This is a genomic window from Tessaracoccus lapidicaptus (genome assembly GCF_001693815.1).
Taxonomy (GTDB): Bacteria; Actinomycetota; Actinomycetes; order Propionibacteriales; family Propionibacteriaceae; genus Arachnia; species Arachnia lapidicapta.
Genome location: NZ_MBQD01000022.1, coordinates 1 through 56,879 on the forward strand (window position 1 = coordinate 1; position 56,879 = coordinate 56,879).

Genomic DNA, 56,879 nt, shown 5'->3' on the forward strand with positions numbered 1-56,879 from the left:
ACACGGGAGGACCTTCCTGGAGAGCGGATACCTTGAGCAGTTCCACTCAACCGCGGGGGGTCCTCCTTCTCACGTCTACTCAGATCGTGTCGTCACAATCCCTCGACCAACCTGTCCGGTCAGTACACCTAGCCCAAGCTGGGCGGACCCCCCAGACCAGCCAGTCGGCATCCCCGCAGGCCAGTCGGTCGGCCTCTCCGGATCCCAGCCGGTCGGCCTCTCCGGAGCCCGGTCAGCCGGCTTCGCCTGAGCCCAGCCCCAGCACCACGCCATGAGCGACGCACCGGCACCGGTCGAGGTGGAGCCGCGCCGCGGGTTCACGGCGAAGCTCTGGTACGGCTACGCCCGCGTGCTCGTCGCGCTGCGCTGGGTCATCGTCCTCGGGTGGACGGTGGCTGCCGTCGCCGCCATGGTTTTTCTCCCGCCGATGCAGGGCTCCGCGAACGACATCGAAGCGCTGGGGGCCAACGACGAGAGTTTCGCCGCCGAGAAGCGGTCGCTGGAGCTGTTCGGGTTCCCTCTCCTCAGTCGAGCGGCGATCGTGCAGCGCAACCCCGAGGGCCTGCCCCCGCTGGTCCAGGCCGAAGCCGTCATGCGTGGCATCGCCATCAATCAGGGCCAGTACGAGACGGAACTCCTCGGAGCCATCCCGGTGCCCAACGCTGAGGGGGCGTTCCCCGGCGCCGGCGAGACGAACACGACCGTCGTCACCTTCCTCTTCGCGGACCCCACGCTGAACTTCTTCCAGCAGACCCAGGTCGTCGAGGACTTCGCAGCCGAACAGCTCACGGACGAATCAGACGCCTACGTGGGCGTCACCGGTTCCATCCCGGCCCGCGCCGCCCAGGGCAAGGTCCTGAACTCCTACGTCCACATCGTCGAGGTGGTGACCGTCCTCGCGGTCCTGACGATCGTGGCCCTCACGTTCGGCTCGTTGATGGCGCCGGCCCTGACGCTGCTCTCCGTGGGAGCCGCCGTCTTCGTCACGCTCGGCGTCTCCGGGTGGGCGGCGACGATCATGGACGTGTCGATCCCGGCCGACCTCAGGCCCCTGATCGTCGCGCTGCTGCTCGGCGTCGTCACCGACTACTGCATCTTCTATCTCTCCGGTCTGCGCGCCCGGCTCCGGGAAGGCCACGACCGGCTCGAGGCGGCCCGGCTGGCCACCGCATCCGTCACGCCGATCGTCACGGTCGCCGGAGTCACGGTCGCGGCGGGGACGGCGTCGCTTCTCGTCGCCGAGTCGCCCCTCTTCAGCGGGTTCGGGCCGGCGCTCGGGCTCACCGTGCTGACCGGGCTCGTGGTCGCGATCACCCTGGTGCCGGCCCTGATCGCCATTCTGGGTCGAGCCGCCTTCTGGCCGCGTCAGCTCGTCGCCGAACCGCCGAAGGTGCGCCCACGCCCCTCCCTGCTCACCCGCGCCGTTGCGCACCGCGGGTCCGCGTTCCTCATCGTCCTGCTGTGCGTGGCCGGGTTGAGCGCGGCCGCGTCCCAGGCGCGCCACCTCGACCTCGGCCTCGGCTTCGTCCAATCCCTGCCCGAGACGACCAGCGCACAGCGCGCGGCAGAGGCCGCCGGCAAGGGCTTCGCCCCCGGCATCATCTCTCCGACCGAGATCGTGCTCGAAGGAGCCGGAGTCGGGGAGAAGGCCGACGAGGTCGCCCAGCTCGGCGAGGCCCTCAAGGCGCAGCCCGGGGTGGCGGGAGTGATCGGCCCCGGCGACCTCCCGGCCGCGGACGACGTCGGTGCGTTCACCGCGAAGTCCGGCGACGCCGTGCGCTTTCTCCTCATCCTCGACAGCACGCCGCTCGAGGCGACGGCGATCGAGACCCTCGGTCGCGTCGAGGTAGCTCTGCCGCAGCTCGCCGCCGACGCCGGCCTCGGCGAGGTCACCACATCCGTGGCCGGCGACACCGCTCTCGCCTCGGGGATCATCGCGGACACGGCCAACGACCTGATCCGGATCGGCCTCGTGGCGCTCGCCGTCAACCTGGTCCTGCTGGTCGTCTTCCTGCGGGCGCTGATCGCCCCCCTGTACCTCCTCGCGTCGAGCGTCCTCGCGCTCGGGGCGGCCATGGGGCTGTCGGTGTTCTTCTTCCAGGACTACCTCGGGCAGGACGACCTCACCTTCTACGTCCCGTTCGCGGTGTCGGTGCTTCTGCTGTCCCTGGGGTCCGACTACAACATCTTCGCCGTCGGCCACGTCTGGCAGGAGGCCCGCAAGCGGCCGATGCGCGAGGCACTCCTCGTCGCAACGCCGGAATCGACCCGCGCGATCACCTCCGCGGGCCTCGCGCTGGCCGCCAGCTTCGGGCTCCTCGCCCTCGTCCCGCTGAGGCCGTTCCACGAGCTCGGCTTCCTGCTCGGCGTCGGCATCCTCATCGACGTGTTCATCGTCCGCGCCCTGCTCGTCCCGTCACTGATCACGCTGGTGGGGCCGCTGAGCAGCTGGCCGTCAGGCATCCTGCGGCGCGAGAGGCGGACTCGGGTCAGGACAGCACGTGGACGCGGCTGACGGGGGCCCGATTCCGCCGTACGGCGGCGCCTTCCCGGCGGCACCGGTGCCGCGCCGACGCCTGCGATGGCGCGTGCTCGACTGGGCCATCGGCGCCCTCGGCATGCTCGGCCTCGTCGCACTCGGGCTGCTCCTGTTCTGGCTGTCGATCACGCGGCCGGTCGACGAGTCAGTCGTCCCGCCTCCCGCCGGGACCTCGACGTCGCCGACAGCCGAGCCCCTCGTCGAGGTCATCCCGCCCCCCGATCTCGCCGAGGACGAGGTGTGGCTGGGGGACATCTCCCTCACTGCCGGGTCCGTCATCGCCGCGGGGACCCAGCTGCGTGACGTCATCGGCACCGGTACCGACGTGACGTCGGGGCCGGACGGACTCGTCGCCCGCCATCTCGAGCTGACGGCCACGGTCCCGTTCCACGTCGTGGCCGAGGAGATCGGCCCGGACGCGAGGCTGAGCGCCGCCGGGAAGGGTGAGGTACGCGTCGACACGGAGGTGGAGGCCCTCGGCCGGAGCCTCCCCGTCGGGGCCACCGGCACCGTTACGGTGGTGGGTGGCACGCTGGTCATGGTGCCGACCACCATCGACATCGGAGGGCCGCAGTTCCTCGCCGAGCTGCTGGGGAGCGTGGTGCGCGAGCTGATCACGTTTGAGCACCGCATCGAAGGCCTGCCCGACGGGGTCGTCCTGCGGAGTGTGGAGGTCGTCGACGGCGGCTTCCGCGCCCACCTGACGGGCGACGACGTCCGCCTCGTCCAGTGAGAAGTGGGGGTGGGGTCGCGTCAGGTTTCGCTCGCTGGGGTCGTGCCAGTCTCGTTCGCTGAGGCCTCGGTCGGTAGCACCCGGGCGAGTCTCGAAGCCGACGCCACCCCGTTCGCTGAGGTCGCGGCCGACGGCGGAGCCGTCCGGGTGAGTCTCGAAGCCGACGCTCTCCCCGTTCGCTGAGGTCGCGCAATACCGTTCGCTAAGGTCGCGGCCGACGGCGCAGCCGTCCGGGCGAGTCTGGAAGCCGACGCTCTCACCGTTTGCTGAGGTCGCGCCCGGTGCGGAGCACCCGGGCGAGTCTCGAAGCCGACGCCGCAGGCGTCGATCTCCCAACCCCATCCGCTGCTGGTGTGGGGAGCCGTGATCCGTCGCTCGGGCAGCCCTTGTCGCCGGGTGTTCTGTTCGGCTGACAGCGCTGCGGGGGCCGGGTAGTCGAGGCCGCCCGAGCGTCGGTTCCCGTCTCCCCACACATGTTTCGGCGGTGGCGTGGCCGGGTCCGGGTGCGTGCCGGCGGGGCGGCCCTGGCACAGGTTCGTCTAGGCGGGACGCCAGTTTGGTGATCCTCGGGTTGGGCATCACTGCGCGCAGCCGCCCCACCATCCCACCCCCTCGCGGGAACGCCTCGGGCTGCGTTGCCGCGCAGGCCCCGCTCGCTGAGGTCGTGCCGACCCCGTTCGCTGAGGTCGCGCCCGACGGCGGAGCCGTCCGGGCGAGTCTCGAAGCCGACGCCGCAGGCGTCGACCCCCAACCCCGCTCGCTGCGGTCGTGCCAGTCTCGTTCGCTGAGGTCCTGCCAGTTTCGTTCGCTGAGGTCGCGCCCGACGGCGGAGCCGTCCGGGCGAGTCTCGAAGCCGACGCCGCAGGCGTCGATCTCTCAAGGGTCGTCAGGTGCCGTCGCCCCAGATGTCGGCGGAGCGGCGGATGAGGTCATCCAGGTCCGGCCGGTGGTCTGCCGGACCCGTGACGGGAAAGTTTGGTGGGTCGGTGTCTGGCGGGCTGGTGTCCGGGCAGGGGGGTGCCCCGGCGCGGATCTGCTCGGGTCGGAAGCGGCGATGCTGTCGCGGGCGTCTGGCGGGATCGATGTGTCGGGGTGGGGTGAACCACGGCAGCCCGGTGACCGGGTCGAGGTGCACCCGCCACTGCGAGGGCTCGGACTGCAACGGATCGGGTTCCACCAGGCGGTGGTGGTGCGGGCAGAGCAAGATGCCGTTTCCGAGCTGGGTGTCGCCGCCTTGCCACCAGGGGATGATGTGGTGTGCTTCGCAGGATGCGGGGGTGGCGGTGCAGCCGGGGAACGCGCAGCCACCGTCGCGCTGCATCAAAGCTGCCCGCAGGCCGGGGGTGAAGGTGCGGTAGGTGCGGCCCACGTCCAGCAGCCGGGATGGTCCGCCCAGGACGACGGGGATGATGCCGGCGTCGCAGGCGAGTCGCCGCACTTCGCCGGCTGGCAGGCCGTCGACGTCGTCGGCACCGATGAGGCCAACCCGACCGAGTCCGGTGGTGAGGGTGTCGAGGTCGAGGGTGACGTGCACCTGCGGCCTGTCCCCACCATGCCTGGGCAGCGTTCCGGTGTTGGCGGCTTTCTGGGTGAGCAGGACCAGCGCGTCCGCGCGACGCGCGTCACGTGACGCGGCCTCGCCGGTGGCGGTGTAGGTGGAGGCGTCCTGCATCAACGCATCCAACTGTGCGCTGAGGAGGGCTGCGTCGGCGACGGGGAGTTGTCCGGTGATGCGCATCGAGCCGTGATAGTCCGGCGCGATGCGCAGGAACCGACCCCGATAAGCTGCCGCTTCCTCCCGCGCCAGGCGCTTCGCGTCATCCGCGTCCGATGCGTCGGGGTCGATGATCTCGACCAGCCGCGCGGCAAGGACCCGCAACTCGGACGGGCCCAAGGTATCGACGTGCTGCAGGATCTCCTTCTCGCAGCGCGTCAACTCCGCCCGGGTGAGCCGGCCGGGCAGCTTCCGCAAGCCGGCGACGATGGCGTCGGCCTGCGCCAGCGAGATCGAGCCGTCGTTGAGGGCGGCGCCGATCAGCGGGAAGCGGTCGCACAGGTCCTGCGCGAGCCGGAGACTGGCGGTGGCCTGGGCGGGGGTGGTGCGCACCGACTGCCGCACCTCGTCGATCACGGCCTCCGTCGCGGCGAGCTTCGCCTCATGCAGCAGGTGGAGGCGTAGACCGGCGAGCTGGGCTTCGGCTTCGGTGACCGCCGCGACGAGGCCGGCAAGGCGGTCTGCGGGGGTGTCGTCGGTGGTGAGTGACAGCGCGGCGTCCCAGAGTGCAGCGATGGATCGCTGCATCTGCTCGCGCATGGAATCACTCATGTGACCTATTCTGGCGGGGGCCACTGACAATTTTCGGATTTCCAAGGCCGGAAGATCGACGCCTGCGGCGTCGGCTTCGAGATTCGCCCGGACGGCTCCGCCGTCGGGCGCGACCTCAGCGAACGAGTCAACCCCCAGCACGACACGCCGCCGAACTCCGCCATCAACGCCATCAACCGCTCCCGAGCCCGAGGAAGGCTGCCATTCGTGCTGCGCTCGGGGGATCGACGCCTACGGCGTCGGCTTCGAGACTCGCCCGGACGGCTCCGCCGTCGGGCGCGACCTCAGCAATCGGGTGGCGCGACCTCAGTGACGGGCGACGCGTCCCCAGGGGAGGGACCCCTCACGCGGCTGGTTCATGGCCGGCGCACAGGCGACACCCACCGGCGAAACAGGCCGGGTCACGAGGATCGGGGCAGACAACCTAGACAGGGATCCGCCCATGACCATGCTCCTCGACCGCCCCGATGCAGATGCGGTCCCACAGCCCATCCCGTCGCGCATGACCCGGGCACGGACCAGAGCGCAGATCCCCACCTGGTGGCGTGACGCCGTCGGCGCGGCTACCTGGAGCAGCATGCTGGTGGTCGTCGCCCTGTGGGTGGCAGGCGGGGGATTGCACGATCTGACCGGCTGGGCGTCAGCCCTCACGAGCGTCGGCCGGTTGACGGGCCTTGTGTCGTCGGACCTGCTCCTCCTTCAGGTGCTACTCCTCGCTCGCATCCCCATGGTGGAGCGCGTGTACGGCCAGGACGAGCTGGTTCGGCGGCACCGTCTCGTGGGTTTCTGGTCGTTCTGGCTCATGGCGGCTCACGTTGTCCTGATCACGGTCGGCTATGCCGCCACCGTCGCCATCAATCCGTTCGTCCAGCTGTGGGAGTTGACGGTCGACTACCCCGGCATGCTGCTGGCGGTGGCGGGCACCGTGGCGCTGGTCATGGTCGTCGTCACGAGCCTCCGGAGGGCCCGCAGGGCGCTGCGCTACGAGTCCTGGCACCTCCTGCACCTCTATGCCTACCTCGGGGTGGGGCTGGCGCTCCCGCACCAGCTGTGGACCGGTCAGGAGTTCCTGAACAGTCCGGTGGCGACGATCTACTGGTGGACGCTCTGGGCGTCGGCGGCCGGGTCCGTACTGGTCTTCCGAGTCGGTCTGCCCCTCTACCGCAGCGTGCGCCATGGCCTGCGCGTGGAGAGCGTGATCAGGGAGTCCGACGACGTGGTGTCTGTCACGGTCCGCGGCCGCGATCTCGATCGCCTCGATCCCCTCCCTGGCCAGTTCTTCAGTTGGCGTTTCCTCAACGGGCCCGGCTGGACGCGAGCGCACCCCTATTCCCTCTCTGCGGTACCCGCCGACGACACGATGCGGATCACGGTCAAGGAACTTGGCGACGGTAGTCGCGCGCTCGCCGACCTCACGCCGGGGACGCGGGTGCTGATCGAGGGGCCCTACGGTCGCCTCCACGCCGGGGCGCGGACCCGACGGAAGGTCACCCTCATGGCTGCAGGAATCGGGATCTGCCCCATGCGCGCGCTGCTGGAGGGGCTCCCGCAAGACCCCGGCGACGTCACGCTCCTCTACCGCGCACGCAGCGAGGCCGACCTGGCCCTCACGGAGGAACTCGACGACCTCAGCCGCCGGACCGGCGCCCGCGTCGTCTATCTCCCTGGCCGGCGCATCCCACACCGGCCCACGTGGCTGCCCGAGGCCGCCGCCCACTTCAGCGATGCGGAGGCGCTGCGCCACCTCGTCCCAGACGTCGCGGAACACGATGTGTTCATCTGCGGAAGCGCCGCGTGGATGGACGCAGCGCGGGCCGCCGCCCTCGACTGTGGGGTGCCCGCCCAGCGGATCCATCTGGAGCGATTCAGCTGGTAAAGACCAACCGACAAGGAGTTATTCATGCGCAAGATCGTCACCGCCCTCATGGGCACCCTGAGCGGGCTAGTGCTGCTGTTCAGCTACCACACGAGCACCGCGGAACAGGCGGTCCCAGGGGGAGCAAGCCCCGAATCGGCAGCCGGGTCCAGCCAGTCGTCCAGCGAGTCCTTGAACGACGGGGTGCCAGACCCCACCGAGGCGACATCCGAGACCGAGGACTCCTCGGCCGACGCCATGTCAGGGACGTTCACCGGCGACGCCGCCGAGACGCGCTACGGCGCGGTCCAGGTGGAGATCACCGTCGAGGATGGGGTCATCACGTCGTCGGAGGCTGTCCAGTATCCCAACCGAGACCACCACGACCAGCGGATCAACGCCTACGCGGTCCCCGTCTTGAACGCCGCGGCCGTCGAGGCGCAGAGCGCGGACATCGATGCGGTGTCGGGTGCGACTGTCACGAGTCTCGCGTACGCCCAGTCGCTCCAGTCCGCCATTGACCAGGCGTTCCAGTGAGGCGGGCACCGGCGTCGACGCTGGCCGCGCTCGACCCGATGCCGCGGCGGGCGTTCGTCGCCCAGATCATGGGGCTTCCGATCGCGTTTCACGTGCGCGGTCCCCTGGCGCGGGGCGCGGTCGTGGAGAAGGCCGTCGAACGCGCGTTCGACGAGCTGCGTGCCGACGATGACCTGTTCAGCATGTGGAAGCCGGACAGCCCGGTGAGCCGTATCCGCGACGGGCGTGACTCACTCTACGACGCCCCGTTGCGGATCCGGCGGGTGGCAGCCCTGTGCGACGAGGCCCGGCAGCGGACCGGCGGCGCGTTCTCGGCCTGGTTGCCGGACGGCCGCGGGGTGCCCAGGTTCGACCCGACTGGGCTGGTCAAGGGGTGGGCGGTCGAGCAGGCGCTCAGAGGTGTCGTCGCCCGCCTGGACACCCTCGGCGCCTACGACGTGCTCGTCAACGCCGGTGGCGACATCGCCGTCCATTGCTCGCGCACCGACACCCCGGCCTGGGCGATCGCGGTGGAAGACCCACGGGATCGTCGTCGAGTCGTCCAGCGGCTCGAGTTGCGAACGGGTGCGGTCGCGACGTCGGGGACCGCCGCGCGCGGCCGACACATCACCGACCCGTCGACGGGGGAGCCGGCGAACAAGCTCCTGTCGGCCACCGTCATCGGGCCGGAACTCATGTGGGCCGACGTCTACGCCACAGCGGCCTTCGTGCTGGGACGCAGCGGGCTCGGCTGGCTTGCCACCCGTCCTGCGCACGCTGCCGTCCTCGTCGATCACGACGGCTCTGTCACCACGATCCGCGGTTGAGTCATGGCGGCGCGGCCGGCAACCAGGGAGGGCACCGCCGTCGAGGGCAGCACGAATAGCTGGCCGAGGCACCCGTCGGTGCCTCTCACGCGCTCGGAGGCGGAGTTCGACGGCGAGCCGTGCCAGGGAGGGGCGCCAGCCGTGGGGCGTACGGAAATTGCCTCTTGACACGCCTTCGGGCCGGGCGCATCCTGAGTCTGTACACGATTACGAAATCGTATACAACGGTCGCGGCGAAGGTGCCGCGCCGGAGCAGGAGGTAGATCCGTGGCGGACTATTCGATCTGGATGCTGGAGTACTCGCACTGCCTGACGCAGCCCATGGGCTGCATCTTCTACGGGCAGTGGAACGTCGGCACGCGCCCCTTCCCGTACAGCTATGTCTACGTCGAGGGCGAGGGCCACAAGATCCTCGTCGACGTCGGGCACGACGACGAGAGCACCAATCGCGTCCTCTCCGAGCGCTACGACGTGATCGACTGGCAGCCGCCCGCCGCGGTGCTCGGGAAGATCGGCGTGCGTCCGGAGGACATCGACACCGTGGTCCTCACCCACGTGCACTACGACCACGCCGGGGCTGCGAGGCGCTTCCCCAACGCCACCTTCTACCTCCAGGAGAAGGATCTGTCGGGCGCCAAGTGGGCACTGGAGAACCGGCACCTGTTCGAGTCCATCATCGGCGCCATCGACCCCGACGACGTCCGGATGCTCGAGGAGCTCGCGGAGCAGGGACGGTTGACGCTGCTCGGCGGCGACGTCGAACTGTTCCCGGGCTTCGAGATCCACCTCGCCGAGGACACCCACACCTTCGGATCGCAGTACGTCGTCGTCAGGACCCGCGACGACGAGCCCTGGGTGGTCACCGGCGACAACCTCTACAGCTACGAGAACGCCGAGGGCATCGGCCAGGACGGCGTCCCCGTCAGCATCGGTTTCGGCGGCGGAAGCTGCTGGAACACCCTCACCGCGATCCACGACATGCACGTCACGGCAGGCGACTCCAACCGCCTCGTCATCGCCCACGAAGGCGCCACGTTCGAGCGCCATCCCTCCCGTCTCTACCCAGACCACCTGTCCGTCGCGGAGCTGACCCTGGCCCCCGGCGTCGCCAGCCGACTCGCCTGACCGCATCCCCCCACCCACTCACCGAGGAGTACCCACCATGTCCACCCGTAAGTCCCTCCATCTCGCGACAGCCCTCATCGCCGTGTCCGGCCTCGCCCTCACGGCCTGCTCGTCGGGGACGACGCCCTCCGAGACGACGCAGTCCGGCTCCCAGAGCGCCGCCGGCTCCTCCAACGCACCCGCCCAGGATGGCGACCGGCTGCTGGGGATCGTCTCGATCACCGCGACCGACTCCAACAACGCGCGCGTCATCGCAGGAGCCACCGAGGCTGCCGAGGCAGCCGGCTGGAAGGTCGAGGTCGTCGACGCCCAGGGCAACGCCGACACCGCCAACGCGGCCATCAGGAACTTCGTCAGCAAGGAGGCGGACGCCGTCTTCGACCTCGTCTTCCCCGTCACCTCCCTGGGCGCCGGGCTCCAAGCCACGCAGGATGCGGGCATCCCCGTCGCCACCTGGGGTGGCGGACTCGGCGACGGCGTCGTCATGACCACCGGCGACGGCGCCCCCTTTGCGGAGCCGGCGACGCAGGCCCTCATCGACGACATGGGCGGCAAGGGGTCCGTGTTGGCCCTCACCTATCGCACCGGCCAGGTGTGCCGCGACCGCGAGGGCGTCTTCGACGAGATGCTCAAGGAATACCCGGACATCACGGTCACCAAGAGCGAGGTGAACATCCCCGGCTTCCTGCAGGACGGCGCACGGCACGCCACGGCGTGGTTGGCCGCCCACCCGGAGGGGTCGGAGAACCTGGCCATCTGGGGATGCTGGGAAGATCCCACGCTCGGCGCCATCTCCGCGCTGCAGCAGCAGGGACGCACCGACGTCCTCACCTACGGCATCAACGGCTCCAGCGCTGCGATCAAGGCAGTCCAGGACGGCACGCTCACCGCGACCGTCTACGAGGACGGCAAGGGCGAGGGCGCCAAGATGTTCGAGGTCGTCCAGGACGCCATCGAGGCGGGAGACTCGTGGGAGCAGCAGACCATCGACGTGCCCGGCATCCTCGTGACGGCCGACAACGTCGAGTCGTTCCTCGAGGACCATCCCGAAGCCCTGCAGTGATCGACGGATAGGACCAGACGACATGTCAGCGCCCGAGGCGACCACAGCCGGCGAACCGCTCCTGCGGGTCGACCGACTGACCAAGACGTTCGGTGGGGTCCAGGCCCTCAAGGACGTGTCCGTGACGATCCGCTCAGGTGTGGTCCACGGGTTCGTGGGAGCCAACGGCGCCGGCAAGTCGACGCTGATCCGGTGCCTGGCCGGGATCCACCGTCCCGACGCCGGGACGATCGAACTCGACGGCGCCCCGGTGGACATCCACACCGCCCTCGACGCATCGCGGTTGGGGATGGCGTTCATCCATCAGGAGATGAGCATCATCCCCGGCTGGGACGTGCTGAGGAACATGGCCCTGGGCATGCCCTACCGGACCCGGGCCGGTCTCATCGACTGGAAAGCCACCCGCCGAAGGGCTGAGATCGTCGCGGAGAAGGTGGGCATCCGCTTCAGCCTCGACGCCATCATCGACGACCTGAGCACGGCCGACCAGTGGCTCGTCATGATCGCCCGGGCCCTGATGCAGGACGCCCGACTCATCGCGATGGACGAACCGACCGCCTCGCTCTCGCCGCAGGAGGCCAGCAGGCTGCACGGGATCATCAGGGAACTGACCGCGGCCGGGACCGCCGTCATCTTCGTCTCCCACCGCCTGGCGGAGGTCTCCGAGCTCTGCGAGGACATCACGGTGTTCAAGGACGGGCGTGTCGTCAGAACGGCGGTCGGGCAACGGCTGACGAGCCACGAACTCGTCGAGGCCATCGTGGGACACCACATGGAGCTCACCCGCCGGCCCGAGCCCCCCGCGCACGTGGGGGAGCCGGTCCTGGACGTCGAACATGCCTCCGACGGGAGGCTGGTGCAGGACGCCAGCCTCCAGGTCCGGGCAGGCGAGGTCGTCGGGCTGGGCGGGCTGGTCGGGGCGGGCCGCACCGAGTTCACCCGTCTGATCTACGGGGCCGAACGACTCCGCACGGGAGAGGTCCGACTCGCCGGCAGGACCGTGCGCTTCCACGAGCCCGCCGACGCCGTGGCGCAGCGGGTGGGCATCGTCCCGGAGGAGCGGCGATCCCAGGGCGTCTTCCTCGACAAGTCGATCGACTTCAACATCAACCTCGCCAGCCTCGACAGCCTGCGCACCGGCAGGTTCGTCCCGTGGCTGCGATTGGGCGCCGGCAGGAAGCGCGCCCAGCGCCTCATCGACGAGGTCGGGATCAAGGCGCGCGGCGCCGATCAGCCGGTCGGAGCCCTGTCGGGCGGCAACCAACAGAAGGTCGCCGTCGCGCGGTGGCTGACGCACGATCGGCAGTTGCTGATCCTCGACGAGCCGTCGCGTGGCGTCGACGTCGGCGCGCGGGCCGAGCTCCACACCCTTATCAGAGACCTGGCCGGCAGAGGGGCGGCCGTGCTCGTCGTGTCCTCCGACAATGAGGAACTCGTCGCCCTGTGCGACCGGGTGGTCGTCATGGCGGAGGGCCACGTCGTCGGAGAACTCGTAGGCGACCAGATCACCACCAAAGCCATTCTCGCGCTGAGCTTCGCGCGAGCCCATAAACAGGAGGACGTCGCATGACGACCAGCGCCCCGCTCACCACAGAGCCGGCACCCGCCGCCGCGAAGACCGCGTGGAAGCGGATCATTCTCTTGGGGGTGTCCAAGTACGGGACCCTCATCGCGATGGGCATCCTCATCGTGGTGTTCAGCCTCGGCGTTCCCAACGGCGCCTTCCTGTCTCCGTCGAACCTCCTGAACATCGTCAACCAGTCCGCCCTCACCGCCATCATCGCCAGCGGCCTCACGCTCGTGCTCGTCGTCGGTGAGTTCGACCTGTCCGTCGGCTACGCCGCCAGCCTGGCGGGTGTCCTGGTCACCGGGCTCATGGTCAACCAGGGACTGGCCATCCCGGTCGCGATCCTGGTCACGGTGCTCGTCGGCTCCGCCGCGGGCGCGGCCAACGGGTTCCTCGTGACGAAGGCGAAGGTCAACGCCGTCGTCGCCACCCTGGGCATCGGAACCATGCTCGTCGGCCTGACGTTCGGCTACAGCGCCGGGTCTCCCATCGTCCTGCTGCCGGCCGGCTTCGTGCAGCTCACCTTGGGGCGGTTCCTGGGGATCCAGAACCCCATCTGGATCATGGCGGTCGTGCTCATCGTCTTGTGGGTCCTCCTGAACCGGACCCCGCTGGGGCAGCGCATCCAGGCGGTCGGGGCCAACGCCGAGGCGGCCAAGCTCGTCGGCATCCGGGTCGACCGCACCAAGATCGCCGCGTTCGTCATCGCGGGGGCGTGCGCGGCGCTCACCGGCGTCCTGCTCGCGTCGGTGCTGGGCAGCGGGACGATCAGCGCGGCCGACGGCTACCTGATGGACTCGTTCGCCGCCATCTTCCTGGGGTCGGCGACCCTGCGCAACGGCGAATTCCACATCCTCGGCACGCTCATCGGCGTCCTCGTGGTCAACGTGGGCTTCAACGGCCTCAGCATGATGGGGACCGCGACGTTCTGGCAGTACATCTTCAAGGGCGGGATCCTGGTGCTCGCCGTGGCGCTGTCGACCATCGCTCGTAGGTACGCTCGCGCCTAGCAGCGTGCGCCGAGAGAAGGACAATCCATGCCCACAATGCGTGAAGTGGCGGCCGCCGCCGGCGTCTCCACCGCCACGGTGTCACGCGTCGCCAACGGCGCCGCGGGAGTCGATCCGGCTCTGGCCAGGCGCGTGCGGACCGTGATCGAGGAGATGGGGTACCGCCCGAACCTCGTGGCCCGAGGGCTGCGGAAGCAGGCGACCCGCCTGCTCGCCCTGGTCATTCCGGACATCGAGAACGCCTTCTTCACCTCGCTGTGCCGGGGGGTCGAGGACGTGGCCCGCCGGGAGAACTACTCCGTCATGCTGTGCAACACCGACGAGGACCCCGGGAAGGAAGCCTCCTACCTCGAGGTGCTCGCCGCCCACTCGGTCTCCGGGGTCATCATCAGCGCGGCCGCGGTGACGTCGGACCTGTCCGCCGTGACGGACCAGGGGATCGCGGTGGTGGGAGTGGGGCGGCGACTGGGCCCCGAGTTCGACTGCGTCCGGACCGACTCCGAGGGCGGTGCGAGGCAGGCGACGAGGCATCTGCTCTCGTTCGGGGCAGAACGGGTGGCGTGCATCACCGGCCCCGAGGACGTGGTGACATCAGAGGAACGCCTCGAGGGGTACCGCCAGGCGATCGAGATGTCGGGCCGCGCGGTCGACGAGGACCTCATCGTCCGGGCGAACTTCCGCGAGGACGGCGCCTACCGGGCCATGAACCAACTGCTGGACCTGGACTCGCCGCCAGACGGCGTGTTCGTGGCCAACAACCGCATGACGATCGGCGCCCTGCGCGCCTGCCGCGAGCGCGGCGTCGCGATCCCGGAGCAGTTGAGCCTGGTGGGCTTCGACGATCTGCCGTGGGCCGACCTCACCACACCGTCGATCACGACCATGCGCCAGCCGACCTACGAGCTGGGATCGGCGGCGGCCCGGCTCCTGCTCGAGCGGATCGGCGGCGAACAGGGCCCGGGGCGGGAAATGGTCTTCCAGCCCGAGCTCGCGGCGCGTCAGAGCTCCATCAAGCGGGGCACCCGGAGCGCGAGCTAGGCCCATCCGCGAGGCTCCATCGCGGGCGGGGGACTAGTTGTCGGGCTTGCCGCCCTTGTCGGCCGCGTTGTCGTCGGCCTTGTCAGGCTTCTTCTCGTCGGCCTTGCCGCGATCGGCCGGCTCGTCGTCGCGCGCCTGTCCGGGCGGGACCGTGTCCTCGTTGGTTGCCCCTCCGCCGTCGGGCGCGGCGGACTGCGCTGCGGTGGTGGCGGGCGCCGCCGTCGGGGTGGGCGACTGCGTCGACGGGGTGGGTGACGGCGAAGGAGAGATCGACGGCGACGCGATGGGCGACGGCGAGACCGCGCCCCCGTCCGCGTCGGGGAGCTGCGTCAGAGCGAGTGCCCCCAGCACCGTCGCGGACACGGCGACGCCGGCCGCGACCCACCAGGCACCTCCGGCCCGACGGCGTCGCGCCGGGCCCGCGGCGGTGCCTGTGGCGGACGCCATGGGGACGGTGGCGGCCAGCGGCGCAGTGGCCTCACCCGCGAGCAGGCCGACGGCGGGCCCGCCCGCAGCGGCCGCCTCGATCGCCCGCAGCCGGGTCTCCACCTCGGCGGCCGAGGCCGGCCGGTCTTCCGGGTTCTTGGCGAGCAGCTGCGCCACGAGCGCCTCAAGCGCCGCGCTGACCGCGACCCCGCGCGCCGTCAGCTGCGGAGGATCACTGTGCACGTGCTGGTGCAGAGCGCCGATGAGCTGGTCGCTCTGGAAGGGCGGCTGCCCGGTGGCCAGCGCGGTGAGGACACAACCGAGGGCGTAGAGGTCGCTCCGCTCGTCGGCGGGCTCGCCCCGCGCCTGTTCCGGCGACACGTACAGGGCGCTGCCCACAACGGTGTTGGTGGCGGTCAGCGCCGGCGCCGCCTCCTGGGTGAGGCGCGCGACCCCGAAGTCGACGATCTTCACCTCGTCGGCCGCGCCCAGCATGAGGTTGCCCGGCTTGATGTCGCGGTGCACGATCCCCGCCCGGTGGGCTGCCTCCAGTCCCGCCGCCACCTGCGCCCCGAGCCGGGCCACCTCCGACTCAGGCAAGGGCCCCTGCGTTGCGACGAGTTGCGCCAGCGTCGGCCCAGGGAGGAGCTCCATGACGATGAAGGTCAGCCCGTCGTGGGTCCCGATGTCGAACACGAGCACCGTGTTGGGATGCTGCAGGGCGGCCATGGTGACCGCCTCGCGGCGGAACCGCTCGAGCGCGGCCTCGTCTCGCGATCCCGCGGCCAGCACCTTGACGGCCACCTCGCGGTCGAGCACGGCGTCGTGCGCCTTCCACACCTGACCCATCCCTCCGGACGCGATCAGGTGCACGAGGCGGTATCGGTGAGCCAGCACGGCGTCGGCTTCCATGCTGTCCATCCTCCCCCGGGAGGCAACCCTGCGGGGCAAGGGCCGTCGATCGGCGGATCTGGTGGCGTGTTCGCTGTCAGATCCGCCGGTCGAGCGTCAGCCCTCCGACGGCGTGTTGTGGTAGACGCGGACCTCGGCCTGCCGAACCCGCGACAACGAGCACATCACGAGCTCTCCCGGCACCGCGACGCCGTCGAACACCGCCGACGCCGTGCAGTCCCGCTCCCAACCGCGGGTCCCCTCGAGCCACATGACGTAGCGGTCCGCCCAGTGCGCGCGCTCGTCGATCCGGCGCGTCGGCCCCGTGCCGGTGAACGTGGCGGCGACGTCGAGACTCCCGCTCGTCTGGCTGTCGGCCAGGAAGTCGACGATCTGGACAGGCACGGTGGCCGTGGCGTCGACGGCGTTGAGCCGCGGGTCGACCGCGACCTCGGCGTCGGTTGCGCGCCCGAAGCGCTCCGACTGGCCCAGACACGTCCGCTCGACGACGCCCGGATCCCACTCGACGTCGGCCACGACACACGTGTAGTCGAAGGTCTTGACCACGCCGCTCCTCTGGTCGTGCAGGTGGAACTCGCTGCCTGCCTGCTCGCTGCCCGCTGAGTAGAAGGCCATGACGTCGGCCCCGGTGCAGATCGTGCCCACCTCCTCCGACTCGAGGTCGGGACACGTCGTCCACGCCGCCATGGCGGCGTATCCGGCGAAGGTGAGCTTGAAGACCCCCGCACGCTCCTCGGGTGAGGCGGAGGCGGTGGCCGTGGTGGCGGTGATCGCGGCGAACCCTGTGGCTCCCGCGAGAAGGATTCGGCCGGCGGCCCGGCCGGCCTGCCTGATGGACATCTCTGTCCCTCTTTTCCGGGCACGCAGCCCTATGCCCAGCGTGCGCCGGGGCGGAGGTGTTGTCAATGCCCCGCGTCGCGGCCCAGGGTCAGCGGGGTAGCGTCGAGCGACGGACCACCAGCTCCGGTTGGAAAACCGTCTGGCGGGGGATGAGCTCCGGGTCCGCCGCCTCCTCCAGCAGGATGCGCAGGGCCGTCTTGCCGATCGTCGAGCTCGGCTGACGCAGCGACGTCAGCGGCACAGCGGCGGCCGCGGCGAAGGCGATGTCGTCGAACCCCACCAGGGCGATCTCCTCCGGCACGCGCATGCGGCCGTCCTCCACCAACGCCTGGAGCACCCCCAACGCGATGAGGTCGTTGGCAGCGAACACCGCGTCGGGGCGCTCCCGGGCCGGTCGGGTGAGGATGCGGTTGCCCGCGGCCGCCCCCTCCGCGACCGTCATCGCCGCGGTGGGGATGACCTCGATCTCGACACCGACGGCGTTCTCGGCGGCCACGCGCGCGCCGGCGAGCCGGTCGGTCACCTCGTGCAGCTCGAACGGCCCGCCGACGAAGGCGATCCGACGGCGCCCGCCGGCGATGAGGTGCTCCACCGCCATCCGGCCGCCGGCGATGCTGTCGACGGAGATCGAGCTGAACCTGTTCTGGCCCGAGTAGCGCCCGACGAGCACGGCGGGGATGCCGCGCTGGCGGAGCTTCTCCAGGCGATTGAACACCTCGCCGAACGGGGCGATGAGCAGCCCCCGCACCTGGTGCTCCTCGAACAGGTCGATGTACATGCGTTCGCGCGCGGGATCCTCGGCGGTGTCGCCGAACAGGATGGCGATGCCGTGCTGCGTGGCCTCGTCGCCGGCCCCCCGGACGACGTCGTTGTAGAAGGGGTTCTGGCCGTCCATGACGACGAAGCCGACGGTGCCGCTGACGCCCTGCCGGAGCTTCCGCGCCGCCTCGTTGCGGACGTATCCGAGCTCGTCAATGGCCTGTTGGACCCGCAGTGCGGAGTCCGGCGACACCACCTCCGGGCGGTTGAGGACGTTGGACACCGTGCCCACCGACACGCCGGCACGCTGCGCGACATCCCGGATGCTCACGCCGGCCATGCCGACCTCCCTCCTCACGATTCCGCATCATTTGTCCTCGATGACTTGACCAAGCGGACCGTGCTGCTTACTGTAGCCCTGAAGCGACGTTGAATCGATTCAAAGTTGGCCTCCAGGGATGAAGGCTATACCACTCAAAGAGGAGACCCTAGTGACCGATACGGTTACGGATCCGGCGACGCCGGCGCTCGAGCTGTCGCGGGTCGTGAAGTCGTTCGGTGCCGTCGTCGCGCTCCGGTCGGGAAGCCTGCGCCTGGACAAGGGCTCCATCCACGCGCTGATCGGCGAGAACGGCGCGGGCAAGTCCACGCTCGTCAAGATCGTCGCCGGCCTCTACCGTCGTGATGCCGGGGAGTTCCGCCTCGACGGCGAACCGGTGGACTTCCACAGCACCGCCCAGTCGAAGGCCGCCGGCATCGCCGTCATCTACCAGGAACCCACGCTGTTTCCCGACCTCTCGGTCACCGAGAACATCTTCATGGGCCGCCAGCCGGTCGGCACCCTCGGCCGCATCGACCGCAAGGCCATGCGAGACGAGGCCACCCAGATCTTCGAACGCCTGGGAGTCCGCATCGATCCCGAGCGGCTGACCGAGGGCCTGTCCATCGCGGACCAGCAGATCATCGAGATCGCCAAGGCCATCTCGCTCGACGCCCGCGTGCTGATCATGGACGAGCCCACGGCGGCCCTCAGCGGCGTGGAGGTCGAGCGGCTGTTCGCCGTCGCCCGCAGCCTCCGCGACGAGGGACGTGCCCTGGTGTTCATCTCGCACCGCTTCGACGAGGTGTTCGAGCTGTGCGACACCGTCACCGTCATGCGTGACGGCTCGTACATCGACACCATGCCCATCGCGGACACCTCCGTCGACGAACTCGTCCACCTCATGGTGGGCCGCGACGTCACGGAGATGTTCCCCAAGCTGCCGGCCGACATCGGCGAGGACGTGCTCGTCGTCGACGGCCTCACCCAGAAGGGCGTCTTCCACGACATCTCCTTCACCGTGCGCTCGGGTGAGATCGTCGGCCTGGCCGGGCTGGTCGGGGCGGGGCGCAGCGAGGTGGTCCGCGCCATCTACGGTGTCGACCCGTACCAGAGCGGCTCGGTCACCGTCAGCGGCAAGGCGCTGCCGAAGGGCAACCCCAAGGCCGCCATGGCCCGGGGCATCGCGCTGGTGCCTGAGGACCGGCGCAAGCAGGGGCAGGTGCTCGAGCAGACGGTGTCGCGCAACCTCACGCTCGCCATTCGGCACCGCCTCGCGAAGATGGGCCTCATCTGGGGCGGGGTGGAGAACGAGAGCGCCAAGGTGTGGGCCAGCCGACTCGAGGTCAAGACGTCGGCACTCGACGCCGAGACCGGGACGCTCTCGGGCGGCAACCAGCAGAAGGTCGTTCTGGCCAAGTGGCTGGCGACGAACCCCAGAGTCCTCATCGTCGACGAGCCCACCCGCGGCATCGACGTCGGCACCAAGGCCGAGGTGCACCGCCTCATCTCCCAACTCGCCCAGGAGGGGCTCGCAATCCTGACGATCTCGTCTGAACTACCCGAAGTGCTCGGCATGGCCGACCGCGTCCTGGTCATGCGCGCCGGCCGCTTGACGGGCGAGTTCGACCGCTCCGAGGCCACCCCGGAGGCCGTTATGTTCGCTGCCACGGCCGAGGAGGTCGCGTGATGACGACGACGACGGCGGCGGCGCCGCGCCGCTCGGCCCTCGGCGTCGCCGGGGGTGTGCTCAAGGCCCGCGAGACGGGCATCGTCATCGCCCTGGTGGCCGTCGTGATTGCGGCGACCGCCGTGAATCCCACGTTCATCTTCTCCGGCGACGGCTTCCGTGACCTGCTGCTGACGCCGTCGCTGCTCATGGTGGTGGCGCTCGGCCAGGCCGTGGTGATCATCACCCGCAACGTCGACCTGTCCGTCGGCTCCGTCGTCGGGCTCACCGCCTACATGACCGGCCGGCTGTTCATCGACGTCCCGGGCATCCATCCGGCCCTCGTGTTCCTCGCCGGCATCGCGCTGGGCGCCCTGCTCGGGCTCATCAACGGCGCCCTCGTGGCGTTCGCCAAGGTCCCCGCCCTCGTCATCACGCTCGGCACCATGTACATCTACCGCGGCATCAACGTGGCATGGACCGGCAGCGACCGGATCAACGCCTCCGACATGCCGGCGTCCTTCCGCGGGCTCGGCACGCAGGACGTGCTGGGCATCCCGCTGCTGACGCTGCTCGCCGTGATCGTGCTGGTGTTCACCGCCTGGTACCTGCGCAACCTGCGCAGCGGCCGCGAGCTCTACGCCATCGGCTCCGACCCCGACGCCGCGCACCTCTACGGCCTGCGCGTCACCCGCCGTGTCCTGGCCGCGTTCATCGTCTGCGGCGCGCTGGCCGGTCTGGCCGGGGTGCTGTTCGCCGCCCGCTACGGCACCGTCAGCTCCAACGCCGGGTACGGCTGGGAGCTGCAGGCGATCGGTGCGGCGGTCATCGGCGGCGTCGCCATGTCGGGCGGCGTGGGCACCGTCTGGGGGGCCGCCTTCGGGGCGTACCTCCTCCTCACCATCAACCGGGCGCTGCCGATCATCGGCATCCAGGACTTTTGGCAGCGCGCCGTCGTGGGCATCCTCATCATCGGCGCCATCATCCTGGACCGCGTCCTCGCGCTCCGCCAGCACCGTCGTCTCGTCGCGGCGAGGGAGGAAGTGAAGTGATGAGCACGGCAACGGCCCTCACCGAGAAGCCCACCCGGGACTACAAGGCATACCAGCACCCCCTGTGGCGCCGCCTGCTGATCAATCGGGAGGCCGCCATCATCGGCCTGCTGATCCTCGTGGTCATCGTCGCCATGCTGACGGTGCCGAACTTCGACAGCCCGCTGACGATGACCTTCCTCATCAGGGAGATCGCGCCCATCCTGCTCATCGCGCTGCCGATGACGCTGATCATCATCACCGAGGAGATCGACCTGTCGGTGGCCAGCATCCTCGGCCTGTCGAGCGTGGTGACCGGGCTCGGCGTGCAGGCGGGCTGGTCACTGCCCGTCGCCGGTCTCGTGGCCATCCTCGTCGGCGTGATCGCAGGCGTGATCAACGGCTCGCTCATCACCTTCGTCGGGCTCCCGTCGCTGGCCGTGACCATCGGCACGCTGGCCCTCTTCCGCGGCATCGCGGTGGGCCTGCTCGGCACCACCGCCATCAGCGAGTTCCCGGAGTACTGGACGGACCTGGCCCGCGCCAACATCCCCGGCACCCCCGTCCCGCTGATCATCGTCCCCTTCATCGTGCTGGCCATCGTGTTCGCGGTGCTGCTGCACTTCACCCCCTTCGGCCGGTCGCTGTACACCATCGGCCTCAACAAGGAGGTGGCCGCGTTCTCGGGCATCGACGTGCGCATGACGAAGTTCTGGCTGTTCGTGATGAGCGGCACGGTCTCCGGCTTCGCCGGCGTCTACTTCACGCTGCTGTACAACAACGCCCGTGGCGACAACGCCATCGGCATGGAGCTGTTGATCATCGCCTCCGTCCTCCTGGGCGGGGTGTCGATCTTCGGCGGTCGCGGGGCCCTGCACGGCGTCATCGCCGGCGTGTTCCTCATCGGGACGATGTCCAGCGCCCTGCGCCTGGCCGGCGTCACCAGCGACATCATCAACGTCATCACCGGCACGGTTCTCATCCTGTCGGTGGTGTCTGCAAGCTTCCTGGCCTGGATCCGCACCAATCGGATCGCCGCCATCGGGAGAAAGAAGGGCCAGGCGGGCTCCACCGGCGCACCGGCCTGATCCACCCTGGAAGACACGGTCCAACGAAGGGCCGAAGAAAGGACACAGCAATGTTCACCAAGGGACCCAAGACCCGCCGCTTCGGCGTCGGTCTGGTCGCGATCGCCGCTTCGGCGGCCCTCGCACTGTCCGGCTGCGCCGACTCGGGCACCGAAGGCTCGGCCAGCGCGCCCGCGACCAACGGCGGCGGCGAAGGTGGGGGCGTCAGCGTGACGTTCCTGCCGAAGAACCTCGGCAACCCGTACTTCGACACCTCGAACGCGGGCGGCAAGGAGGCCGTGGAGGAGTTCGGCGGCACGTTCGAGGAGGTCGGGCCCACGGAGGCGTCGCCGACCGCCCAGGTGCCGTTCATCCAGACGGCCGCCCAGCAGGGCGTCGGGGCGCTCGTCGTGTCGGCCAACGACCCCGAGGCCCTCTGCGATGCACTGGACGAGGCGCGTGGGGCCGGCGTGAAGGTGGTCACCTTCGACTCCGACACCAACCCCGAGTGCCGCGACCTGTTCATCAACCAGGCCACGGCGGAGGGCATCGCCAAGGTCCAGGTCGACCTCATCACCGAGCAGATCGGCGACGAGGGCCAGATCGCCGTCCTGTCAGCCTCGGCCAACGCCACGAACCAGAACGCCTGGATCGACATGATGAAGACCGAGCTGGAGGCGAACCACCCCAACGTGGAGCTCGTCGAGGTCGCCTACGGTGACGACGACGACCAGACGTCGTTCGACAAGACCGCGGCCCTGCTGCAGACCTACCCGGAGCTCAAGGGCATCGTGTCCCCGACGACCGTCGGTATCGCCGCCGCGGCGCGCTACCTGTCGACGTCGGACTACAAGGGCAAGGTCATGCTGACCGGTCTCGGCACGCCGAACCAGATGCGCGAGTACGTCGAGGACGGCACCGTCGAGGCGTTCGCCCTGTGGAACCCGGCCGACCTCGGCTACCTGGCCGCGTACGCCGCCCAGGCCCTGGTCAATGGCGACATCACCGGCGCTGAGGGCGACGAGTTCGAGGCCGGCAAGCTCGGCTCCTACACCGTCGGCGCGGACGCCTCCGTGCTCCTCGGTGACCCGTACGTGTTCAACGCCGAGAACATCGCCGACTTCGACTTCTGAGTCGACGACACAACACGAGGCGCCGCCCGGATTCTCCGGGCGGCGCCTCTGGCGTGTGCGTCGTGCCGCGTCAGCTACTCAGGCCGTACGCGCGGTGGACCAGCACGATGGGGTGCACGGTCTCGACGCCGCTCGACTTCTCGATCTGCCAGCGGCAGGTCTCGGTGTCGCAGGCGGCGAGGCCGTCGTTGTTGGCCTGCACCATGTCGAACAGCGGCTGGCCGACGGCCTGGGCGATCTCGTACTTCTCCTTCTTCAGCCCGTAGGTGCCGGCGATGCCGCAGCAGGTGACGTTGCTGTCGATGACCTCGAGCCCCGGGATGAGCCGCAGCAGGTCCGACGCCGGGGTCCCGATGCCCTGGCTCTTCAGCTGGCACGGGGCGTGGTACGGCAGCCGCATCTCGACGGGCCGGAAGTCGGTCGGCAGCTCGCCCGCGGCGTGCAGTTCCATGAGGAACTCGGAGATCTCCCGGATGCGGGTGCCGACGTCGAGGAGCTCCGGGTCGTGGATCCCGAGGATCTGGTGGGCCTCGTGCTTGAGCATGCCCGTGCAGCTGCCCGCGGTGCTGATGATGGTGAGGTCGGTGCCCGGGGTGCGGAGCTGGTCGACGAGGCGTCGCACGGACGCGCTGGCCTGTTCGAACAGCCCGTTGCTCTGCTCGGCGAGGCCGCAGCAGCCCTGGTCGGGCACGATGACCTCGTAGCCGATGTGCTCCAGGACCTCGATGGCCTTCTTGGCCGCGTCCACCTCGAAGTAGCCGCCGGCGCAGCCGTGGAAGTAGACCAGCGCGCCGCGCGTCGGAGCCTTCGTCGGCTTCGGGCGCTTCTTCAGCCACTTGTGCAGGGACTCGCCCCGTGCCGTCGGCATCGGCGCGTCGCGGTGCACGCCGACGACCTTCTCCATGGCGTAGCGGGCCAGCTTGTTGTCCAGCACGGCGTTCGCGATCGGCGCCACGGGCGTCATGGCCTTGCCCATGAGCACGGTCTGCGTGATCATCCGGTCGCGCACGGGCACGCCCTGCTCGGCCTTCATGACCGCGCGTGCGAGCGAGTTCAGCTCCGCGACGTTCACGCCCTGCGGACACACCACGCTGCAGGTGCCGCAGCTGGAGCAGTAGTCGACGGAGTGGTCGACGGATTCCTCGTCGCGGAACCGCTCCGCCTGGGGGCCCACGAACTTCGGACCGGAGAACAGCGGCGTCACGGCCGCCACGGGACAGGCGGTTTCGCAGATCGTGCACTTGACGCACATGTCCAGGCTCATGCGCTGCAGTTCGGTGTTGAGCCGATCGCGCAGCGCCTGGGCCCGCTCGTTCCGCGACTTCTCGCTCATCGTGCACCTCCGGTGATGTGGTCGGCGGCCCGGACGGCCGTGGCGACGGCGATGCCGTCGCCGGACTTCTCGCGCCAGCGCTCCGCGCCGGCGATGATCCCGCCCGCGACGTACAGGTTCGGGTGGACCGCCGCGCCGTCGGGCCCCGCGGGCCGGCCGGCGTCGTCGGTGCGCACGCCGACCTCGAACAGGGGATGCGGGCCCCAGTAGACCTCGGGGATGAGCGGCCCCGCGTCGGTCGCGGTCAGCGGGAGGCCGAAGACCGGCTCCGTGATCGCGCCGTGCGAGTCGACGTCGAGGGCGCCGCTCTCGAAGCCACCGGGAGCGAACACGAACGACGACGCCCGCAGCGCCCGCGGGCCGCCCGCGGCGGCGAGCGTGACGGACGCGATCGTGCCGCCGTCGGCGGCCTCGAACCCGACGATCCGGCTGCCCTGGATGAACCGGACCCCGGCCGCGCGGGCCATCCCGAGCAGGGCGTCGTAGAGCCGGAGCCCCGGCACCGACGGCGGGGGCAGCGGAATCTCGCACACGTCGCGGCCGATGACCTCGGCCACCTGGCGCCAGACCCCGCTGCGACGCACGCCGAGCACGGCGGGCAGGGCGACGACGTCAGCCTTGCCGGCCACTGCCGCGACGTCGCGGGCGAACCGGTCGGCGAACGCCTCGTCGTCCATGGCGCGGGCGTAGGTGAGGGGGGTCGGATCGGCCTCGCCCCGGCGGGCGGGCAGGTCGATGAACGCCGAGTGCGCGGCCAGCCGCGATCCGTCGGGCGCGGTGGTGCGGGCGAGGTTGCCCGCGATGAGGTCGGCGGGGAAGTCCTTGAGCTGACGGACCCCGACGACGGCGTAGCTGCGGCCGCCCGCGGCGTCGCCGGCGATCATGGACGGCTGGGCCAGCGCCGTGGGGCGGAGGGCGCCGACCGCCGTCGGCAGCTGGTAGTTCCGGGAGGCGTCGCCGACCAGCAGGTCGGGGCCCAGGGCCTCCGCGAGCCAGGAGACGGCGGAGCCGACCGCGTCCGCCCCGATCGAGGCGTACGGGTGCCCGGGCGCGACGGCGGCCACTGCGTCGAGCGGCCGGGTCACGCGCTCAGGGGTGTAGCCGAGCACGTCGATGGTGCCCTGGGAGAGCTGCAGCCCGCCCGGGCCCTTCGTGGCCAGGGTGACGGACCGCCCGGCGCGGGCGAGCCGCAGGGCGGCGGTGAGGCCGGCGAGGCCGGCCCCGATGACGACGACGTCGCTCATCGCACGATCTCCTCTTCAGGCTGGGGCAGGTGCTCGACGTCGAGCGTTCCGGCGAAGATCCAGTGGTCCAGGGCCGTCTGGCGCACCTGTTGGCCGTAGAGGATGGGCCACAGGCCGATCCAGCGGTGCTTGAGGAACAGGCGCAGCAGCCCGGAGGCCCGTTCGGCGTCGGCGACCTGTTCCGAGCAGGCGAGGCCCGCCGCGCGAGCCGCGCAGAAGCCTCCCTGACAGGGGCCCATGCCGAGGCGGAGCTGGCGGCGGAGGTCGTCGAGCGTGGCGTCGGGCTGCTCGTGGAGGGCCTTGACGAACATCGAGCGGTTCATGAGCTCGCACTCGCAGATGATCGGGTCGTCGAGGCGGTCCTCCTCGCGGTCCTCGAGCCGGTGCGTGACCGTGTAGAGGCGGCCGTCCCGGCTGCCGGGGACCACCTCGTCGGCCGTCGTGCACGGGCGATCCTCACCGAGCTGCTCGTTCATGGCGTCGACGATGTGCTCGGCCATCAGGCGGTAGGTCGTGAGCTTGCCGCCGCCGATGGTGAGCATGCCGAGGAGGCCGTCGCGCTTCGAGTGGTCGATGACGGCCATGCCGCGGCTCATGTGGCGGGTGTCCTCGACGGAGACGCGCTTGTCCTTGATCAGCGGGCGCGAGCCCGACCAGGCGTGCAGCGCCCGGGCCTTGCGGAAGCCGGGGATCATGGCCTCGCCGGCGTCGAGCATCTGCTGGACCTCGTTGCGGGGGATGGGCAGGTGGTCGGGGTCGGTCTCGTGGACGTCGGTGGTGCCGATGATCGAGACGGTGTGGACGGGGACGAGGATGTCGCCGTCGGTGGGGTAGACGCAGCGGTTGATGACGGTGTTCACCAGGCGGTGGTTCATCGCGATCATGATCCCGCGGCCCGGCACGACCTCGACGGGGCTGGCGCCGGCCATCTCCGCGATCTGTCCGGCCCAGGGTCCGGCGCAGTTGAGGACGAAGGTGCAGTCGATGCGGACGTCCTCGCCGCCCTTCTCGTCGCGGCAGAGGACGGCGGCGACGCGGTCGCCGTCGCGCTCGATCTTGGTGACCCGGTGGTAGGTGAGGATCTTCGCGCGGTGCTCCATCGCGGAGCGGGCGGCGCCCCAGACGAGCTGCCAGCCGTCGACCGAGCCGTCGGCCACCTCGATGGCGCGCTGGATGTGCGGGTCGAGCCGCGGCTCGCGGCGCAGCGCCTCCTTGACGGAGATCTCGGTGGCGGGAACGCCGGTCGCCGCGGCGCCGGCGAGGAACTTGTCCGCGTAGGCCGGGTCGTCGCCGGCGAGGGTGACGAAGAAGCCGCCGGTGTCCTCGATCGCGCCCGGCTGGATCCGGCGCAGGATCGCGTTCTCCTCGGCGCATTCGGTGGCGGACCCGGGGTCGCTCACGACGTAGCGGCCGCCGGAGTGCAGCAGGCCGTGGAACCGGCCGGTGGTGCCCTGTCCGAGGTCGACCCGCTCCAGCAGGACGGCGCGGTACCCACGCATGGCGGCGTCTCGCACCACCCCCAGGCCGGTCGATCCGCCCCCGATGACCACGACGTCGGTGTCGAGACGCTTCATTGTGTCCCCTCCTTGGGCCTCAGCACGGTTCTACCACGATGCCCTGTCTCCGGCGCGACAAGCGGCCGCATTTGTGCAGGCGGTGGTCGGAGGGGGCGGCCCATTGTGCACGGCAGGGCGTGTATGCGAACTGCAATTCGTGGTTGACAGTTCGTGGGTGCGTGCTGTTCACTGGGACGCACGGAGGGGAGTATCCCCCAGGCGCCTCGTCGTCACTACGGCCCGCGATCGGGCCCGGCGAGCCGGTCCTCAACGTGGGCCGGGAGAGACCTCCGATCGGACTGATTCGATCGGAAAGGGACTCGTCATGGACGTCTCCATCTGGATGTGGGCCGCGGTTGTCGGCGTCATCCTCGTCATGCTCGCCGTCGACCTCCTCGCCCACCGCGACGCCCACGTCATCCGCGTCCGGGAAGCCGCCGCGTGGAGCGCCGTGTGGGTCGCGCTCGGGGTCGGGTTCGGGACACTGCTGTGGTGGTGGCAGGGCCCTGAGATCGGGCAGCAGTACTTCGCCGGCTACCTCATTGAGAAGTCGTTGGCTGTCGACAACGTGTTCGTCTGGGCCGTCATCTTCAGCTACTTCGCCGTGCCGCCGAAGTTCCAGCACCGGGTGCTGTTCCTCGGCGTGCTCGGGGCGCTGGTGCTGCGCGGGGCATTCATCGCCGTCGGCGCGGTCCTGATCGAGAACTTCTCGTGGATCCTCTACGTGTTCGCCGCCTTCCTGCTCTACACCGGCTGGCGCATGATCCGGCAGCGCGACGAGCACCTCGACCCCGAGCAGTCGGCGGTGCTGCGGCTGTTCCGGCGATTCGTCCCCATGACCGACGCCTACTACGGCCAGCGCTTCCTCGTGCGGAGGGGCGGCGTGCTGCTCGCCACCCCGCTGCTGGCGGTGCTGGTGCTCATCGAGGCCACCGACGTCGTGTTCGCCGTCGACTCCATCCCGGCGATCTTCGCCGTCACCAGCGAGCCGTTCATCGTGTTCACGGCCAACGCGTTCGCGATCCTCGGCCTGAGGGCCATGTACTTCCTGCTGGCCGACCTCATGCACCGGTTCGTGTACCTGAAGATCGGCCTGGCGCTGGTTCTCATCTGGGTCGGCATCAAGATGGCGCTCAAGATCGACGTGGTCTACATCCCGACGGCGATCTCGCTGGCGGTGATCGCGACGATCCTGACCGTGTCGGTGGTCGCGAGCCTGCGCGCGACGCGGGGAGCGGCCGGGCCTGCGCCCGCCGTCGAGGGGGCCGGGCCGTTCCGCATGGCGACGGAGGAGGAGCTCGCCGAGGCGGGACCGGTGCTGTCGCGGCGGTGACGCTGGGTTGGTGGTTTCCCCGACGCCGTCGGGGAAACCTTGCCGGCCGCCGGGAAAAGTGATATCACTTAGCTATCGAATTCTCGCGGAAGGACGCGCACCATGACCACCCCCCACCTCCCCGATCCCACAACCGATCTCGAGGGTGACTCCGTCGGAGGCGCCCCCTCGGGCCGCCCCGTGGGCCGCGAAGGTGCCCGCGTCGACATCGAGGAGAAGAAGGCCTGGTACATCGACGGCATCCTCGCGTTCTTCGTCGCCCTCGTCATCACCGGCCTGTCCGCCTGGCAGGGCGTGCTGGCGGGCATCCAGCTCGAGAACAACGACGGCGGCGGCATGCGGATGTTCCTGTCCATGCTCGCGTTCCTGCTCGCCATGGTCATGTTCTCGTCGCTGACCATCATCAGCCCCGGAGACACCAAGGTCATCCAGTTCTTCGGCCGCTACATCGGCACCATCCGCCGCGCCGGCCTGCTCATGACCGTGCCCTTCACCACCAAGAAGAAGGTCTCGGTCAAGGTCCGCAACTTCGAGACCAATGAGCTCAAGGTCAACGACGCAGACGGCAACCCGGTCAACATCGCCGCGATCGTCGTGTGGCAGGTCGCCGACACCGCGAAGTCCGTGTTCGCCGTCGAGCAGTACGACGAGTTCGTCGCGGTGCAGTCCGAATCCGCGCTGCGGCACGTCGCCACCAGCCACCCCTACGACTACGCCGGCCCCGGCGAGGAGAGCCTCCGTGGCTCCACCGAGCTCGTGGCCCAGGAACTGGCCGACGAGGTGGCGGCCCGCATCGCGATCGCCGGCCTCGAGGTGGTCGAGACCCGCATCTCGTCGCTCGCGTACGCGCCGGAGATCGCCCAGGCGATGCTGCAGCGCCAGCAGGCCTCCGCGATCATCGCAGCCCGCGAGAAGATCGTCGAGGGCGCGGTGTCCATGGTCGAGAACGCGCTCGAGCGCCTCGAACAGCACGACGTCGTCACCCTCGACGAGGAGCGCAAGGCTGCAATGGTGTCGAACCTGCTCGTGGTCCTGACCAGCGAGTCACGGGTCACGCCCGTGGTCAACACCGGCTCGCTGTACACCTGAGCCATGGCCGAGCGTAAGGCGGTGCTGCTGCGGCTGGACCCCGCCGTCCACGACGCGTTGGCCCGCTGGGCCGCCGACGACATGCGCTCGGTCAACGCCCAGATCGAGCTGCTGCTGCGCGACGCGCTGAAGCAGGCGGGCCGGTCGCCGAAGGGCGCCGGCCCGCTCCCTCAGCGGGGCCGGCCACCCAAGGAGTGACCGACGAGGCTCACCGAGCCGACGTCACCCCGTGCGCGGCGAGCAGGTCTGCCACGGCGTCCGGCGGCGTGAGCACGGCCTGCGTGATCACCGCCCTGTCGCAGCGGAGTACCAGCGCCCCGAAGCTGGGCGGTGCGGTCGCCTCCGGGGTGCGGATCTCGTAGGACGTGATCCTCCGGAACGGGACCCGGGTCACGTTGTAGCCGTAGTTGGGGCGGCGGAAGAGCGCCTCGGCGGCCCGGGTGCGGTCGATGATCACCAGGTCCCTCGACGACGCGAGGATCATGGCCCCGGCGGAGCGGCGCCGGCGCCCTCGCTCGTTGAGGCACGGCTGACCGGGCTCGTCGACGTAGACCGGCTGGACGCGGTCCGCGGCCCCCGAGTTGAGCGCCAGGACGAGCGAGCCGAAGAAGTGGTTGCGTGGCTGCGCCGCCGGCGGGGTCGCCGCACGGGCCGGCGGCGTGGCATCGCCGTCGCCCCCGGACAGGACGTAGCGATCCACCTCCGCGATGGTCGGGTGCGACACCGCGTTGTACTCGATCTCCATCGCGCCCCCGTCGGCCAGCAACAGCGTCCATCGGGCCACGAGCAGGTTCGTGTGCATGATGGTCGCCACGACGTCCCGCCGCGACGCCTCGCGGCTGCTGACGTCGCTGTCGCCGAGCGCTGCCCGCAGCACGCGCACCGTGTCCGGGAACACCGCGATCACCGACTCGTACAGGTCCATTCCGGGTTTGATCTTCGCCCGGTCGATGGGGCGGGGCACCTTGAGGAGGTGGCGCGCGCCCTCCAGCTCCGGCCACCAGGGGTGGAACCGACGGGGGAGGTCGGCCGGGTCGGTGACCTCGAGGATCCACGGCCCGAACGTGTCATACTCGCGCAGATCGTCGGGGTCCGCCGCCGCTCGCCATTGAGGAATCTTGGCCATCATCAGGCTCCCATGTGCGCGACGGTGAGGTCGTCGTCGGCCCGTCCCTGAGGCGCAGTACCCACCCGATTCTACCGTCGCGGCGCACGGGGGGACACCTCCGATCGGTCAGGCGTCCTGGCTGTAGATGAGGACCGAGTAGGGCGCGATCGAGATGTTCGCGTGCGCTCCCATGCCGTCCTCACCGGTGTCGTCGTGGGCCGTCGCATCGAAGCTGTCGAAGTCGCCGAACAACGAGCTGTAGAGCCTGGCGTCGCTGTTGAAGCGCAGCTTCCACAAGCCGCCGTGCGGCATGCCGACCCGGTAGTCGGTGTAGGTCTCCGTGCTGAGGTTGACCACCACGACGACGTCATCGCCGGCCCCGTGGTCCAGCCACCGCTGGAACACGATCACGTTGTCGGCCTCGTTGACGTGATAGATGTTCAGCCCGCGGCCCGTCAGGCCCCGCGTCACCCCGCCGCGGTTCAGGCGCAGGTCGATGAGGTCCTTGTACAGCTTCGTGATGCCGCGGAACCGCTCGATCCGGTCCCAGTCCAGGGGGTCGTCGTCGGAGAACCATCCGCCCTCGAGGGCCTCTTGCCCCTGGAAGATCATCGGGATGCCGGGACTCGTCATCACCAGCGCCCCGCCGACGGTGGAGCGCTTCTGCGCGAACCATCCGTCGGCATTGCCCGGGTCGATCTCGTGCGGCACGCGCGCGGATCCGTTGGCCACCTCGTCGTGCGACTCGGTGTAGACGACCCGGCGGAACGGGTCGCCGTCGTAGTTGTGCGCGATGGCATCCGCGATCGAGGCGAGGGAGCGCTCCTCGTCCGTCATCGCTGTGATGGCGTGCCGGACGGGGTGCACGAACTCCGCGTCCCACTGCGCGTGGAACCCGGCGCCGAAGTCCTCCGTACCGACGATGCGGTCGTGGCCGTGCAGATCCTCCGCGATCGAGATGCGGCCCGGGTACTCACTCCGCATCGAATCGGTGATCCAGCGCATCAGGCCAAAGCCCTCCTCGAGCTCGAACCCGCCGCCGGAGACCGAGCGCATGTAGGGCGTCATGTCGAGGCGCAGACCGTCGACGTGGTACTCGCGCAGCCACATCATCGCGTTGTCGTGGATGAAGCGGCGCACCTCCTCGCGGCCGTAGTCCGGGCGCGTGTCGCCCCAGGGGGTCGCTGAGCGGTCGTCGTTGTAGAAGTAGATCCCGCCCTTGCCGTTGTCGCTCCAGCCGTCGAACTGCCAGAGATCCAGGTCCGAGGGGCCGAAATGGTTGTAGACGACGTCGAGGATGACCGCGAAGCCCTCGGCGTGGGCCGTCTTGATGAGCGTCTTGAACGCGTCGGGCCCGCCGTAGGCGCTCTCGACCGCGAAGATGTGGGCCGGGTTGTAACCCCACGACTGGTCGCCGGCGAACTCCGCCACCGGCATGATCTGGAGCGCGTTGACGCCCAGCCCCTTGAGGTAGTCGAGCTGGTCGATGACGTCGTGGAAGCCGCCGACACCCTCGCCGTCGGGGTTGAACGAGCCCACATGCATCTCGTAGATGACCAACTCGTGGTGCGGGGGGCAGTGGGCGGAGTCGCCCTCCCAGTCGAACGCGGCGTGGTCGTAGATCACGCCGTTGCCGACCGAATTGGTCACCTGCATCGCGTAGGGGTCGATCCGGTCGAGCACCTGGTCGCCGTTGGTGAGGTGGAACTTGTATTCGTGGCCCGGCGTCGCGCCCTCGACGACGCCGTACCAGTAGCCGTGACCTTCGTCGTCGAGGGGGTTGGCCTCGCTCGACCACTCGTTGAAGTCGCCCATCACGGACACACTGTCGGCGTGCGGCGCCCAGACGCGGAACGCGACCCCGCCGTCGGTGATGATCGCGCCCATTCCTGCCAGGGTCTCGTGCTCGGCCATGTGCCCCCTCCTCGATCCGTCGCCGGGACTTCACCCCGACGATCAGAGTGTGCCCGATACGGCTCTGCACGCGCTGCCCAACGCCTCGCAACATGGGTCTGACTGGGGCTGTGTTTCGGATCCGGGGGCCCGGGTATCGAGCTGATAAGGGCAAGCGCCCTCGACGATCAATCGAATGTAGGGAGGAAGACCATGGCGTACCCGAATGAGACGCCCTTCCAGGGAACTGGCGGGACGAACGAATACGGTGCACCCCAGGTGACGACCCCGGTGCCGGCGACCCCGCCGGCTGACGCGTGGACCACCCAGTCCCGGAGCGATTCGACCACCGATACAGCCAAGGACGTCGCGGCTCACACTGGCGACCGCGCCAAGGAGGCGGCCGGGACCGTCAAGGATGAGGCCGGCGCAGTCGCCGGGACGGCCAAGGAGGCGGGCGGACACGTCGTCGAGACGGCCAAGCAGGAGGCCGCCGTCGTGCTGGAGGAGGCCAAGTTCCAGGGCCGCCGTCTGCTCGACGAGTCCGTCAGCGAGCTGCGCACCCAGGCCGGCGCCGGACAGCACAAGGTGGCCGCGCTGGCCCGCGAGCTCGGCTCCGAACTCAAGACCATCTCCGACGCCGATCCCGACGGCATGCTGAGCGACTACGTGGACCGCGCCCAGCGGTTCACCGACGACGCGGCGCAGTGGCTCGACAGCCGGGGCCCGGACGAGCTCATGGCCGAGGTGCGGCGCTACGCGGCCCGCAAGCCGTGGCAGTTCCTGGCGATCTCGGCCGGTGTCGGTTTCGTCGGTGCCCGCCTGCTGCGCGGGCTGAAGGACGCCGAGTCCGACGACACGAACCCCACCGCGCCGTCGACGCCGCGCTACGACCCCAGCCCGGTCGCGCGCCGTCAGTCCGTGGTGCCCGAGGGCACGTTCATCGAGCCCGAGTCCCGGTATGAGGGCCTCACGGCCGAAGGCGTCGACCCCTGGCGGCAGGAGCAGCGATGACGTCGCCCTACATCGACCCCACTGAGGTCGACAAGGAGGCGAGCTACGCCCGATACAAGGCCGAAGACCGGTCCTTGGGCGAGATCGCCGGCGACCTCATCGACAACGCGACGACGCTGATCCGCCAAGAGGTGGAACTGGCGAAGGTCGAGGCCAAGCAGTCCGCCGCCAAGGCGGGTAAGGGCGCGGGCCTCGTCGCCGGCGCCGGCGTCACCGCACTGCTCGGCCTCATCGCGCTCACCCTGGGCCTCTGGTGGGGGCTCGCCGTCCTGCTCGGGACGCGCGAGGACCCGGCCCTCGGGTGGAGCGGCGTGATCGTGGCCGTCATCTGGTTCGCGGTCGCGGCGGTCCTCGCCGTCGCGGGCAAGAACGAGTTCGCCAAGATGCGCGGCCTCCAGGAGACCGCGTCCACCGTCAAGAAGATCCCGAACGCCGCCACCGGCCATGAGGAGAAGAACCGATGAGCACGAACCCCGAGGAGATCCGCCGCGACATCGAGCGCACCCGCGCCGAGCTCAGCGAGAACGTCAACGCGCTGTCTGACAGCGCAAAGCCCGGCAACATCGTCCGGGACCAGGTCGAGGGCGTCAAGGACAGCGTCCACGGCATCAAGGAGCGCATCTTCGGCTCCGACTACGATCCCTACGACGACGGCGCCGTCGGCGCTGTCGGCGATCGGGCAGGCGCCGCCTTGGGTGACGCCCGCGAGGCGGTCGCGCACAGCCCGGCCAAGGTGAAGTCCTCGACGCGGGGCAACCCGATCGCCGCCGGCCTCATCGCCGCCGGTGTCGGCGCCCTCATCGGCGGACTGATCCCGTCGACGCGCATGGAGCAGGAGCGCGCCCAGCAGCTCAAGGAGGCTGCGGGGCCGGCCCTGGACGAGGTCAAGGAGATGGCCGCGGAGGCGAAGGACCATCTGCAGCCCCGCGCCCAGGAGGCGGTCGAGAACGTCAAGGGTGTCGCCCAGGAATCGGGCGAGGCGCTGAAGGCGGACGCCGAGGTCGCCAAGCAGGAGGTGTCCGAGCAGGCCCATACCTCCGCGGACACCGTCCGCACCGACGTCGGGTCCAAGGTCGACGAGACCCGCACCGAGGTCGACGACGCGCGGCACTGACCAGCCGAGATCAACGGCCCCGTCCTCCCTGTCGGAGGGCGGGGCCGTCTCCGTGCGCGGGGTTACCGGCGGGGTGCGTGACAGAACTCACCGCAGTGCGTCGTATCGAGCCGTACAGGGGCGTGGGACCGCACTGGTGTGAGGTGTGTCACGCCCGGCCGCCGAGCGGCTGGATCTCGGGGTTGCCGTGCGAGGGGGCGGGAGCGGCGGCGACAGCTCGATCGCCGGTGGGACGTCCGTGACGCGGCGCCCCGCGAGGTGGCGCGCGACCTGGGCGCCGACCGGCAGGTAGTGGACAGGTCCTCCAGCGTGATGGGGCCCGGCGCCACGTGCGTGCCGTAGCGGAACCCGCGGAGGTGCCCGATGTCGGCGCCCGACTCGGCTCGGATGGCCTCGGCGATGAGGTCGTGCGACGTCCCGGAGAGGACCAGTCCGCGACCCCGTCCTCCCCGACGGTGACGTCGAGCACGCCGACGCGGGTGCCGTCCTGACCCACCTCGGACACCAGGGCGCCGGTGGAGGTGCGCACGATCTGGCGGGTCTCCTCGTGCATGTCGGACGACAGGACGATGTCGATCCCGGTCGACGGCGTCGACCAGGGCCTGGCCGCGGGTGAACAGGGCCTCGGCGCATCCCTGGATCGTGTCGCCGGTGTTGACCAGCACGGAGTTCGGGTGCTGTTCGCGCAGGCTCGCGACGAGGGTGGCCATGCGGGCCTGCCCTCCCTCCGTCGACCCGGTGCCGTCGGCGCGGACGTGCGGCCTGGGGACGAGGTGGCCGTGCAGGTCACCGACGTGGATGAAGCGGATCCGAGCGGTCATGGCACCCACTGTGCCGCGTGAAGCTCAGGCCATGCCGTACACCACGAAGATCAGGCGGGCGGCCAGGACAGCCGCGGCCAAGGCGGCGAGCCGGGCGCGCAGCGACGACAACCGCATGGCCGCCAGCCAGACCAGCACCGCGACACCGACCGCGGCCTGGGTCCACCAGTACGACGACGGGGTGGTCTCCGCGATGCGTCGCAGCCCGTGTGCCGCCTCACCCAGCGCGACGGCGGGGAAGACCGCGGCGGCGACTCCGCGCAGCGTCTGCTCCCCATTGCCCCGCAGCATCCAGACCGCGACCCCCATCGCGAGCCCGCTCGCGACGCCCGCGGCGCACCAGAAGAGCACCATCCGCATGCCGACGGGGAACCCCCGCAGCATCGTCGTGGAGTAGTAGCCGACCATCGCCAGCGGCCCGGCGGCCGCACCGAGCAGCGCGTGTGCCCACCAAGGGCCCCTGCAGGCGGCGGCGACGAGGCCCGCGAGCGCGACGACGGGCGCGGCCGAGTTGAACAGGGGAGCGAGGGCGTCGGGGGAGTAGGTCTGCCCGAACGACATGGCCACGCCCGCCGCGAGCGAGCCGGCCAGAGCGAGGGGGAGACAGCGATGCATATCCGTCAGGCTAGATGTCGCCAGTGTCAGAATCGCCGCCGAACTGCCCCTGCCGGGGGTCGTTCAGGGCAGACATCGGTGATGACCCCGGCCGCCAGGGCGGCGTCAGTGTTCGCCGTGGCCCTTGCCGAGCGGGTCGGGGCCCGGGATGCCGTCGGGCTCCTCCGCGACGCCGGCGTTCACGTCGCCGGCCGCGTAGGACGCGGTCAGGACCCGATACGTCCGGGTCAGGAACGCGGCGCCCGTCACGAGGAGCCCGGCCACGCTCACCAGCACGAACACGAGCGCGATGCCGCGGGCGTCGCCGTCGCCGAGCAGCCACCCCCAGTCCGAGCGGCCCTGCGGCGACTCGGCGTAGGGGATGAGCCAGAACTCGGCCAGCGGACCGATGACGAAGGCGCTGAGCGGTGCCGCCGACACCTCGACCGCCTGCGCGAAGCCGAACACCCGGCCCTGCTTCTCCAGCGGCACCACCCGCTGCAGGAGGGTCTGCTCGGCGGCCTCCATGAACGGGATGATCACCATGTAGGCGAAGACGCCGATGGCGAGCGCGACGACCGACTCCCGCAGCGTGAAGCCGAGACTCACCACCCACATGGCGACGGCGGCGATGAGCAGGGTCCGCAGCGGGTTGGCTCCCAGACCCCACTTGGCGATGAGCGCCCCGCCCACGATGAAGCCGATGCTGGACAGGCCGAACAGGATGCCCCACGCCTCCACCGACATCAGTTCGAGGCCGTACGGGTCGAGCAGGCCCATGAAGACGCCGCCGAGGAAGTTGTTGAGGGTGGAGAACAGGATCAGGCCGATGAGCCCGGGCACGGCAATGATCGCGAGCCACGCGGCGGAGAAGTCGACCGGCTTCGGGGCGCCGTCGGCATGGACGATGGTGGGTTCCGGGATCCGGATGAGGAGGAGGTGGACCAGGGACGCGACGATGACGCCGATCGCGATCACCGTCACCCATCCCATCCCCAACTGCCCGATGGCCAGGCCCGACAAGACACCGGTGACGAGCATGGTCATGCCGTTGACGGCGCCGACCATGCCGTTGGCGTTGGCGCGCCGGTCGGACTCGACGAGGATCGTCACGCAGGTGCTCAGCGCGAGCCCGCGGATCATCGCCAACAGCGCCCCGGCCAGGACCAGACCGGTGAACAGCCAGAACCAGGGGCGGCCGAGGTCGACGAGCGTCGCGGCGGGGGTCAGCAGGTAGACGGCGCCGGCGAGGACGAACACCACGGCGGTGCCGATCGCGGACCAGACCATGACGACGTGCTTACGGAAGCGGTCCACCAAGCCGCCGAAGGGGACGCCGAGGATGGCCATGCCGAGCATGTAGGCACCACCGAGGAACGACGTCGCCAGCACGGAACGCGTCTCGAGATAGGCCCAGAACGTGATGCCGAACCACAGGAAGCTCGTGCCGAGCATCGCCGCGGCCGTGTTGCCGAGGACGTGATGGAAAGCCCGCATGCGGTGCGCCGGGTCCGAGAGCACGAAGCACCCTAACACCGGCCCCGTGCGGAATACTCGCCCTCATGGGCAAGCAGTTTCCCGAGATCTCACCGAAGCTCCGCGCCTTCATCGAGGCGCAGCACCTGTTCTTCGTGGCGACGGCAGCACGGGACGGCCGCGTCAACGTGTCGCCGAAGGGCCTCGACTCGCTGCGCGTCGTCGATGCCCACCGCGTCGTGTGGGTCAACGCCGTGGGGAGCGGCAACGAGACCGCCGCGCACCTGCTCGATCATCCGCGCATGACCCTGATGTTCTGCTCCTTCGACGCCAAGCCCCAGATCCTGCGGCTCTACGGCACCGCGCGGGCGATCCATCGCGGCGACGACGGGTGGGACGAGCTGCTCGGTCTGTTCCCCGAGTTCGTGGGGGCGCGCAACATTTTCGACGTCGCCGTCGACCTGGCGCAGACGTCGTGCGGCTTCGGGGTGCCGCTCATGGACTTTGTGTCGGACCGCGACACGATGTCGGACTGGCTGGTGAAGAAGGGCGACGGCGGGTTGCGCGCGTACGAGCGGCAGCACAATCTGGTGAGCCTGGACGGGCTGCCGACGGGGCTGCCGACGTAGGCGTCGCGGTGACTGGCTCAGAGGGTCCGCAGCACGAATGACAGGTGAACTCGCCCCTCGACCCCGCCAGGGGGATCGAGGGGCGAGTTCGACGGCGTGTCGTGCTGGGGGGGGCCGGGACCGATCGGGCTCGGCGGGCCGGCGGGGCTGCCCAGCGGGACGGCGGGGCCCGCCGAGCCGGGCTGCCCCCGCTGGACTGCCGAGCCGGGCGTCGGGGCGGGGTCAGTGGCCGGGGATGTCGCGGTGTGAGAACCGCCACAGGCCGAAGCCGAGCAGCGCCGCCGCGACGACCGTCTGCACCACCAGGGGAAGCAGCGTGAACTCCTCGGCCGGCATCGCCGGCGTGTGCTCGAACGGGGAGATCTGTCGCGCCCAGTCCGGAATCTGCATGACCTCGCCGAACAGCTCGATCAACGCGCCCGCCACCACCGGGATCCACGCGAAGACCACCAGTCGGGGCGCCAGGGCGTGCAGCGCGGCCGCCAGGGCCAGCACCATCAGCACACTCGGCAGCCCGGCCGCGGCGCCCGCGACGGCGTCGCCGACCAGGCCGTAGTCGCCGTCGACGCTCCCGGCGAACAGCCCGGAGATGACGGCAGCCACCAGCCCGATCGCGGCGACCACGACGGCGATGACCAGGAACTGCCCGGCCATCCACGCGGCGGGCCGCACGCCGGTGGCGAGCACGGGCTCGGCCCGGCCGCCCACCTCCTCCGCGGCAACCTTCTGCCACGCGATGACCGCGAAGATCGCCAGCATGATGCGGAACATCCTGACGGTGAGCGTCAGGTACCCGCTCAGGGCAACCTCGGCGCCGCCCATCAACTGCTGGAAGATGTCCGGCAATTCGGCGAAGGCGTCCACCATCGCGCCCGTGAACGAGCCGTACATGAACGACGCGAGCGTCAGCCCGAAAGCCCACCAGAACGACTGCGTCCGCTGGAGCCGCCACGCCAGGGTGAGCGGACCGCGGAGCCACGCGGGCGCCGTCGCCTTGCCGCGCCGGGGCTGCAGGATGCCGGCCCCGACGTCGCGGCGGGCGGACAACATGAACCCGACGGCGATGAGGATCGCGGCCGTCGCCAGGAGCAGCCCGACGGGCCACGACCGGTCGTCGTGGAACACCCGCGTCTGCTGCGCCCAGGCCAGCGGCGACAGCCACGACAACCAGGTCCCGTGCTCGCCCGGCCCGGCGGCCATGTCACCGACGCCGCGGATCACCCACGACGCCGCCAGCACCGCCCCCGCCAGACCACTACCGGCCGACGAGAAGGCGCTGAGCTGAGAGGTCACCGTCGTCACGCCCGCGAAGACCAGGCCCAGGGCGCCGGTGGTGGCACCGAGCAGCAGCGACGACGACGGTTCGCTGTCGTAGGCGATCAAGGCCCCCGCGATCAGGCCGCCGACCGCCACGTTGGCGATCAGGGCGAGCAGCACGGTGGAGGTCAGCGGCGCGTAGCGCCCGACGACGCTGGCCCGCACGATCTCGGCGCGCCCGGTCTGCTCCTCGAGCCGCGTGTGCCGCGACACCAGCAGGATGTTCATCAGCGCCGTGAACAGCAGCAGATACAGCCAGTAAACGCTGGCGAAGATGATCTGGTGCGTGAGTTCCGTCGGGGCGACGTCGACGCCGTAGCCAGGTCCGGTGAACAGCGTCAGCGACGGGTTGGCGATCAGCCCGACGATGGGCGCCAGGTCCTCGGGAGTGGCGAAGATCGTCTTGTACGCCGTCATCATGTACGGCACGAACGCGGCCAGGCCGAGCACCCAGATGGAAAGCTTCACCCGGTCCCGGCGGGCGGCGAACCGCAGCAGCGGCCCCGTGGCGGTCAGGGTCTCGCTCATCGGGTGGCCTCGCCGTAGTGACGCAGCAGCATCTGCTCGAGTGTCGGCGGATGCGCCACGATGGACTGCAGCCCCGCGGCGCTGAGCTGCGACATGACGCTGCCGATGTGCTCGCCGTCGACCTCCATCGTGACGCGGTCGCCGTCGACCTGGGCGTGGTGCACCCCGGTCATGTGCGCCAGTCCGTTGACCGGAGCGGTCGTGGTCGCCTGGATGGTGGTGCGACGCAGGTGCCGCATGCTGGCCAGCGTGCCCGTCTCGACGATGCTGCCCTCGCGGATGATCGACACCGTGTGGGCCAGCGCCTCCACCTGACCGAGGATGTGGCTGGAGAGCAGCACCGTGGCCCCGCGGGCCACGAGCCCACGGATCTCGTCCTGGAAGATCGCCTCCATCAGCGGATCGAGGCCGGAGGTGGGTTCGTCGAGGATGTAGAGATCGGCGCGGCTCGCGAGCGCCGCCACCAGCGCGACCTTCTGCCGGTTGCCCTTCGAGTAGGTGCGGCCCTTCTTCGTGCGGTCCAGATCGAAGCGCTCGCAGAGTTCGGCGATGCGCGTCGGCTCGCCGTCGCCGCGCAGCCGGGTCAGGATGTCGATCGCCTCGCCGCCCGTGAGCTGGGGCCAGAGTTCGACGTCACCGGGGACGTAGGCGATGCGACGGTGGAGGTCGACGGCGTCGCGGATCGGGTGGCCGCCGAGCACCGTCGCGGTGCCGGTGTCGGGGCGGATCAGGCCGAGGAGGATGCGGATGGTCGTGGTCTTGCCGGCGCCGTTGGGGCCGAGGAAGCCGTGGACCTCGCCCTCGCGGACGTCGAGGCTGAGCCGGTCGAGCGCGACCGTGCGGCCGAAGGTCTTGGTGAGATCGCGGATCTCGATGGAGTTGGTCATGGTGTGCCTTGGGGTTGGGGCTGGGGGGATTGGGTTGGGGGATCGACGCCTGCGGCGTCGGCTTCGAGACTCGCCCGGGTGCTGCGCACCGGGCGCGACCTCAGCGAACGGGACGGGCGCGACCTCAGCGAACGGTGCGGGGGATCGACGCCTGCGGCGTCGGCTTCGAGACTCGCCCGGGTGCTGCGCACCGGGCGCGACCTCAGCTATCGGGACGGGGGGACCTCAGCGATCGGGACGGGGGATCGACGCCTGCGGCGTCGGCTTCGAGACTCGCCCGGGTGCTGCGCACCGGGCGCGACCTCAGCGAACGGGACGGGCGGGACCTCAGCGAACGGTGCAGGCGCGACCTCAGCGAATCGGGCAGAGTCAGTGGTCGGACGGCGGGGGGTCAGGGTCCGTGACGCCGTCGGCCGGGACTCGTCCCGACTCGAACGCGGCCCGGATCCGGCGCAGGAACGTGTCGTCGGCGAACAGGCCGTGCGTGAACAACTCCATGGAGGCCAGCGAATACCTCGGCAGGACCGCGGGGTCGAGAAGGTGCGTGCCGCCGAGCCGGCGGGCGACCTGCTCCTCGAGCACGGTCGCGCCCAGGCTGAACGCGACGACCAGCGCAACGGTGGCCTCGAGGTCCGCGGGGGTCCGGAACAACTCGGGGCCGGCGTCGAACATGTCGAGGGTGAGCTGGCACATCGCGTCGAAGAGCCGCGCGGCGCCCTCGCCACCCTCGCTGATGGAGGCGGCGATGTAGGCGTGGAACGGCTGGAACTCCGACTGGGACTGCAGGAGGGCAGCCGTGGTGTCGCCCCCCGCGACCGCGTCAGTCTTCTTCTCCGTCAGGCGGGCCATCATCCACTCGTCGCAGGCGTTGCGGAGGCCCTCCTTGCTGCGGAAGTGATGGATGACCAGCGCGGGCGAGACCCCGGCGGCCTCGGCGATCTGGCGCACCGTGGTCGCCTTGATGCCGTGCACGCCGAACAGCCGTAGGGCGGCGTCGCGGATCCGCGCATGGGCCTGGAGGTCGTCGGCTGAACTCACGTTCAATAGTCTGAACGCGTGTTCAGCCCCTGTCAAGCGACACGGCGGGGCCGGCCCTCATCCTCAGGCCGGTGTGCGCTCTGGTCGGTGAGGGGTCACTCCGCGTCGAGGTCGCTCTCGATGAGCGCGGCGATTTTCGCGACCGCGTCCTCGTCGTCCGACTCGACGACCACGCGGGCCCCCTGCTCGGCGCCGAGCGTCATGATCAGCAGCGACGACGCGGCGTCGACCGGCTCCTCGTCGCTGCCTTCGAGCTTCAGCGTCACCTCGACGTCGAGCTTCGCGGCGGCCTCGGCGACGATCGAGGCGGGGCGGGCGTGCAGGCCGACGGCGGACCCGACGGTGGCAATCGTGTGCGGCATGGCTGGTCTCCTTCTTCGGGGTTGGTGGGGTTGGGCGGTCACACAGCGGTGGCCGGCGAACTGCTTGGCGGCGCGTACTGCCACGGTACCGCCGAGGGGGCTGCCGGGCGCGGCTCCTGCGCCACGGCGCTCACGCGCACGGCGTTGCTCGAGAGATCCGTCGGCGTCGGGAGGGTCGTGCCGGGGAGGCCGGCGGCGGCCGACCCGTACGCGACGGCGTCGGCCAGACACCGCGCCGGGGCGCGTCCCGCGAGGTGGGCGAGGATGAAGCCCGCGACGGAGGAGTCCCCGGCCCCGACGGTGCTGCGTACCTCGGTGGGGGGCGGGGAGGCGCGCCAGGCGCCGTCGGCGGTGACGAGGACCGCCCCGGCTCCGCCGACGGTGACGACCACGTTCGCGACGCCGCGGGCTTGGAGCGCGGCGGCCGCCGCGACGATGTCGCTGACGTCGCCGCCCGGCTCGGGCTCAGCCAGGGCGAGGCCCGTCAGCTGGGCGAGCTCGTCGGCGTTGGGTTTGAGCAGGTCGATCGGCGCGTCGGCGAGGGCTGCGACGACGGCGTCGAGGGAGTCGTCGGAGGTGTCGACGGCGATCCGGCATCCGACGGCCCGCACCCGGCGGATCAGCCGTGCGTACCAGTCGGCGGGAGCGCCGGGAGGGAGGGAGCCGGACAGGACGACCCACTCGGCGGACCGGGCGGCGTCGAGGAGTTCGGCCTCGGCGGCGGCGAGGTCGCCGTCGGACAGGCGCGGACCCGGCTCGTTGACCTTGGTGGTCGTCCCGTCGGGCTCGGTGAGGGTGGTGTTGGTGCGCGAGTGCCGGGCGACGGCGGGCGTCGAGACGGCCATGCCTACCGGGCTGGTCTCGCCGAGCAGGGCGAGGTAGGCGTCATCGCGGAACGGCAGGACGGCGTGGGCCGGCACGCCGCTCGACGCGACGACCCACGCCACGTTGACACCCTTGCCCGCGGCCTGTTCGGTGGCGGTGAGGGCGCGCTGGACCCCGCCCCGCTGGAGGGGCTCGTCGAGGGTGACGGTGCGGTCGATGCTCGGGTTCGGCGTGAAGGTCACGACCCGGGTGGTGCTCTGCGTGGTCTCGTCCATGTCCGCTTCCTCGAGGTACGTGGGTACCTCTGTGTATACATGGGTTTACGTGGGAATGCAACCCAAACACAGAATAAACCAACACAAACAGGACCGGTGGTCTGGATGCTCCGGGTGGTCGCGGGCAGGGACGGTGCCCTGGCTGTCAGGTTTCGCCGGGACTACCCGGCAGAACCTGACGCGGTGTCGTCGGCCGCGGAGTCCGGTCAGGCGATGTCGACCCGCAGGCCCGCAGCGCGGAGCTCGGCCGCAGCCTCGGCGGGGAGCCCGGAGTCGGTCACCAGGGCGTCCACGTCGTCGAGGGCGGCGAAGCGCACGAGATAGTCGGCGTCGAGCTTGCTGGAATCGGCCAGCACGTAGACCTCCGACGCGCAGCGCACCATCTGCTCCTTGATCGCGGCCTCGGCGAGGTCCGGCGTCGAGAACCCGTGGGCGACAGAGAACCCGTTGGTGCCGACGAAGGCGACGTCGACGCGGAGCCCCTCCAGCACGCGCAGCGTGTGCGGGCCGACGGCAGCCTGGGTGATGCCGCGCACGCTGCCGCCGAGCAGGAGCACCTCAGTTGACGGCCGTCCGGAGAGCGCGAGCGCGGACGGGACCGAGTTGGTCACCACCAGGGAGACCCAGTCGGGCAGCAGCGGGCACAGCCGGGAGGTGGTCGTGCCGGCGTCGAGGAGGACCGTGAGGCCGTCGCGCCGGGGGAGCAGTGTGATCGCCCGGTTGGCGATGGCCAGCTTCTCGTCGGCGAAGGAGGTGTCGCGGGCGCCGACCGGGCTCTCGGGGAGGCGGAGCTTGTCGACGGGGACCGCTCCGCCGTGCACGCGGCGCAGGACGCCGCGCTGGGCGAGGGAGTCGAGGTCGCGGCGGATGGTCTCGGGGGTCACGTCGTAGCGGCTGGCCAGGTCCGCGACCGACACGCGGCCCTGGCTCTGTGCGAGCGTCGCGATCTCGTACTGGCGTTCCTCGGCGTACATTCTCGTGCCCCCTCCCTCTCAACCACAGACAATCCCATATACTCGGACTTGTCTTTCTGTCTGATTATCGCGGATTTCCTTGTGAATGGACCGCTCAGGTGGGATGATGCCACAGAACTAGCACCTCATTGCGGAGGAAACCCATGGAGCAATCGTTTGTGCAGGGCACGGGAGTCGTCCCGGGGCATGCTTACGCCGCCGTCGCATGGACCCGGCCTGCGCCGACCGCCCCCGACGACGGCCGCGAGATCCCCGAGGAGGCGCGGGCGGCGGAGGCCGACCTGCTGGCGGCCGCCGTGGAGACGGTGGCCGGGCGGATCGAGGCGCGGGCCGCCGCCGCGACGGGGGCGGCCGCCGAGGTGCTCACCGCGACCGTCGGCCTGGTCCGCGATCGCGGCTGGCGCCGGGCGGCGGGAAAGCTCATCGCTGCGGGCACGCCTGCTCCACTGGCCACGACGCGCTCCATCGAGCAGTTCTGCGCCCAGTTGGAGAAGCTCGGCGGGCTGATGGCCGAGCGCACCACGGACCTGCGCGACATCCGCAACCGCGTGGTCGCCGAGCTGCTCGGCGCCCCCGAACCAGGGGTCCCGACGCCGACCTCCCCCGTGGTGCTGTGCGCCGAGGACCTCGCCCCCGCCGACACGGCCGGCCTCGACGCCACGCTGGTGCGGGCGCTCGTCACGAGGTTGGGCGGGCCCACGAGCCACACCGCGATCATCGCGCGGCAGCTGGGGATACCCTGCGTCGTCGCCGTGACCGGCCTGGAGCAGATCCCGGAGGGCGCGATGGTGCTGGTCGACGGCATGGCAGGCCTCATCGTCGTCGACCCGGACCCCGTCGAGGCCGCCGCGAAGGTCGAGCACGACTCCGCCCTGCGCGCGGAGATCCGGTCCTGGACGGGCCCGGCCGTCACGGCCGACGGGCAGCGGGTGCAGCTGCTCGCCAACGTCGCGGACGGGAAGGCCGCGGCGAAGGCGGCGGAGGGCCAGGCCGAGGGCATCGGCTTGTTCCGCACCGAGCTGTGCTTCCTGACAGCGCAGAGTGAGCCCTCCGTCGAGGAGCAGGCGCGGATTTACGGCGATGTGCTCCGGGCGTTCCCCGGGCGCAAGGTCGTCGTTCGTACCCTGGACGCCGGCTCCGACAAGCCCGTCCCGTTCGCCAACCACGAGAACGAGGAGAACCCGGCCCTCGGGGTGCGCGGCATCCGCCTCGGGGCCACGAACGACGGCGTGCTCGAGCGTCAGCTCGACGCCGTCGCGCTGGCGGCGCAGCAGCAGGGTGAGAGGGAGCCGTGGGTGATGGCGCCGATGGTCGCCACCGTCGACGAGGCCGCCGAGTTCGCCGCCGCCTGCCGGGCCCGCGGGCTGAAGCCGGGGATCATGGTCGAAGTGCCCGCCGTGGCGCTGCTGGCCGAGCAGTTCCTGGCCGAGGTGGAGTTCTTCTCGATCGGCACGAACGACCTCACGCAGTACACGATGGCCGCCGATCGGATGTCGAGCCACCTCGCCACCCTGACTGATCCATGGCAGCCCGCTGTGCTGAGGCTGATCGCCATGACGGCCGACGCGGGCGTCCGGCTCGGCAAGCCCGTGGGCGTCTGCGGCGAGGCGGCGGCCGACCCGCTGCTCGCCTGCGTGCTGGTCGGCCTGGGGGTCACGTCCTTGTCGATGGCCGCGTCCGCGGTGCCCGCCGTCGGCGTGCAGCTCGGGAAGGTCACGGTCGCGCAGTGCCAGGAGGCCGCGCGGCAGGTGCTGGCCGCCCCGACGGCGCGGGCCGCGAAGGAACTGGCGGCCGGCCTGCTCGAGTGAGTCCGGTCCGCCGGGCGTCACCAGCGGAGGGCGGATCTGAGCAACGCGACGGGGCGGGACCGGAGGTGAGTCCGGATCCCGCCCCGTCGTCGTGCGTGGAGCCGCGCTACTCGGAGGTGCAGGGCCCCCCGTTGACCGTGAACAGCCACGGTTCGCTCGCGCTTCCCTTGGCCGAGACGACCACCGACGGCGCGCTCGACTCGATCGTGACGTCGACACCCTGCTGGGTCGCGGTGCCACGGCTCACGTTGTTGACGCGCTGGTCATCGCGCCACGCGTACTCCAGGGTCCACTCCGGGGTGGGCGAGGTCACGGTGACGGTCGCGGAGAAGGCCTTGCCCTTACCCTTGGCGTCCCACGCGACGTGGCACTCCTGGGGCTTCAGCTCCGGCGACGCGAACTCGATCAGCTCCCTGGCCTGCTCGACGAACCACTGGCCCGCGGGCGGGTCCTGCATACCGCGTTCCGGATCCAGCGGACCCTCGGTGCCGCGGTAGCACTGACCGTCGGACTCGCCCGGCACCTTGATCCACAGGAACGCGTCCACCAGCGGGATGTCGGTCGTGGTGGTGGGACGGGCGCCGGCACCGCGGTCCGGCGGGTTGCACCAGTCCTCGTGGGTGCTGCCGTATCTGCCCTCGTGATCCCACGGCCCGATGCCGTTGCGGCTGGTGTCGATGACGAAGTGGGTTGACGGCTCCACGTCACCCAGGATCGCCGCATAGCGCGAGTCGATGCCCGACGTGTTCAGAGCGGGGTTCGGGTTGTCGGCCGACCACTCGCCGTAGTTGGACATGCCGACCCCCTGCCAGTCAGTTGCCGGCCCGCCGTTCCAGTACTGGTTGCCGCAGCTGCCGAAGTCGCCGGGCGCCACCTCGGTCGCGTACGCGATGCACGAGGAGATCCAGGTGCCGTAGGCCACCTGGTTGGCGGTGAACTGGTAGTTCGAGACGTTGAGGAAGAAGCCCGTGGCGTCCTGGACTCCCGCCTTGACGAGGCGGTCCGAGACCTCGCCGACGTTCAGCCACGCCGACGACGTCCCGTCGAGGTAGACGTCGGTTCCCTCGAGCGCCTCGAAGGCGTCGACGGCGTAGTTGAGCTGCTCGAAGCGGTCGGGGGTCGCCGTCGCGGGGTCGACCTCGGCCGGCTGGCACCACTCGACCGAGCCGTCGAGCGTCTCGTAGTGGGGGATCACGCCCAGTCCGTCCGGCTCGAGGAGCACGGTGGCGGGACGATCGCCGATTCCGGCGGCGAAGCCGTCGATCCAGGCGGTGTAGGCCGCGGTGTCCAGCGCACCGCCCGACGAGTACTGGGCGCAATCGCGGAAGGGCAGGTTGTACGCGACCAGCACCGGCATCTCGCCGCGGGCCTCGGCGGCGCTGACCACCTCGTCGACCGCCGCTCGGACCTCCTCCGGGGTTCCGTTGGTGAACCAGTCGGCCGAGGGGATGCTGCCGAGCAGCTGGGCATCGGCCCGCGCCTGGCCGCTCAGCGTCTGGGCGGCTTCCAGCGTGGTGCTGTAGGGATTGCGGTACAGATCGGATCCGGCCAGGCCGTCTTCTGGGCCGGACGCCTGTGCCGGCGTGGCCAGCAGGGTCGCGGCCACCCCGGTGAGGGCGAGCGCCCTCCAGCGGGATGAGGATGGAACGAGTGACATATGACTCCCTACGTCGTCGTGAGCTCCGTGCGTCGGCGCGCGGATCGAGCGAGACCTGAGAGCGCTCTCACATCTCGCTTACTAGGGATCTTTCCGCGAGAGCGCTCTCGCGTCAAGGTGTTTCGGAAGGTTTCGCGGTTCCCGCGCGGGAACGCCCCGGTCGGCCGAACAGTCGTCGCCAGCCCGATGGCCGGACTGTCTACTACGGCACGTCGTCAGGCGTAGGCTGGAGGATGCAGTCACAACAAAGGAGTTGAGATGGCTGACGTCGTGGTTCTCGGGGCCGGCGTGTCCGGCCACACCGCCGCACTGCACCTGTCCCGCCTGCTGCCGCCCGGCAACACCGTGACGGTGGTCTCGCCGAACTCGCAGTGGAACTGGATCCCCAGCAACATCTGGGTGGGGGTCGGGAAGATGGCGAAGAAGCAGGTGGTGTTCCCCCTCGCCCCCGTCTACCGCAAGCGGGGCATCCGCTTCGTGCAGGCCAAGGCCACCGCCATCAGGCCCCGCGGCGACGAGACGTCCGAGCGACCCGCCGTCGACGTCGAGTACACGGCACCCGACAAGGCCCGGCAGACGGAGCGGATCCGGTACGACTACCTGGTCAACGCCACCGGCCCGCAGCTCAGGTTCCATGCCACCCCCGGGCTGGGGCCCGACGGCGGGCACACGGTCAGCGTCTGCACCGCCGACCACGCCGTCGAGGCTGCGGCCGCGTTACGAGACACCATCGAGCGGCTGAAGGCCGGCCAGAGTCAGACACTGGTCGTCGGCATGGGGCACGGCACCTGCACCTGCGAGGGAGCGGCGTTCGAGTACGTGTTCAACGTGGACCACGAGCTGCGGGAGGCCGGCGTGCGCGACCGCGCCCGCCTCGTCTTCCTCACCAACGAAGCCGAGCTGGGCGACTTCGGCGTCGACGGCATGGTGTTCGAGGAGCGGGGCTTCCAGACCACCTCCGAGCTCTGGGCCGGCTCCCTCTTCCGGGAGCGCGACGTGCAGGCGATCCTCGGGGCGCATGTGTCGCGGGTCGAGCCCGGCGTGGTCCACTACGAGACCCTCGACGGCGCCAGCCACACCCTCGACTTCGACTTCGCCATGCTGCTGCCCCCCTTCGGCGGGGTGCAGCTCAAGGCCTTCGATCGCGACGGCGCCGACATCACCGAACACCTGTTCGCGCCGTCGGGGTTCATGAAGGTGGACGCCGACTACACGCCCAAGCCGTACGACGAGTGGCGGGCTGAAGACTGGCCCAAGACCTACCAGGCGGTGGGCTACGACAACATCTGGGCGGTCGGGATCGCGTTCGCGCCGCCGCACCAGATCTCGCGGCCGCGGAAGAGTGCCAACGGGACGGTCATCGCGCCGTCGCCGCCCCGGACGGGGATGCCGTCGGGGGTGATGGGGAAGGTCGCGGCGATGTCGATCGCGGACCGGATCAAGCACGGGACGTCGGCACCGAACCACGAGGCGTCGATGGCCGCCATGGGGGCGGCGTGCGTCGCGTCGGTGGGGGAGGGCCTGCGGACGGGTTCCGCGGCCGCGATGACGATGATGCCCGTCGTGCCGGACTACCAGCGCTTCCCGACCGGCCGTGACCTGGCCGACACGCGCGGCGAGGTGGGACTCGCCGGGCACTGGGTGAAGCTGATGCTCCACTACCTGTTCCTCTACAAGGCCAAGGCGCTGCCCGGCTGGCAGCTGATACCGGAGTGAGTGCGATGAGTGAGCGAATGCACGAGCAGCAGCTGCGGGTGCCGGCCGGCTCGACGGTCGCGGACCTGTCCAAGGCGCCGCTGCCCACGGAGTCGACGCTGCGGAAGCGGATGAGCCTCCCGCTGCAGGTGATCCGGTTCTTCGTGTTCAACGCACGGATCATGCGGATGGTGTTGAAGGGTCACAGCCAGGACCACTGAGTGTGAACGATGTGACCTGGGATCTGTGATTTCCGCAAAGTGAGTGCTCGGCCTCAGGGCTTCCGACGTGCTCGCGTAGGCTGACCAGCCGAGAGTCGTTGAGCGGATGGGGGAGGCATGAGCCGGCGGGGACTGGTGGACGAGGCCATTCAGGGCATCCTCGACCGCGTCGTCGACGGCGGGTTCCCCGCCGGCAGCGCGCTCCCGCCGGAGGCGGATCTCGCCGCGCTGCTCGAGGTGAGCCGACCGACGATGCGCGAGGCCGTCCGGTCGCTGAGTGACCGGGGCGTGCTGCGCGTGGTGCACGGCCGCGGCACGTTCGTCGCACCGCAGACGGAGTGGCGGGACCTTCCGACGCTGATCGGGGTGCTGGCGCGGACGACGCCGTCTCGCGATCTCGGGCTGCAGCTCATCCAGGTGCGGCGGATGCTCGAGGTGGGCGCCGCCGGGTTGGCCGCCGAGCACCGCACCGACGACGACGTGGCTCGGATGCGCGACCTCCTGGACCGCTATGACGCCGCCGGGTCGGACGTCGACGAAGTGGCGGCCCTGGACATCGCCTTCCATGAGGCGATCCTCGCGGCATCGGGCAACCCGTTCCTGGCCGCGATCATGCAGCCGCTGGCCGAGGCGCTGGCGGCGTCGCGGCGGACGACGGCGGCGCGCGAGGACGTGCGGTCGCGGGCCCAGGAGCACCACCGTCGGATCGCGGACAGGATCGCGGCCGGTGACGCGCCCGGTGCGAAGGACGCGATGCGTGCCCATATGACGCAGACCCACGACGACATCGCCGCGCTCTAACACCCGCTGACCCTGGCGGGTTGCTGTTGCACGCACTCTCTCCCTGTGCCATTCTTTCCTAAGACCTCTGAGGTCTGAGCACAAAGGAGTGACATGACAGTGGAACTGTCCGATCTGTTGAGCAACCATGCGGCGGCGGTGCCCGTGTCCGCGGACGACGTCGCCACGGCACGCCGCGACGCCGGCGACCACACCATCTACGTCGTCCTCGACGACGACCCGACCGGGACGCAGTCCGTCGCGGATCTGCCCGTGCTGACCGCCTGGGAGGCCGACGACTTCCGCTGGGCGTTCGCCACCGGCAAGCCCGCCATCTACGTCATGACCAACTCGCGCTCCCTGGCACCCGCCGACGCGGAGCGGGTCAACCGCGAGGTGGTCGCCGCCGCGCTCGAGGCGGCGGGCGATTCCCCCGTCGCGTTCGTGTCCCGCTCCGACTCCACCCTGCGCGGCCACTTCCCCCTCGAACCGCGCACCATCGCCGAGGAGATCCGCGCCGCCACGGGCCACGGGGTTGACGGGATCGTCGTCGTCCCCGCCTTCGGCGACGCCGGGCGCATCACGGTCGACGGCGTGCACTACGCCGGCTCCCGCGACGCGGGCTTCACCCCCGTGGGGGAGACCGAGTTCGCCCGCGACGCCACCTTCGGCTACCGCTCATCACGCCTGGCCGACTGGGTCGAGGAGAAGACGCAGGGGGAGATCCTGGCCGACGACGTCATCCTCATCGACCTCACCACGCTCCGGACGGACCGCGCGCACACCGTCGCGCTCCTCCGCTCCGCCTCCGACGCCCGCGTGATCGTCGTCGACATCGTCGAGGAGGAGGACCTCCGCCTCCTCGCGCTGGCGCTGATCGACGCCGAGGCCGCCGGTTCCCGCTTCGTCTACCGCGTCGGGCCGCCGTTCTGCCGCGCCCGCATCGGCCAGGCCGTCCGAACGCCCGTCACGGTCGACGAGATCCGCTCCTCCCGCGGGGACCACGCCGTGGCCACCGGCGGTCTCATCGTGGTGGGCAGCCACGTGGATCTGACGACCCGGCAGCTCACCCACCTCCGCGAGCAGCAGAATCCGCTGGAACTCGAGATCGAGGTGGCGCAGGTCACCGACCCCGCCGTCCGCGACACCCATGTCCAGGACGTCGCCACCCGCGCCGCGGCCGCCCTGAACGACGGCAACGTCGTGGTGCGGACCTCCCGCACGCTCGTCACCGGCGCCGACGGCCACGAATCGCTGCACATCTCCCGGCAGGTCTCCGCCGCCGTCGTCGAGGTGGTCCAGCGCGTGCTGGCCGCCAACCCGCCGCGGTTCGTCGTGGCGAAGGGAGGCATCACGTCCTCGGACGTCGCCACCAAGGGGCTGGGCTTCCGCCACGCCACCGTCATCGGGCCGATGCTGCCCGGCATCGTCTCCCTGTGGTCGGGCCAGGACGGCCCCGCCGCAGGCATCCCCTACGTCGTCTTCGCGGGCAACGTCGGCGCCGCCGACTCACTCGCGGCCGTCGTCGACACCCTCAACCACGCCTGACCACCCCCGAAAGGACCCCCACTTCCATGAACATCGCTGTTCTCGGACTCGGCGCCATGGGCCTGCCCATGGCCACCTGGCTAGCCCAGACATTCTCCGTCACCGCCTTCGACATCGCGGACGCGCGCGTCCAGCTCGCCGCCAACGCGGGCATCACGTGCCGCCCCTCGGCCCGCGACGCGGTCGACGGCGCCGACATCGTCCTGGTCGCCGTCCGCAACCAGGCCCAGCTCGAGGAGCTCCTCTACGGGGCGGCAGGTATCGTCCCGGCGCTGCGCCGCGGCGCCGCCATCATCCTCACGTCCACGGTCGGCATCCAGGCGGTCGAGGCCGTGGCCGCGCGCCTGACCGACGACGGCATCGGCCTGGCCGACGCCCCCGTCTCCGGCGGACCCGCCCGCGCCGGCAAGGGCGACCTGCTGGTCACCGTCGGCGCCTACCCGGCCGTCTACGAGCACTGCCGCCCCGTGTTGGAGGCCATGGCGTCCAACCTCGTGTGGGTGGGCGAGACCCCCGGCAAGGGTCAGAGCATGAAGACCGTCAACCAGCTGCTGTGCGGCGTGCACATCGCGGCCGCCGCCGAGGCGCTGGCGCTGGCGGGCGAACTCGGGCTCGACCAGACCAAGGCCCTCGAGGCGCTGATGTCCGGCGCGGCAGCCTCCTTCATGCTGGGCGACCGCGGACCCCGCGCCATCCAGGCCTACGACGGCGAGGCGGCCGAGGTGAAGTCGCGGCTCGACATCTTCGTCAAGGACATGGGGATCGTCACCTCCGCAGCCAAGGGTGTCGGCATGCCCGTGCCCGTGGCGGCGGCTGCCGAGCAGCTCTACCTCCAGGGTCTGGCCAACGGGCAGGGCGCCATGGACGACTCCTCGGTCATCACCCTCGTCACGCCGAAGAAGGGCTGAGCCATGGGAGCCGGAACTCTGCTGGGCATCGCGCTGGGTGCCATCATCCTGCTGCTGATCCTGGTCATCCGGATCAAGATGTCGGCGTTCGTCGCCCTGCTGCTGGTCGCCTTCGGCACCGCGCTCGCCACGGGCATCGCGCTGACCGACATCGTCCCCACCATGACCGCCGGCATGGGCAACACCCTCGCCAGCGTCATGATCGTCGTCGGGCTGGGCGCCATGCTCGGCCGACTCATCGAGGTGTCCGGCGGCGCCGACGCCCTCGCCGAGAAGTTCTCCGCCGTCCTCGGCCCGAAGCGCGTCGTGGCCGCCGTCACCGCCGCAGCCTTCGTGCTGGGCATCCCCGTCTTCTTCGACGTCGGCTTCATCATCCTCGCGCCCATCGTGTTCGGGTTCGCCCGCGTCGCGAAGATCAACCCCCTCGCTCTGGGCCTGCCCGTCGCCGGCGCCATGCTCACCGTCCACGTCGCGCTGCCGCCGCACCCGGGCCCGGTGGCCGCCGCCGGCATCACCGGCGCCGACGTCGGCATGATGCTGCTGTGGGGCCTGCCCATCGCCGCCGTCACAGCGGTCATCGGCTTCTTCGCCGCCAAGATGTTCAAGCCCGAGAAGTACGAACTGCTCGAGTCTCCCGCGACGAAGTCCGCCGCCATCCACGACGAGGCCGTCGACGGCCCCAAGCGGGTCCTGGGCGCGGGCACCGTCATCGCGCTGATCCTCCTGCCGATCCTGCAGATCATGGTCGGCACCGTCGGCAACATGACCCTGGAGGAGGGCACGTTCGGTCGGGGCCTCGTCGGCATGCTGGGGGCGTCGCCGATCGCGCTGCTGACGGCGGTCGTCGTCGGCTATCTGGTGGTCGGGCACAACCAGCGCTGGTCGCTGGGTAAGCGTGGGTCGGTGCTGGAATCCGCGCTGCCCGATGTCGCGGTGATCGTGTTCGTCACCGGCGCCGGCGGCGTGTTCGCGAACGTGCTGGTCACCTCGGGAATCGGCAAGGCCTTCTCGGAGGCGCTCATCAGCATCAACATGCCGATCATCCTGGCCGGGTTCCTCATCTCCCTGGCGCTGCGCGCGTCGCAGGGCTCGGCGACGGTGGCCATCCTCACCGCCGCCGGACTGTTGGCCCAGCCGATCATGGACGCGGGCTACTCGGGCACGCAGATGACGCTGGTGACATTGGCCATCGCGTTCGGCGGACTCGGCCTCAGCCACATCAACGACTCGGGATTCTGGATCGTCACCAAGTACCTGGGACTGAGCGTCAAGGACGGTCTACGCACCTGGACGGTGCTGTCGACCATCTTCGGCCTGACCGGATTCCTCCTCACCTGGGGGGTGTTCGCGCTGGTGTCCTGAGAGACGGATCGACGAGGGGGCCGCGTGTGGGTGCGCGGCCCCCTCGTCGTCCGTCAGTGGCATGCTGTCCCTCCACACCTCTGCGCTTGACGACCGATCGACGGAAGGACACCACGGCATGGACTTGAGTTTCCGACGGGCCGAGCCGCACGACACCTCGGCGGCGCAGGCGGCCTACCGGAGGATCATCGACCACCTCGCCGACACCGTGGACTTCCCCCACTGGCACACCGAGAACCACCCGACGCCGGCGGAGGTCGCCGGGTGGATCGAGGCCGGTGAGCTGCACCTGGCCGTGGACGTTGATGACGCCATCGCCGGAGTCGTCGTGCTCAATCACGACGCCGTCGACGCCTACCGGGAGGCCGGTTGGGCGATCGAGGCCGAGCCGCATGAGGTGCTGATCGTCCACGCACTCGGCGTCGTGCCTGACCATCTCGGGCTGGGCGTGGCCCGGTTCCTCGTGGACGCGTCGATCCGGGTCGCACGCGAACGGCGCTGCAGGGCTGTGCGCCTGGACACCTACGTCGAGAATCTCCCCGCGCGAAGGCTTTACGCACGGTACGGCTTCACCGACCTGGGTTGCCACACGGTGCGCTACGACGGCACTGAGCTGGACCAGTTCCACCTGTTCGAGTACGTCCTCTAGAGCCGCCTGGCCGCCTGTCTCGATCACCTACTCGTTCCCTGAGGAGTGTCGCCCGCGCAGAGGCGCGGTGTGGTCTCGAAAGGGTGGTCGTGTGAGGATCGGTGCGGGCAGCTCTCGGTCCATGAGGAGCGTCGTCCGCGTAGCGGCGCGGCGCGTCTCGAAGGGTCGTGGCGTGAGGTTCTGTGCGGGCAGCTCTCGGTCCCTGAGGAGCGTCGTCCGCGTAGCGGCGCGGCGCGTCTCGAAGGGTCGTGGCGTGAGGTTCTGTGCGAGCTGCGGGGTGCGCGACGACCCTTCGAGACCTCCCACCGATGACCCCCGGGGTCGATTCCCCGCTCCCAGCGGCTAGGCCGTGTCTCCCTTATGTGCGTAGCCAGGTGATGATCGCGAAGATCGTGGCAGCGGCGCGGTAGGTGATGGCGAGCTTGTCGTAGCGGGTCGCCAGGCCGCGCCACTGTTTGACCTTGCTGAAGGATCTCTCCACGACATTGCGGTCCTTGTAGGTCTCCGCGTCGAACCAGTGTGGTCGACCACCGGCACGGCCGCGCCGCTTCCTGGCGGCGACATGGTCGCTCTTGGCCGGGATCACAGCGGTGATCCGACGCCGGCGCAACTCCCCGCGGATGACACCGGTGGAGTAGGCACGGTCGGCGATCACCACGTCGGGCCGAGTACGTGGCCGGCCGCGACCCAGACGTGGAACGTTGATGTCGGCGAGGACCTCGGCGAGCATCGCACCGTCGTTGCGTTGTCCTCCGGTGACCACGATCGCCAGCGGGCGACCCTTGCCGTCAACAGCATGATGGATCTTCGTGGTCAGCCCGCCGCGAGAGCGTCCGACGCCGTGACCTGCGGGTTCAACCTCCTCGAACGGAGCTTTCTTGTAGTTCGATGAAGCCCCCTGTGTCCTGCTCGGGGCGCTTGGTGTTCGTGGCGTGCTGATGAGCGCGCGCGATCGTGGCGTCGACCGACACCGTCCACTCGATCTTCCCCTCGGCGTCGGCCTTGGCCAGGATCCGCGCGAGGACCCGGTCCCAGGTGCCATCGGCGGCATAGCGGCGGTGGCGCTTCCACACAGTCTGCCAAGGGCCGAACTCCTCGCGCGGCAGATCACGCCACGGGATCCCGGTTCGGTACCGGTAGGCGATGCCCTCGACCACCCTGCGGTTGTCCCCGAACGGATGACCCCTGCGGCCCTCGTTCGAGGGAAGCAGTGGCTCGATCAGCGCCCACTCCTCATCACTGAAGACCCGGAACCGCGATCGCTGATTCGTCACGACCTCACACTGCCGCGCGCCTCACCCGCAATATGGGAGACACGCCCTAGTCCTCGATGACGTCGAGGCCCTGCTCACGGAGCTGCGCGAGGTGGTCCAGCATCCCGTTCAGCACCGCCGGCTCGTGACCCTCCCATTCCTTCACCTCCGCGACGACGCGCAGTGGGTGCCGGGTCCGGTACGACTGCGTGGGGTTGCCGGGGAACCTCTTGTTGGTCACGTTGGGATCGTCCTCGAACGGACCCGTGGGCTCGACGACGTACACGTGACCGCGCTCGGCGCTGCCGGCCAGCGCAGTGGCCAGCTCCGCGCCCCACACGGCTGTCTCCACCAGCGCCGAGAAGTAGATGTTGTTCGACGCCCGCCCCGCGTGGAAGTTCGAGCCGTAGCCGGGAACGAGCTCGGTGCCGGCCTCCACCGCCGACTTCGTGCCGTGGTAGAACGGCCCCTCGACGTGGGAACAGCTCTCGAAGGTGACCGGCGTGTGGGCGCCCGGGTCCTCGCCTGATCTCAGCTTTGTCCTCGTTGCTGGATACCCAGGAGTCTGCCATCGGGTGGATCGAATGGCGCGTTGGCTGGTTCGTTGTCTCGGCATCGCCACCGGGTGACGCACCGCGACAGTGTCTTGGGGATAGCGTTGCCGGATGGCCGCGACCCTTCGTCCCTACCGCGACACCGACGCCGAGCCAACCTGGCAGGTCTTCCACGCGGCGGTGCGCGTGACGGCCGCGGCGGACTACACGCCCGAGCAAGTGGAGGCCTGGTCACCTGACGAGGTGGACCTCGAGGCCTGGGGTCGCCGGCGTGCGGCA

General features: G+C 70.2%; 50 protein-coding genes and 1 pseudogene (1 of these 51 running past the window's edge). 31 read left to right on the forward strand and 20 right to left on the reverse strand.

Annotation, left to right across the window (positions count from 1 at the left end; genetic code table 11):
• Nucleotides 1–271 precede the first annotated feature (271 nt).
• Together BCR15_RS08470 and BCR15_RS08475 are read left to right on the forward strand one after the other, a co-directional pair.
• On the forward strand, nt 272–2,515 hold the full coding sequence (locus BCR15_RS08470) for an MMPL family transporter (RefSeq protein ID WP_068751774.1): 2,244 nt from the start codon (nt 272–274) through the stop codon (nt 2,513–2,515).
• Nucleotides 2,502–3,272 (forward strand): LmeA family phospholipid-binding protein, encoded by a 771-nt coding sequence (locus tag BCR15_RS08475; protein WP_218058951.1) that lies wholly within the window; start codon nt 2,502–2,504, stop codon nt 3,270–3,272. The genes BCR15_RS08470 and BCR15_RS08475 overlap by 14 nt, the downstream gene beginning before the upstream one ends.
• An 886-nt stretch (nt 3,273–4,158) precedes the next feature.
• On the opposite strand, the gene BCR15_RS08480 is transcribed toward BCR15_RS08475, so the two are convergent.
• Nucleotides 4,159–5,598, reverse strand: a complete 1,440-nt coding sequence (locus tag BCR15_RS08480) for an HNH endonuclease signature motif containing protein (RefSeq protein ID WP_068751775.1) — start codon at nt 5,596–5,598, stop codon at nt 4,159–4,161.
• A 442-nt stretch (nt 5,599–6,040) separates the two neighbouring features.
• On the opposite strand from BCR15_RS08480, the gene BCR15_RS08485 reads away from it, so the two are divergent.
• The 8 genes from BCR15_RS08485 (at nt 6,041) to BCR15_RS08520 (ending at nt 14,599) form a co-directional block, all read left to right on the forward strand.
• Nucleotides 6,041–7,474 (forward strand): ferredoxin reductase family protein, encoded by a 1,434-nt coding sequence (locus BCR15_RS08485; protein ID WP_078919928.1) that lies wholly within the window; start codon nt 6,041–6,043, stop codon nt 7,472–7,474.
• A gap of 24 nt (nt 7,475–7,498) precedes the next feature.
• Nucleotides 7,499–7,990 carry an FMN-binding protein gene (locus tag BCR15_RS08490; RefSeq protein ID WP_068751776.1) on the forward strand — a complete coding sequence of 164 codons (492 nt, stop codon included), beginning with the start codon at nt 7,499–7,501 and terminating at the stop codon, nt 7,988–7,990.
• Complete coding sequence (locus BCR15_RS08495; protein WP_141680084.1) at nt 7,987–8,796, forward strand: FAD:protein FMN transferase; 810 nt, start codon at nt 7,987–7,989, stop codon at nt 8,794–8,796. The genes BCR15_RS08490 and BCR15_RS08495 overlap by 4 nt, the downstream gene beginning before the upstream one ends.
• A gap of 267 nt (nt 8,797–9,063) precedes the next feature.
• Complete coding sequence (locus BCR15_RS08500) at nt 9,064–9,921, forward strand: N-acyl homoserine lactonase family protein (protein WP_068751777.1); 858 nt, start codon at nt 9,064–9,066, stop codon at nt 9,919–9,921.
• A 37-nt stretch (nt 9,922–9,958) separates the two neighbouring features.
• Nucleotides 9,959–10,984 (forward strand): sugar ABC transporter substrate-binding protein, encoded by a 1,026-nt coding sequence (locus tag BCR15_RS08505; RefSeq protein WP_068751778.1) that lies wholly within the window; start codon nt 9,959–9,961, stop codon nt 10,982–10,984.
• A gap of 22 nt (nt 10,985–11,006) precedes the next feature.
• Nucleotides 11,007–12,554, forward strand: a complete 1,548-nt coding sequence (locus BCR15_RS08510) for a sugar ABC transporter ATP-binding protein (RefSeq protein WP_068751779.1) — start codon at nt 11,007–11,009, stop codon at nt 12,552–12,554.
• On the forward strand, nt 12,551–13,561 hold the full coding sequence (locus BCR15_RS08515; protein ID WP_068751780.1) for an ABC transporter permease: 1,011 nt from the start codon (nt 12,551–12,553) through the stop codon (nt 13,559–13,561). Before BCR15_RS08510 ends, BCR15_RS08515 begins: the two co-directional genes overlap by 4 nt.
• A gap of 27 nt (nt 13,562–13,588) precedes the next feature.
• A complete protein-coding gene (locus BCR15_RS08520; protein WP_068751781.1) occupies nt 13,589–14,599 on the forward strand; it encodes a LacI family DNA-binding transcriptional regulator in 1,011 nt (336 codons plus the stop codon).
• 33 nt (nt 14,600–14,632) lie between these two features.
• Here BCR15_RS08520 and BCR15_RS08525 read toward each other — a convergent pair whose 3' ends face one another.
• The 3 genes from BCR15_RS08525 to BCR15_RS08535 all read right to left on the reverse strand — a co-directional run bounded on the left by BCR15_RS08525 (nt 14,633) and on the right by BCR15_RS08535 (nt 17,894).
• A complete protein-coding gene (locus BCR15_RS08525) occupies nt 14,633–15,937 on the reverse strand; it encodes a serine/threonine-protein kinase (RefSeq protein ID WP_068751782.1) in 1,305 nt (434 codons plus the stop codon).
• A gap of 96 nt (nt 15,938–16,033) precedes the next feature.
• Entirely contained in the window at nt 16,034–16,777 is a 744-nt protein-coding gene (locus tag BCR15_RS08530) for a hypothetical protein (RefSeq protein ID WP_068751783.1), read from the reverse strand.
• Nucleotides 16,778–16,865: 88 nt separating this feature from the next.
• Complete coding sequence (locus tag BCR15_RS08535) at nt 16,866–17,894, reverse strand: LacI family DNA-binding transcriptional regulator (protein WP_228383356.1); 1,029 nt, start codon at nt 17,892–17,894, stop codon at nt 16,866–16,868.
• Nucleotides 17,895–18,027: 133 nt separating this feature from the next.
• Here BCR15_RS08535 and BCR15_RS08540 point away from each other — a divergent pair, with 133 nt between their 5' ends.
• From BCR15_RS08540 to rhaS, 4 genes are read left to right on the forward strand one after another with little or no spacing between them, the layout of a single operon-like run.
• Nucleotides 18,028–19,545: a sugar ABC transporter ATP-binding protein gene (locus BCR15_RS08540; RefSeq protein ID WP_228383357.1), complete on the forward strand. Its 1,518-nt coding sequence runs from the start codon at nt 18,028–18,030 to the stop codon at nt 19,543–19,545.
• Nucleotides 19,545–20,576, forward strand: a complete 1,032-nt coding sequence (locus tag BCR15_RS08545) for an ABC transporter permease (protein WP_068751786.1) — start codon at nt 19,545–19,547, stop codon at nt 20,574–20,576. The genes BCR15_RS08540 and BCR15_RS08545 overlap by 1 nt, the downstream gene beginning before the upstream one ends.
• On the forward strand, nt 20,576–21,643 hold the full coding sequence (locus BCR15_RS08550) for an ABC transporter permease (RefSeq protein ID WP_068751787.1): 1,068 nt from the start codon (nt 20,576–20,578) through the stop codon (nt 21,641–21,643). Before BCR15_RS08545 ends, BCR15_RS08550 begins: the two co-directional genes overlap by 1 nt.
• 50 nt (nt 21,644–21,693) lie before the next feature.
• Nucleotides 21,694–22,755, forward strand: a complete 1,062-nt coding sequence (rhaS, locus tag BCR15_RS08555; RefSeq protein WP_068751788.1) for a rhamnose ABC transporter substrate-binding protein — start codon at nt 21,694–21,696, stop codon at nt 22,753–22,755.
• 70 nt (nt 22,756–22,825) lie between these two features.
• On the opposite strand, the gene BCR15_RS08560 is transcribed toward rhaS, so the two are convergent.
• The 3 genes from BCR15_RS08560 to glpA are packed head-to-tail and all read right to left on the reverse strand — an operon-like array spanning nt 22,826 to nt 26,906.
• Nucleotides 22,826–24,088: an anaerobic glycerol-3-phosphate dehydrogenase subunit C gene (locus BCR15_RS08560; protein ID WP_068751789.1), complete on the reverse strand. Its 1,263-nt coding sequence runs from the start codon at nt 24,086–24,088 to the stop codon at nt 22,826–22,828.
• Nucleotides 24,085–25,332 (reverse strand): glycerol-3-phosphate dehydrogenase subunit GlpB, encoded by a 1,248-nt coding sequence (glpB, locus tag BCR15_RS08565; RefSeq protein ID WP_068751790.1) that lies wholly within the window; start codon nt 25,330–25,332, stop codon nt 24,085–24,087. The genes BCR15_RS08560 and glpB overlap by 4 nt, the downstream gene beginning before the upstream one ends.
• A complete protein-coding gene (gene glpA, locus BCR15_RS08570) occupies nt 25,329–26,906 on the reverse strand; it encodes an anaerobic glycerol-3-phosphate dehydrogenase subunit GlpA (RefSeq protein WP_068751791.1) in 1,578 nt (525 codons plus the stop codon). Before glpA ends, glpB begins: the two co-directional genes overlap by 4 nt.
• A gap of 307 nt (nt 26,907–27,213) precedes the next feature.
• On the opposite strand from glpA, the gene BCR15_RS08575 reads away from it, so the two are divergent.
• The 3 genes from BCR15_RS08575 to BCR15_RS08585 all read left to right on the forward strand — a co-directional run bounded on the left by BCR15_RS08575 (nt 27,214) and on the right by BCR15_RS08585 (nt 29,508).
• A complete protein-coding gene (locus tag BCR15_RS08575; RefSeq protein WP_068751792.1) occupies nt 27,214–28,221 on the forward strand; it encodes a TerC family protein in 1,008 nt (335 codons plus the stop codon).
• A 102-nt stretch (nt 28,222–28,323) separates the two neighbouring features.
• Entirely contained in the window at nt 28,324–29,310 is a 987-nt protein-coding gene (locus BCR15_RS08580; RefSeq protein WP_068751793.1) for an SPFH domain-containing protein, read from the forward strand.
• 3 nt (nt 29,311–29,313) lie between these two features.
• Complete coding sequence (locus BCR15_RS08585; RefSeq protein ID WP_068751794.1) at nt 29,314–29,508, forward strand: type II toxin-antitoxin system antitoxin; 195 nt, start codon at nt 29,314–29,316, stop codon at nt 29,506–29,508.
• 10 nt (nt 29,509–29,518) lie between these two features.
• Here BCR15_RS08585 and BCR15_RS08590 read toward each other — a convergent pair whose 3' ends face one another.
• Nucleotides 29,519–30,439: a hypothetical protein gene (locus BCR15_RS08590; RefSeq protein WP_068751795.1), complete on the reverse strand. Its 921-nt coding sequence runs from the start codon at nt 30,437–30,439 to the stop codon at nt 29,519–29,521.
• Between the two features lie 105 nt (nt 30,440–30,544).
• Entirely contained in the window at nt 30,545–32,332 is a 1,788-nt protein-coding gene (locus tag BCR15_RS08595) for an alpha-amylase family glycosyl hydrolase (RefSeq protein WP_068751796.1), read from the reverse strand.
• Between the two features lie 192 nt (nt 32,333–32,524).
• On the opposite strand from BCR15_RS08595, the gene BCR15_RS08600 reads away from it, so the two are divergent.
• The 4 genes from BCR15_RS08600 (at nt 32,525) to BCR15_RS08615 (ending at nt 35,281) form a co-directional block, all read left to right on the forward strand.
• A complete protein-coding gene (locus BCR15_RS08600; protein ID WP_141680085.1) occupies nt 32,525–33,325 on the forward strand; it encodes a hypothetical protein in 801 nt (266 codons plus the stop codon).
• Complete coding sequence (locus BCR15_RS08605) at nt 33,322–33,789, forward strand: phage holin family protein (RefSeq protein ID WP_068751798.1); 468 nt, start codon at nt 33,322–33,324, stop codon at nt 33,787–33,789. The genes BCR15_RS08600 and BCR15_RS08605 overlap by 4 nt, the downstream gene beginning before the upstream one ends.
• Nucleotides 33,786–34,439: a DUF3618 domain-containing protein gene (locus BCR15_RS08610; protein WP_068751799.1), complete on the forward strand. Its 654-nt coding sequence runs from the start codon at nt 33,786–33,788 to the stop codon at nt 34,437–34,439. Before BCR15_RS08605 ends, BCR15_RS08610 begins: the two co-directional genes overlap by 4 nt.
• A gap of 515 nt (nt 34,440–34,954) precedes the next feature.
• Nucleotides 34,955–35,281 carry a hypothetical protein gene (locus tag BCR15_RS08615; RefSeq protein WP_068751800.1) on the forward strand — a complete coding sequence of 109 codons (327 nt, stop codon included), beginning with the start codon at nt 34,955–34,957 and terminating at the stop codon, nt 35,279–35,281.
• 3 nt (nt 35,282–35,284) lie between these two features.
• On the opposite strand, the gene BCR15_RS08620 is transcribed toward BCR15_RS08615, so the two are convergent.
• On the reverse strand, nt 35,285–35,875 hold the full coding sequence (locus BCR15_RS08620; protein ID WP_068751801.1) for a DUF6518 family protein: 591 nt from the start codon (nt 35,873–35,875) through the stop codon (nt 35,285–35,287).
• Nucleotides 35,876–35,980: 105 nt separating this feature from the next.
• Nucleotides 35,981–37,375: an MFS transporter gene (locus BCR15_RS08625; protein WP_228383358.1), complete on the reverse strand. Its 1,395-nt coding sequence runs from the start codon at nt 37,373–37,375 to the stop codon at nt 35,981–35,983.
• Nucleotides 37,376–37,416: 41 nt separating this feature from the next.
• On the opposite strand from BCR15_RS08625, the gene BCR15_RS08630 reads away from it, so the two are divergent.
• Nucleotides 37,417–37,959: a pyridoxamine 5'-phosphate oxidase family protein gene (locus tag BCR15_RS08630; protein ID WP_068751803.1), complete on the forward strand. Its 543-nt coding sequence runs from the start codon at nt 37,417–37,419 to the stop codon at nt 37,957–37,959.
• 222 nt (nt 37,960–38,181) lie between these two features.
• Here the strand turns inward: BCR15_RS08630 and BCR15_RS08635 are convergent, their stop codons facing one another.
• From BCR15_RS08635 to BCR15_RS08660, 6 genes are all read right to left on the reverse strand, one after another.
• Nucleotides 38,182–39,804, reverse strand: a complete 1,623-nt coding sequence (locus BCR15_RS08635) for an ABC transporter permease (protein ID WP_068751804.1) — start codon at nt 39,802–39,804, stop codon at nt 38,182–38,184.
• Nucleotides 39,801–40,691, reverse strand: coding sequence for an ABC transporter ATP-binding protein (locus BCR15_RS08640; protein ID WP_068751805.1), 891 nt, complete (start codon nt 40,689–40,691; stop codon nt 39,801–39,803). The genes BCR15_RS08635 and BCR15_RS08640 overlap by 4 nt, the downstream gene beginning before the upstream one ends.
• Nucleotides 40,692–41,060: 369 nt before the next feature.
• The gene (locus BCR15_RS08645; RefSeq protein ID WP_078919930.1) at nt 41,061–41,729 is read right to left on the reverse strand and encodes a TetR/AcrR family transcriptional regulator; all 669 of its coding nucleotides are present in this window, start codon (nt 41,727–41,729) and stop codon (nt 41,061–41,063) included.
• A 95-nt stretch (nt 41,730–41,824) separates the two neighbouring features.
• Nucleotides 41,825–42,091 carry an HPr family phosphocarrier protein gene (locus BCR15_RS08650; protein ID WP_068751807.1) on the reverse strand — a complete coding sequence of 89 codons (267 nt, stop codon included), beginning with the start codon at nt 42,089–42,091 and terminating at the stop codon, nt 41,825–41,827.
• Nucleotides 42,092–42,129: 38 nt separating this feature from the next.
• Entirely contained in the window at nt 42,130–43,191 is a 1,062-nt protein-coding gene (locus BCR15_RS08655) for a 1-phosphofructokinase family hexose kinase (protein ID WP_068751808.1), read from the reverse strand.
• A gap of 206 nt (nt 43,192–43,397) precedes the next feature.
• The gene (locus tag BCR15_RS08660; protein ID WP_068751809.1) at nt 43,398–44,165 is read right to left on the reverse strand and encodes a DeoR/GlpR family DNA-binding transcription regulator; all 768 of its coding nucleotides are present in this window, start codon (nt 44,163–44,165) and stop codon (nt 43,398–43,400) included.
• Between the two features lie 143 nt (nt 44,166–44,308).
• On the opposite strand from BCR15_RS08660, the gene ptsP reads away from it, so the two are divergent.
• Nucleotides 44,309–45,973, forward strand: coding sequence for a phosphoenolpyruvate--protein phosphotransferase (gene ptsP, locus BCR15_RS08665; RefSeq protein WP_068751810.1), 1,665 nt, complete (start codon nt 44,309–44,311; stop codon nt 45,971–45,973).
• Between the two features lie 106 nt (nt 45,974–46,079).
• On the opposite strand, the gene BCR15_RS08670 is transcribed toward ptsP, so the two are convergent.
• Nucleotides 46,080–47,630 carry a glycoside hydrolase family 6 protein gene (locus BCR15_RS08670; RefSeq protein WP_068751811.1) on the reverse strand — a complete coding sequence of 517 codons (1,551 nt, stop codon included), beginning with the start codon at nt 47,628–47,630 and terminating at the stop codon, nt 46,080–46,082.
• Between the two features lie 258 nt (nt 47,631–47,888).
• Between BCR15_RS08670 and BCR15_RS08675 the strand changes: the two genes are divergently transcribed.
• The 7 genes from BCR15_RS08675 to BCR15_RS08705 all read left to right on the forward strand — a co-directional run bounded on the left by BCR15_RS08675 (nt 47,889) and on the right by BCR15_RS08705 (nt 54,793).
• Nucleotides 47,889–49,346 carry an NAD(P)/FAD-dependent oxidoreductase gene (locus BCR15_RS08675; protein ID WP_068751812.1) on the forward strand — a complete coding sequence of 486 codons (1,458 nt, stop codon included), beginning with the start codon at nt 47,889–47,891 and terminating at the stop codon, nt 49,344–49,346.
• A 5-nt stretch (nt 49,347–49,351) separates the two neighbouring features.
• Nucleotides 49,352–49,546, forward strand: a complete 195-nt coding sequence (locus tag BCR15_RS08680) for a hypothetical protein (protein ID WP_197971729.1) — start codon at nt 49,352–49,354, stop codon at nt 49,544–49,546.
• Between the two features lie 117 nt (nt 49,547–49,663).
• Nucleotides 49,664–50,347: a FadR/GntR family transcriptional regulator gene (locus BCR15_RS08685; RefSeq protein WP_068751814.1), complete on the forward strand. Its 684-nt coding sequence runs from the start codon at nt 49,664–49,666 to the stop codon at nt 50,345–50,347.
• Between the two features lie 93 nt (nt 50,348–50,440).
• On the forward strand, nt 50,441–51,874 hold the full coding sequence (locus tag BCR15_RS08690) for a four-carbon acid sugar kinase family protein (RefSeq protein WP_068751815.1): 1,434 nt from the start codon (nt 50,441–50,443) through the stop codon (nt 51,872–51,874).
• A 26-nt stretch (nt 51,875–51,900) separates the two neighbouring features.
• Nucleotides 51,901–52,782, forward strand: coding sequence for an NAD(P)-dependent oxidoreductase (locus tag BCR15_RS08695; RefSeq protein WP_068751816.1), 882 nt, complete (start codon nt 51,901–51,903; stop codon nt 52,780–52,782).
• A 3-nt stretch (nt 52,783–52,785) separates the two neighbouring features.
• A complete protein-coding gene (locus BCR15_RS08700; RefSeq protein WP_068751817.1) occupies nt 52,786–54,144 on the forward strand; it encodes a GntP family transporter in 1,359 nt (452 codons plus the stop codon).
• A 118-nt stretch (nt 54,145–54,262) separates the two neighbouring features.
• Entirely contained in the window at nt 54,263–54,793 is a 531-nt protein-coding gene (locus BCR15_RS08705) for a GNAT family N-acetyltransferase (RefSeq protein WP_068751818.1), read from the forward strand.
• 358 nt (nt 54,794–55,151) lie between these two features.
• Here the strand turns inward: BCR15_RS08705 and BCR15_RS14355 are convergent.
• Nucleotides 55,152–56,067, reverse strand: a pseudogene (locus tag BCR15_RS14355) (IS5 family transposase).
• Between the two features lie 46 nt (nt 56,068–56,113).
• A complete protein-coding gene (arr, locus tag BCR15_RS08720; RefSeq protein WP_068752006.1) occupies nt 56,114–56,581 on the reverse strand; it encodes an NAD(+)--rifampin ADP-ribosyltransferase in 468 nt (155 codons plus the stop codon).
• Between the two features lie 130 nt (nt 56,582–56,711).
• Between arr and BCR15_RS08725 the strand changes: the two genes are divergently transcribed.
• A protein-coding gene (locus BCR15_RS08725) for a GNAT family N-acetyltransferase (RefSeq protein WP_068751820.1) crosses the window boundary here: on the forward strand, nt 56,712–56,879 show its beginning. The gene runs 327 nt beyond the window's last position; the window shows 168 of its 495 coding nt (coding positions 1–168); the start codon lies at nt 56,712–56,714; the stop codon falls past the right edge of the window.

Coding starts and splice junctions, on each gene's coding strand:
- BCR15_RS08525 (WP_068751782.1), bottom strand. CDS start 15,937: ATGGAAGCCGACGCCGTGCTGGCTCACCGATACCGCCTCGTGCACCTG.
- BCR15_RS08690 (WP_068751815.1), top strand. CDS start 50,441: ATGACAGTGGAACTGTCCGATCTGTTGAGCAACCATGCGGCGGCGGTG.
- BCR15_RS08685 (WP_068751814.1), top strand. CDS start 49,664: ATGAGCCGGCGGGGACTGGTGGACGAGGCCATTCAGGGCATCCTCGAC.
- BCR15_RS08530 (WP_068751783.1), bottom strand. CDS start 16,777: ATGTCCATCAGGCAGGCCGGCCGGGCCGCCGGCCGAATCCTTCTCGCG.
- BCR15_RS08660 (WP_068751809.1), bottom strand. CDS start 44,165: ATGTACGCCGAGGAACGCCAGTACGAGATCGCGACGCTCGCACAGAGC.
- BCR15_RS08650 (WP_068751807.1), bottom strand. CDS start 42,091: ATGCCGCACACGATTGCCACCGTCGGGTCCGCCGTCGGCCTGCACGCC.
- BCR15_RS08595 (WP_068751796.1), bottom strand. CDS start 32,332: ATGGCCGAGCACGAGACCCTGGCAGGAATGGGCGCGATCATCACCGAC.
- BCR15_RS08560 (WP_068751789.1), bottom strand. CDS start 24,088: ATGAGCGAGAAGTCGCGGAACGAGCGGGCCCAGGCGCTGCGCGATCGG.
- BCR15_RS08580 (WP_068751793.1), top strand. CDS start 28,324: ATGACCACCCCCCACCTCCCCGATCCCACAACCGATCTCGAGGGTGAC.
- BCR15_RS08510 (WP_068751779.1), top strand. CDS start 11,007: ATGTCAGCGCCCGAGGCGACCACAGCCGGCGAACCGCTCCTGCGGGTC.
- rhaS (WP_068751788.1), top strand. CDS start 21,694: ATGTTCACCAAGGGACCCAAGACCCGCCGCTTCGGCGTCGGTCTGGTC.
- BCR15_RS08600 (WP_141680085.1), top strand. CDS start 32,525: ATGGCGTACCCGAATGAGACGCCCTTCCAGGGAACTGGCGGGACGAAC.
- BCR15_RS08695 (WP_068751816.1), top strand. CDS start 51,901: ATGAACATCGCTGTTCTCGGACTCGGCGCCATGGGCCTGCCCATGGCC.
- BCR15_RS08490 (WP_068751776.1), top strand. CDS start 7,499: ATGCGCAAGATCGTCACCGCCCTCATGGGCACCCTGAGCGGGCTAGTG.
- glpB (WP_068751790.1), bottom strand. CDS start 25,332: ATGAGCGACGTCGTCGTCATCGGGGCCGGCCTCGCCGGCCTCACCGCC.
- BCR15_RS08550 (WP_068751787.1), top strand. CDS start 20,576: ATGAGCACGGCAACGGCCCTCACCGAGAAGCCCACCCGGGACTACAAG.
- BCR15_RS08610 (WP_068751799.1), top strand. CDS start 33,786: ATGAGCACGAACCCCGAGGAGATCCGCCGCGACATCGAGCGCACCCGC.
- BCR15_RS08480 (WP_068751775.1), bottom strand. CDS start 5,598: ATGAGTGATTCCATGCGCGAGCAGATGCAGCGATCCATCGCTGCACTC.
- BCR15_RS08515 (WP_068751780.1), top strand. CDS start 12,551: ATGACGACCAGCGCCCCGCTCACCACAGAGCCGGCACCCGCCGCCGCG.
- glpA (WP_068751791.1), bottom strand. CDS start 26,906: ATGAAGCGTCTCGACACCGACGTCGTGGTCATCGGGGGCGGATCGACC.
- BCR15_RS08545 (WP_068751786.1), top strand. CDS start 19,545: ATGACGACGACGACGGCGGCGGCGCCGCGCCGCTCGGCCCTCGGCGTC.
- BCR15_RS08520 (WP_068751781.1), top strand. CDS start 13,589: ATGCCCACAATGCGTGAAGTGGCGGCCGCCGCCGGCGTCTCCACCGCC.
- BCR15_RS08705 (WP_068751818.1), top strand. CDS start 54,263: ATGGACTTGAGTTTCCGACGGGCCGAGCCGCACGACACCTCGGCGGCG.
- BCR15_RS08470 (WP_068751774.1), top strand. CDS start 272: ATGAGCGACGCACCGGCACCGGTCGAGGTGGAGCCGCGCCGCGGGTTC.
- BCR15_RS08505 (WP_068751778.1), top strand. CDS start 9,959: ATGTCCACCCGTAAGTCCCTCCATCTCGCGACAGCCCTCATCGCCGTG.
- BCR15_RS08675 (WP_068751812.1), top strand. CDS start 47,889: ATGGCTGACGTCGTGGTTCTCGGGGCCGGCGTGTCCGGCCACACCGCC.
- BCR15_RS08700 (WP_068751817.1), top strand. CDS start 52,786: ATGGGAGCCGGAACTCTGCTGGGCATCGCGCTGGGTGCCATCATCCTG.
- BCR15_RS08655 (WP_068751808.1), bottom strand. CDS start 43,191: ATGGACGAGACCACGCAGAGCACCACCCGGGTCGTGACCTTCACGCCG.
- ptsP (WP_068751810.1), top strand. CDS start 44,309: ATGGAGCAATCGTTTGTGCAGGGCACGGGAGTCGTCCCGGGGCATGCT.
- BCR15_RS08605 (WP_068751798.1), top strand. CDS start 33,322: ATGACGTCGCCCTACATCGACCCCACTGAGGTCGACAAGGAGGCGAGC.
- BCR15_RS08585 (WP_068751794.1), top strand. CDS start 29,314: ATGGCCGAGCGTAAGGCGGTGCTGCTGCGGCTGGACCCCGCCGTCCAC.
- BCR15_RS08590 (WP_068751795.1), bottom strand. CDS start 30,439: ATGATGGCCAAGATTCCTCAATGGCGAGCGGCGGCGGACCCCGACGAT.
- BCR15_RS08630 (WP_068751803.1), top strand. CDS start 37,417: ATGGGCAAGCAGTTTCCCGAGATCTCACCGAAGCTCCGCGCCTTCATC.
- BCR15_RS08620 (WP_068751801.1), bottom strand. CDS start 35,875: ATGCATCGCTGTCTCCCCCTCGCTCTGGCCGGCTCGCTCGCGGCGGGC.
- BCR15_RS08485 (WP_078919928.1), top strand. CDS start 6,041: ATGACCATGCTCCTCGACCGCCCCGATGCAGATGCGGTCCCACAGCCC.
- BCR15_RS08680 (WP_197971729.1), top strand. CDS start 49,352: ATGAGTGAGCGAATGCACGAGCAGCAGCTGCGGGTGCCGGCCGGCTCG.
- BCR15_RS08640 (WP_068751805.1), bottom strand. CDS start 40,691: ATGACCAACTCCATCGAGATCCGCGATCTCACCAAGACCTTCGGCCGC.
- BCR15_RS08575 (WP_068751792.1), top strand. CDS start 27,214: ATGGACGTCTCCATCTGGATGTGGGCCGCGGTTGTCGGCGTCATCCTC.
- BCR15_RS08670 (WP_068751811.1), bottom strand. CDS start 47,630: ATGTCACTCGTTCCATCCTCATCCCGCTGGAGGGCGCTCGCCCTCACC.
- BCR15_RS08635 (WP_068751804.1), bottom strand. CDS start 39,804: ATGAGCGAGACCCTGACCGCCACGGGGCCGCTGCTGCGGTTCGCCGCC.